This is a genomic window from Rhodococcus sp. 14C212 (assembly GCF_011058195.1).
Taxonomy (GTDB): Bacteria; Actinomycetota; Actinomycetes; order Mycobacteriales; family Mycobacteriaceae; genus Rhodococcus; species Rhodococcus aetherivorans.
Genome location: NZ_JAALEH010000012.1, coordinates 56,058 through 103,677, shown reverse-complemented (window position 1 = coordinate 103,677; position 47,620 = coordinate 56,058). Strand labels below are relative to the sequence as shown.

The 47,620-nt window shown below is 70.4% G+C and carries 49 protein-coding genes and 6 pseudogenes (1 of these 55 running past the window's edge); 25 read left to right on the top strand and 30 right to left on the bottom strand.

Going from position 1 to position 47,620, the window contains the following annotated elements; genetic code table 11:
* The 4 genes and pseudogenes from G6038_RS30925 to G6038_RS08710 form a co-directional block, all read right to left on the bottom strand.
* Positions 1 to 221: pseudogene (locus G6038_RS30925) on the bottom strand (hydrolase); the annotation flags it as partial.
* Positions 222 to 501: 280 nt separating this feature from the next.
* On the bottom strand, positions 502 to 1,590 hold the full coding sequence (locus G6038_RS08720) for an alpha/beta hydrolase (RefSeq protein ID WP_346772777.1): 1,089 nt from the start codon (positions 1,588 to 1,590) through the stop codon (positions 502 to 504).
* A gap of 153 nt (positions 1,591 to 1,743) precedes the next feature.
* Entirely contained in the window at positions 1,744 to 2,076 is a 333-nt protein-coding gene (locus tag G6038_RS08715; RefSeq protein WP_165037284.1) for a hypothetical protein, read from the bottom strand.
* A gap of 364 nt (positions 2,077 to 2,440) precedes the next feature.
* Positions 2,441 to 2,746 (bottom strand): transposase, encoded by a 306-nt coding sequence (locus G6038_RS08710; RefSeq protein WP_206024462.1) that lies wholly within the window; start codon positions 2,744 to 2,746, stop codon positions 2,441 to 2,443.
* A 343-nt stretch (positions 2,747 to 3,089) separates the two neighbouring features.
* Between G6038_RS08710 and G6038_RS31235 the strand changes: the two are divergent.
* The 3 genes and pseudogenes from G6038_RS31235 to G6038_RS08695 form a co-directional block, all read left to right on the top strand.
* Positions 3,090 to 3,261 (top strand): annotated as a pseudogene (locus G6038_RS31235) (helix-turn-helix domain-containing protein); the annotation flags it as partial.
* A 108-nt stretch (positions 3,262 to 3,369) separates the two neighbouring features.
* Positions 3,370 to 4,628, top strand: a protein-coding gene (locus tag G6038_RS08700; protein WP_165037282.1) for an IS3 family transposase whose coding sequence is annotated in 2 segments (ribosomal slippage) — positions 3,370 to 3,721 and positions 3,721 to 4,628 — 1,260 coding nt in all. Because the reading frame shifts where the segments join, the coding sequence is not laid out codon by codon here.
* Positions 4,629 to 4,726: 98 nt separating this feature from the next.
* Positions 4,727 to 5,035: pseudogene (locus G6038_RS08695) on the top strand (IS30 family transposase); the annotation flags it as partial.
* A 14-nt stretch (positions 5,036 to 5,049) separates the two neighbouring features.
* Here G6038_RS08695 and G6038_RS08690 read toward each other — a convergent pair.
* Positions 5,050 to 5,436: pseudogene (locus G6038_RS08690) on the bottom strand (transposase); the annotation flags it as partial.
* Here G6038_RS08690 and G6038_RS08685 point away from each other — a divergent pair.
* Positions 5,435 to 5,575 (top strand): annotated as a pseudogene (locus G6038_RS08685) (IS30 family transposase); the annotation flags it as partial. The pseudogenes G6038_RS08690 and G6038_RS08685 overlap by 2 nt on opposite strands.
* 10 nt (positions 5,576 to 5,585) lie before the next feature.
* On the opposite strand, the gene G6038_RS08680 reads toward G6038_RS08685, so the two are convergent.
* Positions 5,586 to 6,173: a dihydrofolate reductase family protein gene (locus G6038_RS08680; protein ID WP_165037281.1), complete on the bottom strand. Its 588-nt coding sequence runs from the start codon at positions 6,171 to 6,173 to the stop codon at positions 5,586 to 5,588.
* 82 nt (positions 6,174 to 6,255) lie between these two features.
* Between G6038_RS08680 and G6038_RS08675 the strand changes: the two genes are divergently transcribed.
* On the top strand, positions 6,256 to 6,870 hold the full coding sequence (locus G6038_RS08675) for a TetR/AcrR family transcriptional regulator (protein WP_165037280.1): 615 nt from the start codon (positions 6,256 to 6,258) through the stop codon (positions 6,868 to 6,870).
* Here the strand turns inward: G6038_RS08675 and G6038_RS08670 are convergent.
* Positions 6,839 to 7,327 carry a CinA family protein gene (locus G6038_RS08670; protein ID WP_165037279.1) on the bottom strand — a complete coding sequence of 163 codons (489 nt, stop codon included), beginning with the start codon at positions 7,325 to 7,327 and terminating at the stop codon, positions 6,839 to 6,841. The genes G6038_RS08675 and G6038_RS08670 overlap by 32 nt on opposite strands.
* Before the next feature lie 80 nt (positions 7,328 to 7,407).
* Between G6038_RS08670 and G6038_RS08665 the strand changes: the two genes are divergently transcribed.
* Complete coding sequence (locus G6038_RS08665; protein ID WP_165037278.1) at positions 7,408 to 8,463, top strand: YbdK family carboxylate-amine ligase; 1,056 nt, start codon at positions 7,408 to 7,410, stop codon at positions 8,461 to 8,463.
* Here G6038_RS08665 and G6038_RS08660 read toward each other — a convergent pair.
* Entirely contained in the window at positions 8,435 to 9,190 is a 756-nt protein-coding gene (locus tag G6038_RS08660) for a pyrimidine reductase family protein (RefSeq protein ID WP_165037277.1), read from the bottom strand. The genes G6038_RS08665 and G6038_RS08660 overlap by 29 nt on opposite strands.
* A gap of 179 nt (positions 9,191 to 9,369) precedes the next feature.
* On the opposite strand from G6038_RS08660, the gene G6038_RS30920 reads away from it, so the two are divergent.
* The gene (locus G6038_RS30920) at positions 9,370 to 9,765 is read left to right on the top strand and encodes a hypothetical protein (protein ID WP_206024461.1); all 396 of its coding nucleotides are present in this window, start codon (positions 9,370 to 9,372) and stop codon (positions 9,763 to 9,765) included.
* A 24-nt stretch (positions 9,766 to 9,789) separates the two neighbouring features.
* Positions 9,790 to 10,956, top strand: a complete 1,167-nt coding sequence (locus tag G6038_RS32045; protein WP_346772776.1) for an ATP-dependent RecD-like DNA helicase — start codon at positions 9,790 to 9,792, stop codon at positions 10,954 to 10,956.
* Between the two features lie 91 nt (positions 10,957 to 11,047).
* On the opposite strand, the gene G6038_RS08650 is transcribed toward G6038_RS32045, so the two are convergent.
* Positions 11,048 to 11,383 carry a type II toxin-antitoxin system HicB family antitoxin gene (locus G6038_RS08650; protein WP_165037276.1) on the bottom strand — a complete coding sequence of 112 codons (336 nt, stop codon included), beginning with the start codon at positions 11,381 to 11,383 and terminating at the stop codon, positions 11,048 to 11,050.
* Positions 11,384 to 11,724: 341 nt separating this feature from the next.
* Here G6038_RS08650 and G6038_RS32040 point away from each other — a divergent pair.
* A pseudogene (locus G6038_RS32040) lies at positions 11,725 to 12,609 on the top strand (DEAD/DEAH box helicase); the annotation flags it as partial.
* Between the two features lie 1,014 nt (positions 12,610 to 13,623).
* On the opposite strand, the gene G6038_RS08635 reads toward G6038_RS32040, so the two are convergent.
* Positions 13,624 to 14,118 carry a flavin reductase family protein gene (locus tag G6038_RS08635; RefSeq protein ID WP_165037275.1) on the bottom strand — a complete coding sequence of 165 codons (495 nt, stop codon included), beginning with the start codon at positions 14,116 to 14,118 and terminating at the stop codon, positions 13,624 to 13,626.
* Between the two features lie 92 nt (positions 14,119 to 14,210).
* On the opposite strand from G6038_RS08635, the gene G6038_RS08630 reads away from it, so the two are divergent.
* Together G6038_RS08630 and G6038_RS08625 are read left to right on the top strand one after the other, a co-directional pair.
* Positions 14,211 to 15,764: a YhjD/YihY/BrkB family envelope integrity protein gene (locus tag G6038_RS08630; RefSeq protein WP_165037274.1), complete on the top strand. Its 1,554-nt coding sequence runs from the start codon at positions 14,211 to 14,213 to the stop codon at positions 15,762 to 15,764.
* A complete protein-coding gene (locus tag G6038_RS08625) occupies positions 15,761 to 16,066 on the top strand; it encodes a DUF3618 domain-containing protein (protein WP_165037273.1) in 306 nt (101 codons plus the stop codon). The genes G6038_RS08630 and G6038_RS08625 overlap by 4 nt, the downstream gene beginning before the upstream one ends.
* 91 nt (positions 16,067 to 16,157) lie before the next feature.
* On the opposite strand, the gene G6038_RS08620 is transcribed toward G6038_RS08625, so the two are convergent.
* The 8 genes from G6038_RS08620 to G6038_RS08585 all read right to left on the bottom strand — a co-directional run bounded on the left by G6038_RS08620 (position 16,158) and on the right by G6038_RS08585 (position 24,801).
* Entirely contained in the window at positions 16,158 to 18,050 is a 1,893-nt protein-coding gene (locus tag G6038_RS08620; protein ID WP_165037272.1) for a propionyl-CoA synthetase, read from the bottom strand.
* A 127-nt stretch (positions 18,051 to 18,177) separates the two neighbouring features.
* Positions 18,178 to 19,680 (bottom strand): carboxyl transferase domain-containing protein, encoded by a 1,503-nt coding sequence (locus G6038_RS08615; protein WP_165037271.1) that lies wholly within the window; start codon positions 19,678 to 19,680, stop codon positions 18,178 to 18,180.
* Between the two features lie 61 nt (positions 19,681 to 19,741).
* Positions 19,742 to 20,932 (bottom strand): ABC transporter permease, encoded by a 1,191-nt coding sequence (locus G6038_RS08610; protein ID WP_165037270.1) that lies wholly within the window; start codon positions 20,930 to 20,932, stop codon positions 19,742 to 19,744.
* Positions 20,929 to 21,819, bottom strand: coding sequence for an ATP-binding cassette domain-containing protein (locus G6038_RS08605; RefSeq protein ID WP_165037269.1), 891 nt, complete (start codon positions 21,817 to 21,819; stop codon positions 20,929 to 20,931). Before G6038_RS08605 ends, G6038_RS08610 begins: the two co-directional genes overlap by 4 nt.
* A 33-nt stretch (positions 21,820 to 21,852) precedes the next feature.
* Positions 21,853 to 22,389 (bottom strand): hypothetical protein, encoded by a 537-nt coding sequence (locus tag G6038_RS08600; protein WP_165037293.1) that lies wholly within the window; start codon positions 22,387 to 22,389, stop codon positions 21,853 to 21,855.
* A 5-nt stretch (positions 22,390 to 22,394) separates the two neighbouring features.
* A complete protein-coding gene (locus G6038_RS08595) occupies positions 22,395 to 22,685 on the bottom strand; it encodes a helix-turn-helix transcriptional regulator (RefSeq protein WP_029541869.1) in 291 nt (96 codons plus the stop codon).
* Between the two features lie 107 nt (positions 22,686 to 22,792).
* Positions 22,793 to 23,167, bottom strand: a complete 375-nt coding sequence (locus G6038_RS08590; protein WP_165037268.1) for an RNA-binding S4 domain-containing protein — start codon at positions 23,165 to 23,167, stop codon at positions 22,793 to 22,795.
* The gene (locus tag G6038_RS08585; RefSeq protein ID WP_165037267.1) at positions 23,164 to 24,801 is read right to left on the bottom strand and encodes an ABC-F family ATP-binding cassette domain-containing protein; all 1,638 of its coding nucleotides are present in this window, start codon (positions 24,799 to 24,801) and stop codon (positions 23,164 to 23,166) included. Before G6038_RS08585 ends, G6038_RS08590 begins: the two co-directional genes overlap by 4 nt.
* Positions 24,802 to 24,887: 86 nt before the next feature.
* Between G6038_RS08585 and G6038_RS08580 the strand changes: the two genes are divergently transcribed.
* Complete coding sequence (locus G6038_RS08580; RefSeq protein ID WP_165037266.1) at positions 24,888 to 25,712, top strand: aldo/keto reductase; 825 nt, start codon at positions 24,888 to 24,890, stop codon at positions 25,710 to 25,712.
* Between the two features lie 148 nt (positions 25,713 to 25,860).
* Entirely contained in the window at positions 25,861 to 26,367 is a 507-nt protein-coding gene (locus G6038_RS08575; RefSeq protein ID WP_165037265.1) for a pyridoxamine 5'-phosphate oxidase family protein, read from the top strand.
* 108 nt (positions 26,368 to 26,475) lie between these two features.
* Here G6038_RS08575 and G6038_RS08570 read toward each other — a convergent pair whose 3' ends face one another.
* Positions 26,476 to 27,540, bottom strand: coding sequence for a S1C family serine protease (locus tag G6038_RS08570; RefSeq protein ID WP_165037264.1), 1,065 nt, complete (start codon positions 27,538 to 27,540; stop codon positions 26,476 to 26,478).
* Entirely contained in the window at positions 27,537 to 28,637 is a 1,101-nt protein-coding gene (locus G6038_RS08565; RefSeq protein ID WP_165037263.1) for an NAD(P)-binding domain-containing protein, read from the bottom strand. Before G6038_RS08565 ends, G6038_RS08570 begins: the two co-directional genes overlap by 4 nt.
* Before the next feature lie 240 nt (positions 28,638 to 28,877).
* Between G6038_RS08565 and G6038_RS08560 the strand changes: the two genes are divergently transcribed.
* The 5 genes from G6038_RS08560 (at position 28,878) to G6038_RS08540 (ending at position 32,776) form a co-directional block, all read left to right on the top strand.
* Positions 28,878 to 29,753 carry an SPFH domain-containing protein gene (locus tag G6038_RS08560; RefSeq protein ID WP_165037262.1) on the top strand — a complete coding sequence of 292 codons (876 nt, stop codon included), beginning with the start codon at positions 28,878 to 28,880 and terminating at the stop codon, positions 29,751 to 29,753.
* A 15-nt stretch (positions 29,754 to 29,768) separates the two neighbouring features.
* On the top strand, positions 29,769 to 29,969 hold the full coding sequence (locus G6038_RS08555) for a hypothetical protein (RefSeq protein WP_029541885.1): 201 nt from the start codon (positions 29,769 to 29,771) through the stop codon (positions 29,967 to 29,969).
* A 70-nt stretch (positions 29,970 to 30,039) separates the two neighbouring features.
* Positions 30,040 to 30,771: an enoyl-CoA hydratase gene (locus G6038_RS08550; protein WP_165037261.1), complete on the top strand. Its 732-nt coding sequence runs from the start codon at positions 30,040 to 30,042 to the stop codon at positions 30,769 to 30,771.
* A 29-nt stretch (positions 30,772 to 30,800) separates the two neighbouring features.
* Complete coding sequence (locus G6038_RS08545) at positions 30,801 to 31,916, top strand: MBL fold metallo-hydrolase (protein ID WP_165037260.1); 1,116 nt, start codon at positions 30,801 to 30,803, stop codon at positions 31,914 to 31,916.
* A 95-nt stretch (positions 31,917 to 32,011) separates the two neighbouring features.
* Positions 32,012 to 32,776: a zinc permease gene (locus G6038_RS08540; protein WP_206024476.1), complete on the top strand. Its 765-nt coding sequence runs from the start codon at positions 32,012 to 32,014 to the stop codon at positions 32,774 to 32,776.
* A gap of 6 nt (positions 32,777 to 32,782) precedes the next feature.
* Here the strand turns inward: G6038_RS08540 and G6038_RS08535 are convergent, their stop codons facing one another.
* Entirely contained in the window at positions 32,783 to 33,127 is a 345-nt protein-coding gene (locus tag G6038_RS08535) for a sporulation protein (RefSeq protein ID WP_165037259.1), read from the bottom strand.
* Positions 33,128 to 33,213: 86 nt separating this feature from the next.
* Positions 33,214 to 34,101, bottom strand: a complete 888-nt coding sequence (locus tag G6038_RS08530) for a LysR family transcriptional regulator (RefSeq protein WP_165037258.1) — start codon at positions 34,099 to 34,101, stop codon at positions 33,214 to 33,216.
* 100 nt (positions 34,102 to 34,201) lie between these two features.
* Here G6038_RS08530 and G6038_RS08525 point away from each other — a divergent pair, with 100 nt between their 5' ends.
* The 6 genes from G6038_RS08525 (at position 34,202) to G6038_RS08500 (ending at position 39,093) form a co-directional block, all read left to right on the top strand.
* Positions 34,202 to 34,567 (top strand): nuclear transport factor 2 family protein, encoded by a 366-nt coding sequence (locus G6038_RS08525; RefSeq protein WP_165037257.1) that lies wholly within the window; start codon positions 34,202 to 34,204, stop codon positions 34,565 to 34,567.
* Positions 34,568 to 34,630: 63 nt separating this feature from the next.
* A complete protein-coding gene (locus G6038_RS08520; RefSeq protein WP_165037256.1) occupies positions 34,631 to 37,108 on the top strand; it encodes an HAD-IC family P-type ATPase in 2,478 nt (825 codons plus the stop codon).
* A 153-nt stretch (positions 37,109 to 37,261) separates the two neighbouring features.
* Entirely contained in the window at positions 37,262 to 37,546 is a 285-nt protein-coding gene (locus G6038_RS08515) for an antitoxin (RefSeq protein WP_165037255.1), read from the top strand.
* A gap of 105 nt (positions 37,547 to 37,651) precedes the next feature.
* Complete coding sequence (locus G6038_RS08510; protein WP_165037254.1) at positions 37,652 to 37,897, top strand: antitoxin; 246 nt, start codon at positions 37,652 to 37,654, stop codon at positions 37,895 to 37,897.
* Between the two features lie 86 nt (positions 37,898 to 37,983).
* Complete coding sequence (locus tag G6038_RS08505) at positions 37,984 to 38,172, top strand: Rv0909 family putative TA system antitoxin (protein WP_006941081.1); 189 nt, start codon at positions 37,984 to 37,986, stop codon at positions 38,170 to 38,172.
* A 252-nt stretch (positions 38,173 to 38,424) separates the two neighbouring features.
* Positions 38,425 to 39,093: a ScbR family autoregulator-binding transcription factor gene (locus G6038_RS08500; protein ID WP_165037253.1), complete on the top strand. Its 669-nt coding sequence runs from the start codon at positions 38,425 to 38,427 to the stop codon at positions 39,091 to 39,093.
* Here G6038_RS08500 and G6038_RS08495 read toward each other — a convergent pair.
* The 8 genes from G6038_RS08495 to G6038_RS08460 all read right to left on the bottom strand — a co-directional run bounded on the left by G6038_RS08495 (position 39,086) and on the right by G6038_RS08460 (position 46,919).
* A complete protein-coding gene (locus tag G6038_RS08495) occupies positions 39,086 to 39,748 on the bottom strand; it encodes a TetR/AcrR family transcriptional regulator (protein ID WP_165037252.1) in 663 nt (220 codons plus the stop codon). The genes G6038_RS08500 and G6038_RS08495 overlap by 8 nt on opposite strands.
* 110 nt (positions 39,749 to 39,858) lie before the next feature.
* Complete coding sequence (locus tag G6038_RS08490) at positions 39,859 to 40,611, bottom strand: enoyl-CoA hydratase/isomerase family protein (RefSeq protein ID WP_165037251.1); 753 nt, start codon at positions 40,609 to 40,611, stop codon at positions 39,859 to 39,861.
* A gap of 2 nt (positions 40,612 to 40,613) precedes the next feature.
* The gene (locus G6038_RS08485) at positions 40,614 to 41,276 is read right to left on the bottom strand and encodes a TetR/AcrR family transcriptional regulator (protein ID WP_165037250.1); all 663 of its coding nucleotides are present in this window, start codon (positions 41,274 to 41,276) and stop codon (positions 40,614 to 40,616) included.
* Positions 41,277 to 41,307: 31 nt separating this feature from the next.
* The gene (locus G6038_RS08480; RefSeq protein WP_165037249.1) at positions 41,308 to 42,456 is read right to left on the bottom strand and encodes an acyl-CoA dehydrogenase family protein; all 1,149 of its coding nucleotides are present in this window, start codon (positions 42,454 to 42,456) and stop codon (positions 41,308 to 41,310) included.
* 13 nt (positions 42,457 to 42,469) lie between these two features.
* On the bottom strand, positions 42,470 to 43,660 hold the full coding sequence (locus tag G6038_RS08475) for an acyl-CoA dehydrogenase family protein (protein WP_165037248.1): 1,191 nt from the start codon (positions 43,658 to 43,660) through the stop codon (positions 42,470 to 42,472).
* Positions 43,657 to 45,327: an AMP-binding protein gene (locus G6038_RS08470; protein WP_165037247.1), complete on the bottom strand. Its 1,671-nt coding sequence runs from the start codon at positions 45,325 to 45,327 to the stop codon at positions 43,657 to 43,659. Before G6038_RS08470 ends, G6038_RS08475 begins: the two co-directional genes overlap by 4 nt.
* Before the next feature lie 29 nt (positions 45,328 to 45,356).
* Positions 45,357 to 46,088 carry an SDR family oxidoreductase gene (locus tag G6038_RS08465; RefSeq protein ID WP_165037246.1) on the bottom strand — a complete coding sequence of 244 codons (732 nt, stop codon included), beginning with the start codon at positions 46,086 to 46,088 and terminating at the stop codon, positions 45,357 to 45,359.
* 36 nt (positions 46,089 to 46,124) lie between these two features.
* A complete protein-coding gene (locus G6038_RS08460) occupies positions 46,125 to 46,919 on the bottom strand; it encodes an enoyl-CoA hydratase-related protein (protein ID WP_165037245.1) in 795 nt (264 codons plus the stop codon).
* Positions 46,920 to 47,066: 147 nt separating this feature from the next.
* Here G6038_RS08460 and G6038_RS08455 point away from each other — a divergent pair, with 147 nt between their 5' ends.
* Positions 47,067 to 47,620: the 5' portion of a thiolase family protein gene (locus G6038_RS08455; protein WP_165037244.1), read on the top strand. Its footprint extends 625 nt past the window's final position; only the first 554 of its 1,179 coding nucleotides appear in the window; it begins with the start codon at positions 47,067 to 47,069; its stop codon lies off the right edge, out of view.

Below are 47,620 nucleotides of genomic sequence, written 5' to 3'. Positions count from 1 at the left end.
GGCGCAGGGTGGGGAACCGGGAGGGGTACAGGAGTGGGCACCGGAGGAAGCGCCGGCGTGTGGGGGAGGTCGAACGTCCCGATGCCGGGGATGGTGATCGGCTCGGCTGCGGCCGGAGCGGCCGGAAGCAGGAGTGCTCCCACCCCGACGCCGCCGACGAGCAGCAGCCCTGTGGTCGACAGTTGCAGGCGGTTACCGCGATGGGCTCTGTGCTTGGCCATGAAATGGAGTCCTTCGTGTCATGCGGTGTCCGAGGGATCGAGGTGCCGCTCGGACGGAACACTCCATAACATTCCGGTCACGAACGAGGCGGACAACGGCCGATCGGCCCATACACCTACCTGGTTCGGTGATGCGGGTAGATCACGAACCGGGCCTGTCTCCCGGCGCCGGCGGTCGGGCCGCCCACGCTGAGGTGTGTCGCCACCCCGGAACTCGTCACGCCGGAATCGGTCGGTGAGTCGGCGGGCACGGACCCCACTCCGGGTCCGAAACCGGATGCTACGCAGGGTTTCCCGATGTCTTCTCGGGGCGCCGCAACGCACCGGGTGCCGGGTCCGGAACCATGGACCGGATGAAGTGGCCGATTTCGGCGATGGCCCGCCGGGATTCGGGCAGCAGATCGGCCGCGGCCTGGAACACGTGCACCTGGCGGTCCCAGATCTGCAGCTCGCAGTGGCTGCCGGCCGCGGCGAGCCGGTGGGCCATGGTTTCGGCGTCCGGCAGCAGCAGCTCGTCCGACCCTACCTGGATCAGCGTCGGGGGCATGCCGCGCAGATCGTGCTCGATCGGGCACAGCCGGGCCCGGGTGTGGGGGCCGGTCGCCCGGTGGGCTTCGAGGCGCCGGGCGAGTCGGGACAGTTCCGCCGCGGCGGTGGCGGGCAGCAGGGCGCACCGGTCCGCGTTGGGGTGGGCCAGTTTGCGGGCCGGATCCAACTCGGTCAGCGGGGAGAGCGCTACGACGGCTGCGGGGGCGGGCAGGCCCTCGTCACGGAGCCGCAGCGGCACCATGAACGACAGGTAGCCGCCGGCGGAGTCGCCGGCGATCACGATCTGCTCGGGCCGGTAGCCGGTGGCCAGGAGCAGACAATACCCGTCGATGCTGTCGTCGACGGCATCGTCGATCGTATGGGTGGGCAGCATCCGGTAGTCGACCATCAGCACCGGTGCCTGGGCCTCGGCGGAGAGGCGCGAGACGAGACGCCGGTGCGTGCGCAAGCCGCAGCACAGAAACGCGCCGCCGTGCAGGTAGAGGACGACGCGGTCGGCACCGACGTCCCGGGCCTGGACCCAGAGCGCGCCGCAGTGCGGCAGCGTCGCGGGTCGGCAGCGGGTGCCCTCGATCGGCGGCAGGAGGTTTCCGACGGATTCGATCAGGTTGGTCGGCCACGGCAGTCCGGACGCGCGCGCCCACAGGGAGAGCACCGGGCGCAGGGTCAGCTGGAGCGATCGCGCCAGCAGTTGCGCCTGCACGCTGGCTCCGGGGAAGTGCCGCCCACGCACCTGGGTGGGGCGAAGGGGGACTCCTGGCCCGTGCGGCGCGGCGCATCCGTCGAGATCGCCGGGTTCCGACGGTGGGGTGGTCGTCACGATGGTCCTCACATCAGTCGTTCTTGCGCCCCCGGACGGGTCGGGCACGCGTGGGCCGGGGGACTATGCACGCTGCCGAGGTGGAGTCCGAGTCGGCCGGGGGTCCGCTCGCGGCGTGGGGCGTGCTGCAGACCGCTCGACCGCCGTGAGCGCTCATGCATACCGGGCCGCGGCCCGGACGGAGCCGCCGTGTGCAGCAGTTCGGTCCAGTGCGTTCCACGCGGTCCGGTAGCGCTTGTCGGTCATCTCGTCCGCGTCCGCAAGCAGGGCGTCCAGCAGGGAGGAGGGGTTGTTCTGCCAGCAGCGCACCGCCTCGGCGACGGCGCGGTTGGTGAACAGACCCGAGCGGGCCAGCGCAACCCGCCACTCGTCGAAGACGCCGCGATGGATCTGTTCGACGGTGTCGTAGTCGAATCCCTCGGCGACGAAATCGCGGGAGAACGCCGCCGTGACATAGTCCCCCCAGCTGGACGATTCTGCCGTCATCGGTGCGGGCCCCTTTCCGTGCAGTCCACGCGACGGGTCCATTCCGAAGGGCGACGACGAACGGTGTCGGCGTCACCAGAGGACCGGCTCTCGCGGTGTGGCAGGTCGTATCGTCGCCCGCTGTGGGGCCCGAGGGCATCGGCCGAATGACCCGGGGGGATACCTGTTTCTCGCCGACGGAACTCTCGACCGGGGTGGGCGGCGGATCGTTCGCCCGCCCGAGGCCGGTTGGTGCGACCGCGGACCCGGAGGGAGCAGACAGGTGACACCGCCATCGGCGGCCTGGAGGCGACAGCTGTCCCTGCCCCGTCGCCGTCGCCGTCGGAGTCTCCACCGTCCAGCAGGAAGTCGACTAGGCCGTGTTTCAAAAGTTGACCGCTCGGAGCCACTGATTGATGGCAGCGATCCGGATGGTGGCCGTGTAGCGGACTGCGAGTTTGTCGTATCTGGTTGCCACCGCCTGGTTTTGCTTGAGCAGGTTGATGCCGCACTCGACGGCGTGACGCTGCTTGTGGTGCTCGGCGTCGAACGCCGGTGGACGGCCGCCGGACGAGCCCTTCCTCTTCCGGTGAACAGCCTGGTCGGCCTTGATCGGGATGGTGGCGCGGATTCCGCGTTTGCGCAGGTAGGCGCGGTTCGCGGCGCTGCTGTAGGCCTTGTCGGCCAGCACCCGCTCCGGGCTGTCCGGGGCCGACCGCGACCGGGACGGGGCACGCTGATCCCGTCGAGGACGACGGTGAACTGCGGGCTGTCGCCGCACTGACCGGCGGTGACCACGATCGACAAGGGTTTGCGGCCCTGCTCGCACGCCAGATGCGTCTTGGTGGGGCGGGTTCAACCAGTCGTTGCAATATCCCTGATGATGGAGGGTGTTGCAGATGGTGTGGGTCGGTCGACCCCCGGCCCCGGAGCACGCACGGCGGAGGTTCTGGCAATGCCGTGGCGAGGGTGCCTCGACGACGGAGGCAGCGTGCGCCGCGGCCGTGTCGTCCTCGACGGCGCAGCGGTGGATCGTGGCGTCCGGTGGGGTTCGTCCCCGCCGGACGCCACCCCCGTCGGGGCGGCATCTGACGCTCGAGGAGCGCGAGGTGATCTCCGAGCTGCTCCAGGCCGGCAGGAAGCAATACGAGATCGCCCGGGCACTGGGCCGGTCCGGCGTCCACGATCAGCCGGGAGATCACCCGCGGGACGAACAAGCGCGGCTACTACATCGCCTCGACCGCACGGGCCTTGACCCCGGTTCTTGGACACGCTGAATCCAGCACCGCTGGGGAAGCGAGATGATCTTCAGTCATGTCACGCAAGAACTACTCGGAAGAGTTCCGGCGCCAGGCGGTCGAGTTGTACGAGTCGACACCGGGCGCGACGATCCGAGGTATCGCCGCTGACCTCGGGGTCGTGCGCGGCACCCTGACAGGCTGGATCGACCAATACGGGACCGGCACCAAAACCCACGTCGACGGCACCCGGGTGCACACACCGGCACGGCCCCACAGCCAACGTCTGGGCGCGGGTGACGTACCAGAGACCGTCGAGCAGAAACTCGCCCGCCTCGAAGCCGAAAACGCTGCCCTACGAGCCGAGACAACCAAGCTCACCACCGAACGCGAGATCCTCCGCCAGGCGGCCAAGTATTTCGCCGGGGAGACGAAATGGTGAACCGCTTCCGCTTCGTCGCCGACCACTCCGACACCTATCAGGTGAAGCGGTTATGCGAGCTCGTCGAGATCGAGCGCTCATCCTACTATGCCTGGAAGTCCGCAGAGCCGACGAGGGCGGCTCGCGCCGAGGACGACGCGCAGCTGGCCGAACGAATCCGGGTGATCCACACCGAGGACAACACCTACGGAGCCCCGAGGATTACTGCCGAACTCAACGATGGTGTTGCTGCGGACGAGAAGATCAATCACAAGCGGGGGGCCCGGGTGATGCGCGAGAACGACATCGTCGGCTACCGGCGCCGACGACGGGTCACGACCACAGTCCCCGAACCTGCCGACCGGAAGGTGCCCGACCTGCTCGAGCGGGATTTCACCGCCGACGCACCGAACCGCATCTACGTAGGCGACATCACGTATCTGCCGATCGAGGGCGGAGCCAACCTGTATCTGGCGACAGTCATCGACTGCTACTCCCGTAAGCTCGCCGGCTGGGCGATCGGCGACCATATGCGTACCGACCTCGTCGCCGACGCCCTCCGTGCCGCCGACCAGGCTCGTAATGGACTGGCCGGGGCCGTCTTTCACAGCGATCACGGAAGTCAATACACGTCAAAGGAGTTCGCCGCTCTCTGCGACCGTCTCGGCGTCACCCAGTCGATGGGCATGGTCGGCACGAGTGCCGACAACAGTCTGGCCGAATCTTTCAACGCCGCCCTCAAACGAGAAGTCCTCCAGAGCGCGAACACCTGGCCCGACGAGGCCACATGCCGACGCCAGGTGTTCCGCTGGGTCACCCGCTACAACACCAGAAGGAGGCACTCCTGGTGCGGACACCGGTCCCCGGACACCTATGAGACCCTCTACACCGCTATGCTGGCATCCGCCGCGTAATCCACCACCCGTGTCCACAATCCGGGGGTAAGGCCCCACACCGGGCCGCCCGGCAGCGCGCCACGCGCCCGAAAACGGCGAAGCTGGCCGTCTGCGACCGGCTGCGCGGATTCGTGCAGCAGCGGCTCGAGAAGAACCACTCGCCGGAGCAGATCTCCCACTGCCTGATCCGCGAGTTCCCCGAGGATGCGGAGATGCGAGTGTCGCACGAAACGATCTACCTCTCGCTCTACATTCAGTCCCGCGGCGCACTCGAACGGGAACTGAAACAACATCTTCGAACGAAACGGACGTTGCGCGCGAGCAGGCGTCGGCCCGACGAGCGGCGCGGCCGGATCCCCGAGATGGTGCACATCTCGCAGCGTCCCGCCGAGGCCGACGATCGCGCCGTGCCCGGGCACTGGGAATCTCAATGCTGTTGTCAAGCAGCCGGAACGAGTTCTACAGGGTCTGGCTCCTGATAGTGGGTGCGGTCGTGCAGCATCGCCCACAAGGTAGTGATCCGCCGGCGTGCAAGCGCGATCAACGCCTGCTTGTGACTTTTCCCTTCGGCACGCTTGCGGTCGTAGAACCTGCGTGAAGCAGGACTGCTTTTCAGGCTCGACAGGGCAGCGAGATAGCAGGTGCGCAGCAATCGCCGATTGAAGCGGCGGGGCCGGTGATGATTGCCGCTGATCCTGCCCGAGTCTCGTGGAGCAGGCGCTACCCCGGCCACCGAGGCAAGTCGGTCCGCGGTCCCGAATGCGCTCAGTTCACCGCCCGTGTTGGCCAGGAACGTCGCCGCCAGCACCGTCCCGAAGCCGGGCAAGGGCACCGACCTGTCCGTCCACACCGCCGAGGACCTGGAGTTCGTTGCCGACGAGATGAACGAACGCCCCCGCAAGACGCTCGACTGGCATACTCCAGCCGAGCGCCTCGAGGAGAGGCTCGTTGCGACGACCGCATGAATCCGCCTGGTCAGGACCGCCCAACGGACACACCGGCCGCGAAGCGGCACACCGTGACGCCGCTGTCGAAGGTCTTCGTCTCGAGCCGGGTGAAGCGGCGTGGCCCGAACCCGCGGCGGAACAACGGGATTCCGTCCCCGGCGACGATCGGGTTCACCTTCAGCACCAGCTCGTCGATCTCGGGCAGCAGAGCCCCGGCGAGCGAGCCCCCGCCGCACAGCCAGATTCCCCGTCCCTCCTCGTGTTTGAGGCCGCGGACGTACTCGAGCGGATCGGTGGCCACGAGCGTGACCGTCTCGTCCGGCGCCTGCGTCATCGTCGTGGTGAACACGTACTGCCGCAGGTGCGGGTAGGCGCTCGTCAGCCCGGCGTCGCGGGCGGGCTCCCACGTCTGCCGTCCCATCACGACGGCGTCGAAGTGCTTCGGTGGTCCCTCGATTCCGAGGGAGCCGCGGGCGTGGACCGGAAACGTCTCCGGAAACTCCTGCAGGAGGTATCCCATGTGGTCGCCCTCGACCGGGAAGAAGTCGAAACCGCCGGCCGGGTCGGCGATGAACCCGTCGAGCGTGGTCGCGACGTAATAGGTCAGTTTTCGCACGAAGGGCTCCTCGGATCGTCGACTACAACACCTGTGGTGGTCAAACTACAACAGATGTTGTGGTAGATGCTAGAGTTTTTTCATGGCAGCGAATCCGGAGCGCCGAGCACAGCTCGCGGATGCCGGCCTGCGCGTGCTCGGCGCGGACGGCGCCCGCAGGCTGACTCACCGCGCTGTCGACCGGGAGGCGGGAGTGCCCCTGGGTACCTGCGCGAACTACTTCCCGACGCGGGACGAACTCCTCGGCGCCCTCGGTGCGCGCATCTTCGAGCGGCTCGCCCCCGACCCGGGCCGGCTCGAGGCGCTCGCCGGACGGACCCCGAGCGTCGACCTCTACATCGACTACATGCGATACCTCGTCGAGCGGACCACCGCCCAGCCGGACCTGACCGTCGCCCTGATGGAACTGCGCCTCGAATCCCGCAGAAGCCCCGGCCTCGCCGAGGTGCTCGGTGCGACGCTCTCCCGCAACTACCGGCTCGACGTCGAATTCAACGACGCCGCACAGTTACCCGCCACCGCGCTCGAGGTCGCGCTGCTGCACTACGCGATCGACGGGCTGCTGCTGGACCTGCTCACCACCTCGATCGGCGCCGACGCCACCCCCGACGAACTCGTCACCGAACTCGTAACCCGGCTGCTCGGCCGGGCGGGCACCGGCCCGCTCAGCTCGCCGCGCGAGCCGCGAGCAGAGTGAGCGCGTGAAAGACCGTCTCGGCCAGAACGTCCTCGGGCTCGCCCGGGAAGAACCTCTCCTCGGCGTGCGTCGGTCCGCGCCCGGCCACGGCGAACCACACCGTGCCCGGCTCCTGCCCGTCCTGGCTGTCCGGTCCGCCCGCCCCGGTCACCGCCACCGCGAGGTCGGCGCCGAGCAGGTCGACCGTCGACTCGGCCATGGTGCGCGCCGCGGCCTCGCAGACCACCGGGCCCTCCGGCACCCGCAGCAGCGAGTGCTTCACCGCCCGGGAATAGGCGACGATGCCGCCGCGGAACCACTCTGCGCTGCCCGGCGCGGCGCCCAGCCGGGCTGCCAGGGCGCCGGAGGTGAGCGACTCGGCGCACGCGACGGTCAGGTCGCGGTCGGCGGCGAGCTCACCGATCCGCTCGGCCGTCGCGCTGGATCGCGCCGAGCCTTCGGGAACGTCGTCGGGCATGGGGAACTCCTTCCGCCGGATGCTGTCCGGACTGTACCGGCCGGCGTGTCGCCGCCGGCGGCAACGGGTAGCCCGCAACCATGACCTCCGAAACCTCCGGCGCGGATCCGGGAGACGGCGTCACCATGGGCGTGGAGGAGGAGTTCCTGCTCGTCGATCCGGCGACGGGTCACCCCGCGCCGGAGTTCGACGCGCTGTGCGGCCGGCTTCCGGGGGTGCCCGGGGTGACGTTCGTCGGCGAACTGCATCCGACCCAGATCGAGGCCGTGGGCGGGGTGTGCCGGACCCTCGCGGAGTTGCGGACCCAGCTGACCTCGTCCCGATCCGCCCTCGACGCCGCCGCCCGTCGATGCGGGCTGCGGGTCGCCGCCGTCGGCGTGCCCGAGTCCGGCGCCGGACACGGCACCCTCGTCGCGGCGGGTCGGCGGGCCGCCATCGCCGAGCGGTACCGCGCGCTGGTCGACGACTACCACGCGTGCGGTTGCCACGTGCACGTCGGCGTCGCCGACCGCGACACCGCGGCCGCCGTGGTGAACCATCTGTCCCCGTGGCTGCCCACGCTCGTCGCGCTCGGCGCCAACTCCCGGCGACACGGCGGCCGCGACACGGGATACGCGAGCTGGCGCATCGTGCAGCAGAGCCGGTTTCCGGGCTTCGGTCCGCCCCCGTACCTGCGGTCGGCGCAGCACGCCGCCGATCTCGTCGCCCGACTGGTCGACGCCGGGGTGCTGCTCGACTCATGGATGACGTTCTGGCTCGCCCGGCCGTCGGTCCACGTGCCGACGGTGGAGATCCGCGCGGCCGACACCGCCGCCACCGTCGACGGCACGGTTCTGCAGGCGGCCCTGGGCCGGGGCCTGGTCGGCGCCGCCCTCGACGATCTGCGCCGTGGCGTCGAGGCGCGGCCGGTCGAGCCGGACCTCGGTGCGGCGGCGGTGTGGAGCGCCGCCCGCTACGGTCTCGACGGCCCGGCGGTGGACGTGTACACCGGCACCCGGACGCCGGCCCGGGACATGCTCGCCCGCCTGCTGGACCGCGTCGCGCCGGTCCTGCGGGCCCACGGCGACCTCGATGAGGTGCAGAAGCTCCTGGCGGGGCCGCGTCCCGTCACCGCTCCCCGCGTATCCACCGGGTGAGGACGGTGCCGTCGTCGTCGGCGAGGACGTGGGCGGGCCGCATCGACGTCACCGCCGTCTGCGGGGCGGTGGCGATGCGTCCCTCCGGACCTGCGGCGAGCAGCGGCGCCAGGGTGAGGCACAGGTCGTCGACCACGCCGTCGGCGATCAGCTGACCGAACAGCCGCGGCCCGCCCTCGCACAGGGCGCGGGTCCAACCCGCCGCGGCCAGCGCGTCGTGCACCGCGTGCCCGTCGATCGAATGCTCGGCGATCACCCGCACGTCCGCGCCGGCGGCGGCGAGAGAGCGGCGACGGGTCCCGGGCGCGGTCTCGCACGTGAGGACGACCGGCGCGACGGTGGTGTCGGTGAACAACCGGCACCCGGGGTCCAGGTCGCACGTGCCGGTGACCACCGCGACGGGCGGCACCTCGCTCAGGCCGGCCTCGATGCGCCGCTCGCGCAGCGCCGCGCCGGTGCGGGCGCCGCCGTAGTTCTCGCCGCGTGCCGTGCCCGCGCCCACGACGATCACGTCGGCCAGGCCCCGCAACAGCCCGAACACCTTCTTGTCCGACGGTGTGCCGAGCCCACCTGAGCGGCCCTCCACGGCGACGGCCCCGTCGAGGGACGAGACGAAGTTGACCCGGATCCACGGCGACCGCAGATCGGCCGGGTAGGCGTAGAGGGCCCGCAGTTCGTCGTCGTCGAGCGGACGGGCCGGGCAGGTCGGATCGTCGAGGCGCCGCATCGCTCGATCACATCACGAGGGTCCGCGACAGTCGTCGGTAACCCGGGCATCCGCTGTGGCGATCACACAAGCACACCTGACGGTCGAGCGGTCGTCCGGCGTGGTCTCCGGAACCGCGCCGGACCGACCCATTAGATTCGGCAATCAACACAACGAAGGACGCGAGGAGATCGGGACTGGTGCACAGCGATCGCTGGGTCGAGGTCAGCCCCTCGCAGTTCGATCACGGGAAGCAGGGACTCGCCCTCGTCCGGGACGCGCTGCCGGACGCACCCCCGTTCGTCCCGCCGGATCGTCTCATCCTCGTCGGTGACCCCCGGCAGCTGCCGCCGATCGGGGAGGGTAGGCCCTTCGTAGATCTGGAGCGGGCCGCCCGCGCCGGGCACGACGGGCGTTGGCCTGCGGTCGCTCCCGGCTGGGCCGAGCCGACGGTGCTGCGTCGCCAGCAGGGACATGTTCGTGACGATCTGATGCTGGCGAAGTGGTTTGCCGGGGACGAGATCCCCGAGGGCTTCGACGATGTGTGGGAACGGATCCGTCGCGGCGAGGAGATGCCGTCCTTGCGCGCAGTCTAGTGGGCGGGACGAACGCCTGAGCAGGTGATCGACGATGTTCTCGCCGAGGAATTGAAAATCCGCACCGACGACGACGGCCGTTCGTTCGCGGCATCGTACGGCGCCACAGTCGAGCCCTACGTGAACTACTACGACGCCGCTTCCTGCATCGAGAAGTGGCAGATCCTTTCGCCGTTCCGCAACTACACCTACGGAACCGTCCGGCTCAACCGGCACCTGAAGGAGACGCACCGCGGCTTCGAACTCCGCAAGGCCCAGATGCCCAGGAAGTACCGAAGCGTGCCGGAGCCGCTGGGTGCGGAACGAATCGTCTTGGGTGACAAGGTCGTCAATACCAGGAATCGTGCATTCGCGAAATTCTGGTCCAAGTCCGAAGGGCAAGCCAAAGGGTATCTCGCCAACGGCGAGATCGGCGTCGTCATCGGGCAGATCAAGACCAAGGCGATGAAGAACCCGCCATGGCAGACCCAGGTCGAGTACTCCGGTCAGCTCGGCCGCCGCTTCACCACGACCATGGGACCGTCGGAAACCGATGCGCCGGTCGAACTCGCGTGGGCGCTGACCGTCCACAAGGCGCAGGGCTCGGAGTTCGGCCTCGTCGTGGTGATGCTCCCGGCCGGTGCGCGCCGGGTGTCCCGCGAATTGCTGTACACGGCGCTGACCCGGCAGACCGACCGCGTGGTGCTGTGCCACGAAGGGCCGATCGACGAACTGCTCGAGCTGACCCGAGCCAGCGGTTCCGATACCGGCCGTCGGATGACCGACCTGACGCTTCCGCCGGACCCGGTGGCGGTGCGTACGTCGGCAGGCCCCGATATGAGCCGACTGGATGCGGGTCTAGTACACGTCAGCAAGACCGGTGTCCTCGTGCGCAGCAAGAACGAACTGATCATCGCCGGCATCCTCGAAGAACTCGGCCCCGGATCGTGGGTCTACGAGCAACCCTTCGTTGGTACTGACCGGTCGCACCCGGGTTCCGGATTTCACTGTCACGACCGCCGGCGGCCGCATCGTGTACTGGGAGCACCTCGGCATGCTCGACAACCCGGCCTATGCGGCCGCCTGGGCGAAGAAGCGCGCCTGGTACGAGGAGCAGGGCGTCACCGAGTCGGGCGGTCCGACCGGCGTGCTGTTCACGACCGACGACCGGGGAAGGGTGGACGAACCGCGTTGGCGAGAGCGTGCCGCTGAGGTAATCGGTGCGACCCGCGTGGCACCACCCAGGCGTGCTGCGAAGCGGGCCGCACCCAAGAAGCGCTGAGCGCCACGTCGGGCGGCACGCTCACGCGCTGGCGAGGCGCTGCACGGCCAACTGGTTGAGCGAGACGTGTCGTTCCGCTGCTTCCATCGCGAGTCTGCGGTGCAGATCGGGTGAAGTACGGACGTAGATCGTGCCGCTGTAGGTGCGTTCGGCGAACGGCTGTGGAACGGTCTCGCCATTCGCGATCAGGTCATCGATGAGCGAGTCGACGACACGGACAAGCCCCTCCAGCGCACCGCTCTGATCCTCGGCGAGCCAGGACAGCGAGGGGAACTCGAGGACCGTCGCCACATGCTCGCCGTCCTCCGGCGACCACTGGACACGATAGGAGTAATGACGCGCATCCGGCCGATTCATGACTCCTCCTTCCTCTCGAACTTCTCGATCGCGCCCAGTACCTGCTTAACCTGATAGGGCTTGGCTTCGCCGTGCTTCCTCGCTGGATGTTCACACGTGGGTCACCGGGCCACGGTGTGCGGAACACCGCATGACTGTTCCCTCCTGTCGAGGTGCGCCGAAGACCTCGACGCAGAGCCGGTACAGGTCGTCATAGCGGACCCTCTGGGATTCCGCTCGATTGCCGCCCGGATCTTGTCGGCCTTCGTCACCTGCCAATGCTAGCGCATGTGCAAGCAGGGAAAGGTTCTGTATGTAGTGCTGTGTTTGCCTCGATGTGTTCGTGTGCAAACAACGGCCCTGTGAGTAAGCCGAGGGAGACGTCGATCGAAGCGGTTGTCGGCGCCTTCTCCCTGCTGCACCCCGGAGTGCAGTATCACCTTGCCAACACGCTGCGCTGGGATGGGCTGAGCCCCCAGGCCGCGGCGGTGCAGCCGAACCTTGCAGGCGCCGATGCCCTGGTGCTCGCCCCCACCCCGGGAGGCAAGACCGAGGCGGCGATATTCCCGCTGCTGTCGGTGATGGCGGAGCAGGACTGGCACGGCACGTCGGTGCTGTACGTGTGCCCAGGTGCGGGCGCTGCTCAACAACCTGCAGCCGCGCCTGCACGGATATGCTCAGTGGCTAGGTCGTACGGCCGCGGTCTGGCACGGCGACGTGGGGCAGTCCGCACGGCAGCGGATGCTGCGCGAGCGGCCCGACATTCTCCTCACCACGCCCGAGTCGCTCGAGGCGATGCTGGTCTCCACCAAGGTCGACCCGCGCGTGCTGTTCGACGGGTTGCGGGCCGTCGTCGTCGACGAAGTGCACGCCTTCGCCGGCGACGACCGCGGCTGGCACCTGCTTGCCGTCCTCGAACGGCTCGCGCGGGTTGCCGGGCGAGCTGTGCAACGGATCGGGCTGTCGGCGACCGTCGGCAATCCTGACGAATTGTCGGCGTGGTTGCAGGGCGGCGTGACCGACCGTCCCCGCACTGTCGTCGCTCCGGCCGCAGCGCCCGCTGCCGAACCGCCGGACGTCACCGTCGACTACGTCGGCTCGATCCCCAACGCCGATCAGGTGATCGCTGCGCTACCTCCACTCTCGAACTCGGCATCGACATCGGTGACCTCGACCGCGTCGTCCAAACCGGGTCTCCGCGCACGGTCGCATCGTTCCTGCAGCGACTCGGTCGCAGCGGCCGACGTCCCGGCACGGTGCGCAACTGCCTGTTTCTGTGTGTCGACGACGACCAGGTGCTGCTGACCTGGGCATGCTGCACTGTTGGGCACGCGGGTGGGTGGAGCCGATCGTGCCGCCACCGTCACCGCGACACATCGCCGCGCAGCAGTTGGCCGCGCAGCAGTTGATGGCGCTGTGCCTACAAGAGCATCGACTCGGCGTATCGAACTGGCGCCAGTGGTGGGGGTCGCTGCCGGTGTTCGATGATCACACAGACGAGATCATGGACTATCTCAGTGCGGAGGGCTACTTCGAGCGGGACGGGCCGTTCCTGCATATCGGGCCCGAGGCCGAGCGGCGCTTCGGCCGACGCTACTTCTCTGATCTGACCGCCGTGTTCAGCGCCCCACCGGAGTTCACCGTCCTCGCCGGCCGCAACGAGGTGGGCACCGTCGGTACGGACGTGCTGGCCGAGGAATCGACGGACCGCGTGCTGCTGCTAGCCGGACGGTCGTGGAAGGTCACCCACATCGACTGGCAGCACCGGCGCTGTTTCGTGGACCCCGTCGAGTCCGGTGGACGAGCGAAATGGTCGGGTCTCGGCGGCGGTCTGTCGTTCGAGATCACACGCGGCATACGGGCGGTGCTGCTCGGTGACGACCCGGAGGGTGTGCGGCTCACACGTCGCGGCACGGAGGCTCTCGCCGGGCTGCGGGCGAGCTTCGCCGACGTCGTCGATCCCGACCGGACCGTCGCCATGCTGGCGGACGGCGAGTCCGGACGGTGGGAGGCGGTCGCGGCGATGACGGTGCGTGAGCCGCACGTCGACCGCGGTGCTCTGGCCGGGTTGAAGTTCTCTGCGGCTTGCCCGCTGATCTGGCAGTGGCGACGCTTGCGGCCAGGCTCGCCCATCCCGTCGGTGCTGCCCGCGCCGCCGGTGAACCGATGCGTCACGTGCGTCGATAGAGCGGCCCGACAGCCGTCACGTCTGCTGTGGCGACCGAGCCGCGGTCGGGAATTCGCGATGCGGCCGCGCGGCGTCAGGGCGCGTGCCCGGCGTCGAGATCGCGGACGTCGCCGTGCCGGATCACGTCGTTCAGTTCGCCGTGACACTCTCCGCCGTCCGGGTCGAGCAGGAATCCGACGTGGTCGCCCAGCGCGGCCCGCCCGACGACGCGTCCGCTGAACCACGCCGGGACGCCGTCGAGGACGGGCAGCCCGTGCGGGCCGTCGTGCCATGCGCACCGCGAGAACTTGTCCACCTCGTCGCCCGTCTCGCCGCCGAACAGGCGCGCCAGGGGGAGCTGGTCCCGTCCCAGCACGTGGACGACGAGATGCTCGGCGGCGGCGGCCACCCGGAAGGTGCGGTTCGAGATGGACAGCCCCACCAGGAACCGGGGTGGGTCGATGCTGACCTGGGTGGCGAACCCCACCAGGCACCCGGTGCGCTCCTCGAGGACCCGGGTGGTGACGACGAACACCGGTTGATCCAGGCGGCCGACGATCGAGCGGAACACCTCGTGTGCGGTCGTCATGCCCCATTCCTACGCCCGGTCGGTGCGCTCGGCAGCCCGTTCCGGCCGGTTGCGGCGTTTGGTCCGCACCGGGTACGGGTAATCGCGGCACCATGACGGCCAAACACGGCGACCCCGACGTGGCGGAGGACTTCCCGCGACCGGAGGATTCTCGCAAACCCGACTCGCCGACCGACCTGACGAAACCGTCGTGGAAGTTCGTTCTGCGCAAGACGGCTCGTGAGTTCAGTGACGACGAGTGCACCGACCTCGCCGCCGGCCTGACCTACTATGCCGTCCTGTCGCTGTTCCCCGCCCTCCTCGTGGTCGTGTCGCTCCTCGGCGTGTTCGGCCAGGGTGGGACGACGGTGGACACGGTGCTGCAGCTGGTCGAGGACCTCGGGCCGACCGACGCGGTGAACACGTTGCGCGGCCCCGTCGAACAGCTGGTGCAGGCACCGACCGCGGGCCTGGCTCTGATCCTCGGTATCGCCGGCGCCCTGTGGTCGGCCTCCGGCTACGTCGGTGCGTTCGGCCGGGCCATGAACCGCATCTACGAGATCGAGGAGGGGCGGCCGATCTGGAAGCTGCGGCCCTGGATGCTCCTCATCACCGCTCTCGCACTGATCGCGATGGGCGCGACGGCGCTCATGCTCGTCGTCAGCGGTCCCATCGCCAGGGCCGTGGGAGACGTGATCGGGCTCGGCGAGACTGCGGTGACGATCTGGAACATCGCGAAGTGGCCGGTCATCCTGCTGCTCGTGATCATGATAATCGCGGTGCTGTACTACGCGACGCCGAACGTGTCGCAGCCCAAGTTCCGCTGGATCAGCCTGGGCGCGACCATCGCGATCGTCACGTGGATCGTGGCGTCCCTCGCGTTCGCCTTCTACGTCTCCAACTTCGGCAGCTACAACAAGACCTACGGCTCCCTCGCCGGCGCGATCGTCTTCCTCCTGTGGTTGTGGATCACCAACCTCGCGCTGCTGTTCGGCGCGGAGTTCGACGCCGAGCTCGAGCGTGGACGCCAGCTGCAGGCCGGCATCGAGGCAGAGGAGACGCTGCAGCTGCCGCCGCGCGACACCCGCAACATCGAGAAGAACGAGGAGAAGCGGCAAGAGGACATCGACCGCGGCCGAGAACTCCGCCTCGCGCACACCGCGTCGGCCCGCGAGGGCACCGACGACGATGCGGAGGGCGACAGACCAAGCCGAGACGGCGTACGACACCGAAAGGACTCGACGATGACCGCGTCCCCCGGCGGCACGCACAGTGCCACGGACCCGAGCGAACTGTCCACCGCGCAACTGATCGAGCGGCTCAGCATTCAGGTGCCGACCCTCGTGCGCACCGAGGTCACCCACGCCCTCGACGAGGTGAAGGCCAAGGGCACCCGGGTCGGCGTGGGCGTCGGTGTCGCCGGTGCCGGGCTGATGTTGATCTACCTCGGCGTCGGCGCCCTCATCGCGACCGCGATCCTGGGGCTCGCCACCGTGCTCTCTCCGTGGCTGGCCGCGTTGATCGTCTCGTTGATCGTCCTGGCGGTCGGCGGCACCCTGGCCGCCGTCGGCGCGTCGCGGGCCAAGAACTCGGCCCCACCGGTGCCCAGCGAGACGGCGGAGAGTATCCGCAAGGACGTGAACACCGTGAAGGAGCATGTGCGATGACCGGTCCCGACCCCGCACGCAACACCGAGGCCGCCGACGCGGTGCCCAGCGTCGAGCAGCAACGCGCCGAACTCGCCGAGACGGTGGAGGCCCTCGCCCACAAGGTCGACGTCCCGGCCCGCGCGAAGTCGGCCGCCCAGGAGAGGGTGCACGAAGTCCAGGTGAAAGCGCAGGAACGTCCCCAGATCGTAGCCGCCGTCGTCGGAGGCATCGTCGCGGCCCTCGTCGTGGGCCGGGTGGCGCGCCGTCGCGGCAAGCGCAACGGCAAGCGCAAGGTGGTGCGCCGCCGCCGCAAGCACTGAGCGGGAGGTCTTCGCGTCGAGAGGGAGGTTGTTGCGGCATCGCCCGAAAGGGCTCCGCAACAACCTCCCTCTCGACGTTCCGAGTGGCGAGCTACCCGCGGAGCTGCTGCTCGAGCGCCTCGAGCACCGACGGGTCCTCGATCGTCGACGGCACCGTGTACTGCTCGTGGTCGGCGATCTGCCGCATCGTCTTGCGGAGGATCTTGCCGGAGCGGGTCTTCGGCAGCGCCTGCACCACGGTCACGTCGCGGAACGTGGCGACCGCGCCGATCTGCTCGCGCACCATCGCCACGAGTTCCTGCCGCAGCGTCTCCGGGTCGATCTCGACGCCGGACTTGAGCACCACGTAACCGGAGGGCCGCTGGCCCTTGAGCTCGTCGCGGATGCCGACGACCGCGCACTCGGCGACGGCCGGGTGCGACGCCACCACGGCCTCCATGCTTCCGGTCGAAAGCCGATGGCCGGCAACATTGATGACGTCGTCCGACCGGCCGAGGACGAACACGTAGCCGTCCTCGTCGACGTAGCCGGAATCGCCGGTGAGGTAGTAGCCCGGGAAGGTCTCCAGGTACGACCGCCGGTAGCGGTCCTCGTCCTGCCACAGCCCGGTCAGGGTGCCCGGGGGCAGCGGCAGGGCGATCACGATGTTGCCCTCGGTGCCGGCTTCGACCGGCTTGCCCTCGGCATCGACGATGTCGACGCGGTAGCCCGGTACCGGCACGGTGGGCGAGCCCGCCTTGAGCGGCAGGGGTTCGAGGCCGCGCAGGTTCGCGGCGATCGCCCAGCCGGTCTCGGTCTGCCACCAGTGGTCGACGACGGGCCGGTCGAGCACCTTCGTCGCCCACTCGTAGGTGTCCGGGTCGAGCCGCTCGCCCGCGGCGAAAAGCGTACGGAGGGAGTAGATGTCGTAGTTCTGCAGCTCCTTCGCCTCGGGGTCGGCCTTGCGGACGGCGCGGATCGCGGTGGGCGCGGTGAACAGCGCGACGACGTGGTTCTCGTTGATGATCCGCCAGAACGCGCCGGCATCCGGCGTGCCCACCGGCTTGCCCTCGTACATGACGGTGGTCGCGCCGATCAGCAGCGGGCCGTAGACGATGTAGGAGTGGCCGACGACCCAGCCCACGTCGGACGCGGTCCACCACACGTCGCCGGGGGAGATGTCGTAGATGTTGCGCATCGACCAGGTCAGCGCCACCGCGTGCCCGCCGTTGTCGCGCACCACGCCCTTCGGCTTCCCCGTGGTGCCGGACGTGTAGAGGATGTACAGCGGGTCGGTGGCCGCGACGGTCACCGGCTCGGCCGGGTCCGCGTCGGCGGTGAGCTCGTCCCAGTCGAACCACGTGGCGACGGAGGCCTTGTAGTCGGCGGCCGAGCCCGGGATCATCTCCCGGTTCTTGACGATCACGGTGTGCGGCGGGGTCTGTGACAGCGACAGTGCCTGCTCGACCATGGGCAGGTACTCGACGGTGCGGCCCGGCTCGAGGCCGCCGGAGGCGGTGACGAGCAGCACCGGCCGGGCATCGTCGATGCGGGTGGCGAGCTCCTTGGCGGCGAAACCGCCGAACACCACCGAGTGCACGGCGCCGATGCGGGCGCACGCGAGCATCGCGATCGCGGCCTCCGGGATCATCGGCATGTAGATCACGACGCGGTCGCCGGCGACGACGCCCTGATCGCGCAGCACCCCGGCGAACGCCGCGACCTCGCCCAGCAGCTCGGCGTAGGTGTAGGTGCGCTTGGCGGGGACCATCGCCGAATCCCAGATCAGGGCGGGCCGGTCGCCGTGCCCGGCCTGCACGTGCCGGTCGAGGGCGTTGAAGCTGGTGTTGAGCGTGCCGTCGGGGAACCAGCGGAACGACGGGGCCTGCGAGCCGTCGAGGGCGCGCGTCGGCGCGTTCACCCAGTCCACGGCGCGGGCCGCCTCGAGCCAGAACCCCTCGGGGTCCTCCACGCTCTGCCGGAAGGCCTCCGCGTACGAGCTCATCGATTCGCATCCTCTCTGACCACAGCCTGTGACGCTGACCACCCTATTCGAGAGTCCCCGAGGTGGGGCACTGCCCGTTCGGCCGGTGCGCCGGGCGGCGCCTCGGCGTCGGTGAGCGGGCACGCGGCTACCGGGGCAGCCCCAGCTTCCGGTAGCGCTCGAGCCGCCGCCGGTAGCGCAGCGTCGGGTCCTGGCCGACGAGTACGCCGAGTTCGCGGGCGACGGCGGCCCCGACACGCTTGGCGAACTCGGTGGGCTCCTCCGCGGCATCGGGGAACTCGGGGATCACACCGTCGACGACGCCGTCGCGCAGCAGGTCGCGGGAGCGGATGCCCTGCGCCGCCGCCATCTGCGGGGCGTGTGTGGTGTCGCGGTGCACGATCGCGCTGGCCCCCTCGGGCGGCAGCGGGGCGAGCCAGCCGTTCTGGGCGCACAGCACCCGGTCGGCGGGCAGCAGCGCCAGCGCGCCACCGCCGGTGCCCTGCCCGAGGAGCACCGACACCGTGGGCGTCGGCAGGGTCACGAGGTCGGCCAGGCAGCGGGCGATCTCCGGCGCGAGTCCGCGTTCCTCGGCCTCCTTGGACAGCGAGGCGCCGAGTGTGTCGATCACCAGCACGAGGGGAAGGCGGAGCTCGTCGGCCAGCCGCATCGCGCGCCGCGCCTCGCGCAGCGCGCCCGGACCCATCGTCCGCGCTGCGGACTGCCCGCTGCGGTCCTGACCGAACAGCACGCACGACGCGCCGCGGAACCGGGCGAGCGAGACCAGCACGGTGCGGTCGGACTCGCCCTGCCCGGTGCCGGACAACGGGACCTGCGCGGCCGCGGCATGCCGCAGCAACTGCCGGATGCCGGGACGCTCCCGCCGGCGCGAGAGCATCACCGACTGCCACGCCGGCACGTCGGGCACGTCGTCGGCGGAGGTGACCGCGGGGCCTGCGGACGCATCGATGACCGTCGGCTCGGTGAGCACGCGGAGCATCCGGTGCACGAGCTGGCGGACCCCGGCGAGCGGCACCACCCCGTCGATCACGCCCTTCTGGGACAGGTTCTCGGCGGTCTGCACGCCCTCCGGGAAGGCCTCGTGGTAGAGCGCCTGGTAGACGCGGGGGCCGAGAAAGCCGACGAGGGCGCCGGGTTCGGCGGCGGTGACGTGCCCGAGCGAACCCCACGACGCGAACACCCCGCCGGTGGTGGGGTTGCGCAGGTACACCAGATAGCCGAGGTGCGCGGCCTTGTGGGCGGTGACGGCCGCCGCGATCTTGACCATCTGCACGAACGCGAGGGTGCCCTCCTGCATCCGGGTGCCGCCGGACGTGGGGGAGGCCAGCAGCGGCAGCTTCTCCCGCGTGGCGCGTTCCACGGCGAGGACGATGCGCTCGGCCGCCGCCACCCCGATCGACCCGGCGAGAAAGGCGAACTCGCAGGCGATCACCGCGACGCGCCGGCCGTGCACGGTTCCGACGCCGGTGATCACGGATTCGTCGACGCCGGACTTCGCCGCCGCGGCCTCGAGCTCGGCGCGGTACTGCTCGTCGGGGTGCACGTCGACGGGGGCGGTGTCCCAGGAGTGGAAGCTGCCCGCGTCGAGCACGCTGTCGATGAACTCCTGCGCCGAGATCCTGAGGGCCATGGCACGACCCTAGCCGTGTGTCCTTCGGGCGCCTCCGGACTCCCGAAGGACGCACCGGCGCCTACCGGCCGATCGCCTCCTTCCAGGTGACGACGCGGCCGATGCGCAGGATGGACCGGCGGTAGATCCGCGCCCCGACCACGCTCAGGGCGCCGGTCACGAGCAGCATCAGCACGATCGTGCCGACGATCTGCAGCGGGGTTGCCACGCCGGAGGCGATGCGCAGCGGCATCAGGATCGCCGAGAACGGCGGGATCCAGCTCAGCACGGTGCTCCACGTCGACTCGGGGTCGTCCACGGACGAGAAGGCCGCGAAGAACATCGCGACGATGAGCACCATCAGCGGGGACGCGGTGGCGTTCACGTCCTCCTGGCGCGACACCATCGAGCCGGCCGCGGCGTAGAGAACCGCGAAGAACGCGAACCCGAGGACGAACCAGCCGAGTGTGCCGGCGAGCGTGCCCAGGGCCGTGCCGGCGACGGTGAGTGTGCCGGTGGCGAGACCGGCCCCCACCCCGGCCACCCCGTACGCGGTGAGCTGCAGCAGGCCCACCGCGCCGATGCCGAGGATCTTGCCCCACAGCAACTGCAGCGGGCGCAGCGTCGACAGCAGCAGCTCCACCACGCGCGACGACTTCTCCTCGACCACGCCCATCGCCACGTACATCCCGAACATCATGATCTGCATGTAGAGCAGCACGACCGCCGCGATCGACAGGGTGGTGCGCTGCGCCTGCTCCGGGTCCGGCGGGTCGAGAGCCTCGACGGTCACGGTGGCGCGGGCGGTGTCCGCCGCCAGCGCGGACGGGTCGACGCCGCGCGCGGTGAGGGCGTCGACCTGCGCCTGCTGCGCGACGGCCGTGTCGATCGTCGCGCGCAGGGCCGGATCGATCTCCGATTCGGCGACGGCGGTGACGGAACCCGCCGGGCCCGGGACCAGCGCGACGTCCAGTTCGCCGTCGCGTACCCGGTCGCGGCCGGTGCCGGCGTCCGGGATCTCCGTGACGTCGACCGGGCTGCCCGTGGCTTCTCCGACGGCGGTGACGGTGGCGCCGAGGGCCGGGTCGCCGACGATGCCGACGGTGGCGGGTTCGTCGTCGCCGGAGAACAGCGACACGGCGACGATGCCGCCGACGATCGCGAGCAGGATGATCGCGTTGCTGATCAGGAAGCTCTTCTTGCGGATCTGGGTGAGGAACTCACGGCGGGCCACCAGCGCGACGGCGCGGGCGGGGCTCAGCGGGGTGCTCACGCGGCGACCACCTCTCGGAACAGGTCGGTCAACGTCGGCCGACGAACGGAGAACTCGTGGACCGGGCCGGTGGCGAGGGCGGCCCGGAGGATCTGCTGGTCGTCGGCGCCGTTGCCGAGGACGAGGACGGTGCGCCCGCCGCCGTGCGCGACGGTGGTGACGCCGGGCAGCCCGGCGGCCCAGCCCTCAGGGGCCTGTGGGGCGTACACCTCGAGCCGGGCCTCACCGTGGCCGCGCAGTTCGTCGACGGTTCCGACGGCGCGCATCGTTCCCTTGGAAATGATCCCGACGCGGTGGCAGAGCCGCTGCACGAGGTCGAGCTGGTGACTCGAGAAGATCACCGGGACACCGGTTTCGGCCTTCTCCATCAGCACGTCGCTCATGACGTCGACGGCGACGGGGTCCAGGCCCGAGAACGGCTCGTCGAGGACCAGCACCCTCGGGTCGTGTACCAGGGCGGCCGCGAGCTGGACCCGCTGCTGGTTGCCGAGGGAGAGGGCATCGACGGCGTCGTCCACGCGCTCGGCGATGCCCAGCCGGCTCGTCCAGCGGGCGACGGCGGCATCGGCCTCGGAACGGGAGAGCCCGTGCAGCCGAGCGAGATACGACAGCTGCGCGCCGACCGCCATCTTGGGGTACAGCCCCCGTTCCTCCGGCATGTACCCGATGGTGCGGCGCACCTGGAGGTCGACGGGCCGGCCGTCGAGCCGGACCTCGCCGGAGTCGGCGGCGAGCACGCCGAGGACGATCCGCATGGTGGTGGTCTTCCCGGCGCCGTTGCTGCCGACGAAGCCGAACAGCTCACCGGGCCGCACGTCGAAGGTGACGTCGTCGAGCGCGACGACGTCACCGTATCGTTTCGAGACACCGTTGATCGTGAGCGTCACGTTTCCTCCGTCTTCCTCGGGTCGTTCTCTGCGTCAGTCGGTTTCGTCGGGATCGGGACTGTTCCAGGCGAGGATCATCGCGGGCAGGCACCCGCCGATCAGCGTCGCGGTCAGCGTCATGAGCCCGCCCGCATAGGCCATCCTGGGATGCATGCCGTCGGTCTGTACGCTGCCGACGACGAGATAGAGCACCGGAATCATCACCAGCGACTGGGTCACGGTCAGGGCGATCGAGCGAGCGCTGTTGCGTTCCTGGATCTCTCGTTCGTCGAGTGCCGCGCGCGGGGCGTCGCCCTGCCTGCCGGAGACGATCTGCAGCGAGATCCACAGGGGGAAGAACACCAGGCACGCCGGCAGCCATAGCAGTGGTCCCCGTTCGAAGAAGTGGCACAGCACGCCCACGGTGAACATGAGAACGAACGTGGCGGCGAGGGCCACGACGAGGATGCGACGGCGTCGTCGAGTGCGCCAGCGCGGCAACATGTTCCGGAACTTCTCCTCGTTCCTCAGGAAGCGCCGGGTGCGGAAGGCCTCGTACCGTTCGAGGAGAGTGGCATCGTGGACGGGCATCTCGGTCACTGTGCGTCACGTCCTTCGGTTGCGGTGCGGATTCGGTACACCTCGGTGGACAGCGGCCCGAACTCGGTGCGGGAGAACACGGCCTCGACCGGGAGGCCGAAGACGTCGCAGATGCGGAAGGCGAGGTCGAGGCTCGGGTAGTGGTCGCCGCGTTCGAGGGCGCCGACGGTCTGGGGATTGACCTCGACGAGCTGCGCGAGCTGCGCGCGGCTCATCCCGCGCTCCGCGCGCAGGACGCGGATGCGGTTGTGGATCGGCAGGGTTTCCCCCCGACGTACCGGGCTCATGCAACGAATTGTTGTAAAAACACAATGGTTCGTCAAGTGGTCACCGGATCGCATGCGAAACGGACATCAACGATCGGTACGTTTGTCGATGTCCGAAACGGGTGAGACTACTCGGGCAGCCCGCGGAGCCGGTCGAGCTCGCGCCGGTCCCGCTTGGTGGGCCGGCCCGTGCCGCGGTCGCGGCGGGGGATCGAGGCGAGGATCTCCTTGGGTGGGGGAGGGGGACTGTGGTCCTCGTACGCCTGGGCGGCGATCGGCGCCCCCACCCGTTTGGCCATCAGCTGCGTCACCCGCACGATCCGCTCCGCCCCGGCGACGCGCACCCGCACCTCGTCGCCGACCTTCACGGGCTGCGACGGTTTCGCGGGGACGTTGTTGACCCGCACGTGCCCGCCGCGGCACGCGGACGCGGCGGCGGACCGCGTCTTGAACAGGCGCACCGCCCAGGTCCAGCTGTCCACCCGGACACTGCCGGCCGTCATGCCGGCTCCTCCGTCAGCCGCCCCCCGTCGAGGTGCCACCGGCGGGTCGAGCGGGTGTTGGCGAGCATCCGGCGATCGTGGGTGACCAGCAGCAGCGTGCCCTCGAAGCTGTCGACGGCCTGCTCGAGCTGCTCGATCGCGGGCAGGTCCAGGTGGTTCGTCGGTTCGTCGAGCACCAGCAGGTTCACCCCCCGGGCCTGCAGCAGCGCCAGTCCGGCCCGGGTCCGTTCGCCCGGGGACAGCGACGACGCGGGCCGCAGCACGTGGTGGCCCCTGAGCCCGAACTTGGCGAGCAGCGTCCGCACCTCGGCGTCCGGCCAGTCGGGCACCTGCGCGGCGAACGCGTCCACGAGCGGCTCGTCGCCCTCGAACAGCGCACGTGCCTGGTCGATCTCGCCGATCCGGACGCCCGATCCGAGGGCAGCGGTGCCGGTGTCGGGCCGGATCCGGCCCAGCAGCATGCGCAGCAGCGTTGTCTTCCCGGCGCCGTTCGGGCCCGTGACGACGATCCGGTCGCCCCACTGCACCTGCGTGGTGACGGGGCCGAGCACGAAGTCGCCGCGGTCGACGCGTACGCCGTTCAGGGTGGCCACCACCGCACCGCTGCGCGGCGCCGCCGCGATCGACATGCGCAGCTCCCACTCCTTGCGCGGCTCCTCGACGACGTCGAGCCGCTCGATGCGGCGTTGCGTCTGCCGCGCCTTCGCCGCCTGCTTCTCGGTGGCCTCGGCGCGGAACTTCTTGCCGAGCTTGTCGTTGTCCTTGGACTTGCGGCGGGCGTTGCGGACCCCGTGCTCGAGCCAGTTGCGCTGCATCCGGGCGCGATCCTCGAGCTCCTGCTTGGTGTCCGCGTACTCCTCGAACGTCTCGCGGGCGTGCCGCCGGGCCACCTCGCGCTCGACGAGGTACGCCTCGTAGCCGCCGTCGTACACCGCGATCTGTTGCTGCGTCAGATCCAGTTCGACGATCCCGGTGACCGTGCGGGCCAGGAACTCGCGGTCGTGGCTGATCACCATCAGTGCGGTGCGGGTCTCGGCGACGAATTGCTCGAGCTGATCGAGCCCGGCCAGATCGAGGTCGTTCGTGGGTTCGTCGAGCAGCAGCACGTCGTACCGCGACAGCAGCAGGGCCGCCAGCCCGGCCCGCGCCGCCTGTCCCCCGGAGAGCCCCGTCATGGGTGCGTCCAGCCCGACCTCGAGGCCCAGGTCGGCGACGACCTTCTCGGCGCGTTCGGCGAGATCCGCGCCGCCGAGCGCGAGCCACCGTTCCAGGGCGGGAGTGTAGTCGTCGACGTCGGCGGTCCCCAGCGCCTCGGCCGCGGCGTTCATCGCGTGCTCGGCGTCGGTGACACCGGTCCGTCGGCCGAGGAAGCCGAGGATCGTCTCGCCCGGGACGCGCTCGGGTTCCTGGGCGAGATACCCGACGGTGGCGTCGGGCGGGCTGAGGACGACCGTGCCGGTGACATCGGCGGTGCCGACCCCGGCGAGCGTCGTGAGCAGGGTGGACTTTCCTGCGCCGTTGGCGCCCACCAGGCCGATCACGTCGCCGGGCGCGACGGTCAGGCTCAGGTCGGTGAACAGGGTGCGCTCGCCCCGGGAGGCGGACAGGCCGCTGATGCGCAGTGTTGCAGTCACCTCTCGATTATCCCCACGCCCGCCGCGGGGTTTCCGGATGGTGGGATGCGGGGAACACCGGGCGGCCGGATCCGGTTGCGTCGATCATGACCGTTCCCACGATCACCCTCAACGACGGCAACACCATTCCGCAGCTCGGCTTCGGCCTGTGGCAGGTCGAGGACGAGCAGAGCTACGACGCGGTGACCGAGGCGCTGCGAGTGGGCTACCGCAGCATCGACACCGCCACCATCTACGGCAACGAGGCGGGCACCGGCCGCGCGCTGCGCGACTCGGGCGTGCCCCGCGACGAGCTGTTCGTCACCACCAAGCTGTGGAACAGCGACCAGGGCTACGACTCGACGCTGCGCGCCTTCGACACGAGCCTGGGCAGGCTCGGTCTCGACTACGTCGACCTGTATCTGATCCACTGGCCGGCGCCGGGCCAGGACCGCTACATCGACACCTTCCGCGCCTTCCAGAAGATCAAGGCGGAGGGCCGGGCCCGCTCGATCGGCGTCTCCAACTTCCGGATCGAGGATCTCGACCGGCTGATCGACGCCGTCGGCGAGGTCCCGGCCGTCAACCAGATCGAGCTGCATCCGCGGTTCAACCAGGCCGAGCTGCGGGCATATCACACCGGCAAGGGCATCGCCACCGAGGCCTGGAGCCCCCTCGGCCAGGGCACCGTGCTCGAGGATCCCACGCTGACGGCGATCGCACAGGCGCACGGCCGCACGGTCGCGCAGGTGATCCTGCGCTGGCACATCCAACTCGGCAACATCGTCATCCCGAAGTCCGTCACGCCCCAGCGCATCGCGAGCAACTTCGACGTCTTCGGTTTCGAGCTGACCGCGGACGACCTCGACCGGATCCGCGGGCTGCACGACGACGGCGGCCGCATCGGCGGCGATCCCGCCACGTTCTCCTGATCCGCGGGGGCGGGACGGTGGCCGAATGTGACACGCGTTCGATCTGATCGACGCAGTGTGACATTCGGCCCACGCGGGCGATGAGTTCTCCCGGTCCGACCGGTCCGTATCGATACGGGCTCCGGCCGGAGCCGGGAGAGGAGTCGTCGTGAGCACACCTGTCAGCACCACCGTCGATGCCCGCTTCGGGGACGACGGGGAGCCGCCGCTGCCGTGGACCGACACGGAGGAGCTTCTCGAGTCCGCGCAGCTGTACTGGCTCAGCACGGTCCGGCGCGACGGCGTACCGCATGTGACGCCGCTGATCGGACTGTGGCACGCGGGCGGATTCGTCTTCTGCACGGGCCCGGGCGAGCAGAAGACCCACAACCTCCGGCACAACGATGCGGTGGCCGTCACCACGGGCGTGGCGACGTGGGCGGCCGGCACGGACGTCGTGGTCGAGGGGCGGGCGCGCCGCGTCACCGACGGCGACGCGCTGCGCGACGTCGCCGAGGCGTACTACGTCAAGTACGGCCAGCAGTGGCGGTTCGAGGTCCACGGCGACGCCGTCGGGCCGGTGGACGACCCGGGCTGGGTCTTCCGCGTCGAGCCGCTCAAGGTGCTCGTCTTCGCCAAGGGGCCGTTCGGGCAGACCACGCACCGGTTCGCCTGACCGCCCGCGCCGACGGCCGGTCCCGGCCGGATGTCACATTGCTTCGATTCGATCGAACGCATGTCACATTCGGCCACACACCGGCGCGAGCCCCGCGCCGGCCGCCGGTCAGCGCGGCGGGCCGACGTCGAGCGTGAGCGTGGCGGTGCGTCGCTGCCCGGCGGCGTCGAGCCAGCCGATCTCCACGCTGTCGCCCGGCCGCCGCGCCATCAGCATTTCCTCGAGGTCCGTCGTGGACGAGACCGGGCGGCGGTCGAACGCGACGATGACGTCGCCGATCTCGAGGTCGGTGCCGGCGGCCGGGGTGCCGTAGCCGACCCACAGCACTTCGGCGCCCGTTTCCTCGTTGCCGGTCCGGTCGGTGGTGACGCTCACGCCGAGCAGCGGGGTCGGGCCGACGTGCACCGTCCCGGCGCTCGTGCCGGTACGGACCTGGTCCACCACGTCGAGGGCGATCCCGATGGGCACCGCGTACGCCTCGGGCGGGTCGGGGACGACGGCCGGATCCGGTTCCAGGGCACCGGCGGTGTTCACCCCCACGACGGTGCCGAACGCGTCGACGAGCGGACCACCGGAGTCCCCGGGCCGGATCGCCGCGTCGACCTGCAGCATTCCGCTGAGCCGGCGCAGGGATCCATCCATCGAATCGCGCACCGACACCGTCTTGTCGACGGCGACGACCGTGCCGGGCGCCAGCACGACGACCCCGCCGCCGTCCGCGTTGCCGAAGGCGACCACCGGCGCTCCCGGTTGCGGAAGGGGGTTCTCGGTGACGGCCGCGACCGGGAGGCCGGCGGCGGAGCCGAGTTGCAGTACGGCGATGTCGAGGGTGGTGTCGTAGCCGAGCACCGCGACGTCGTAGCTCGCACCCGTGTGGGGACTGACCGCGCTGATGTCGGTGGCGCCGGTGACAACGTGGTGGTTGGTGAGCACCGTGCCGTCGGCGGTGAGGACGATGCCGGTGCCCGAGATGCCGCGCCAGCCGCGGTTTGCGGTGAGGGTGACGACGGCCGGCGTGATCCGCGCCGACACCTCCTCCGTGGTGGGCGGCACCAGGGGTGCGGCGGGTGCGGGGGGTGGCGGCGGCAGCACGGCGATCTCGACCGTCGCCGGCGCGGTGAGCACCAGTCCGGCGGCCACCATCGCCAGGACGGCGCCGATGCGGCGGATCACGGCCCCGGCGCGGTGGCTGCGAGATGGTCGACGAGTTCGCGGGCGGCTGCGCGACCGGCGCGGTTCGCGCCGATGGTCGACGCCGACGGCCCGTACCCGACGAGGTGGATCCGCGGGTCCGCGGCGACCTGCGTTGCCAGCTTGCCCGTCATGGTGATGCCGCCGCCGGGATTGCGCAGGCCGAGCGGCGCGAGATGGTCGAGGGAACTGCGGAAACCGGTGCACCACAGGATGACATCGACATCGAGTGTGGTGCCGTCGGACCACCGGACGCCGGTCTCGGTGATCTCGTCGAACATCGGGAGGCGGTCGAGCGCGCCGCGTTCGCGGGCCGCGCGGATCGCGGGCGTGACCGGCAGCCCGGTCACCGACACCACCGACCCGGGGGGCAGGCCCCGCCGCACCCGGTCCTCGACCACCGCGACGGCGGCCCGGCCGAGTTCCGGGGTGAAATCCTCGTCGCGCCAGGCGGGTTCGCGGCGGGTCACCCAGGTGGTGTCGGTGACGCGGGAGATCTCGTCGAGCAGCTGCACCGCCGAGATGCCGCCGCCGACGACGAGGACGTGGCGGCCGGTGAACTCGTCGGCGCTGCGGTAGTCCCGGGTGTGCAGCTGGCGTCCGCGGAAGCGGGTGGCGCCCGGGTACCAGGGCACGAAGGGGTGTTCCCACGTGCCGGTGGCGTTTACCAGCCCGCGGGCGGAATACACGCCGCGGTCGGTCTCCACCCGCAGTCGCTCGCCGCGGTTGCACACCACGCCGACCTGGACGGGACGGGACACCGGCAGGTGGAAGCGCGCCTCGTAGGCGCGGTAGTACTCGGGAACCGCGGCGGCCGCCGGCACCTGCCCGGCGGTGGTGTCGACCGCTTCGGAGAACGGCCACCCCGGCAGGTCGTGTACTCCGTTGACGGTGCTCAGCGTCAACGACGGCCACCGCTCCTGCCACGCGCCGCCGGGGCCGAACGACCGGTCCAGCACGACGAACCCGGACTCCGGTTCGACGCCGAACCGCTGCAGGAAGTAGGCGGTGGACAGCCCGGCCTGGCCCGCGCCGATCACCACGACGTCGACGGGGGTCGCCGGTGTGTCCGTCGTCATCACCGCCCTCCCTTCCGTGGGTCCGCACCCATGATGCACCGGCGTCCCCGTCGCCGCGGTGCCGTCGGCACGATCGCCACCGTGCCGTCGGCACGATCGCCACCGTGCCGTCGGCACGATCGGGGCCGGTGCGACCGCCGCGCGACCACCGCCGGTACGGGCTCACGGGCTTCCCGCACGACCAGAAATATGATATCACTTTAATATCGCATTGCAATGTCCGGGAAGGGAGTCGCCGTCATGTCCGCAACCATCGAACGGCCCGGAAGGTCCGTCAGCGGCTGGTCCGTCCTCGCGATTGCGCTCGCCGTGGACGTCGTGGCGGCGGCGCTCGCCGTGTTCGGCGCGGTGAACCACAACGTCGCACTCGTCGTGGTCGGCGCGGTGCTGTTCGTCCCCGCCACCGTGGCGCTCGCCGGTCTGGTCCTCGTCGAACCGAACGAGGCACGCGTGCTGCAGTTGCTCGGCAGCTCGTACTCGGGCACCCTCCGGCAGGACGGGCTGCGCTGGATGAACCCGCTCAACACCCGGCGTAAGGTCTCCACCCGCATCCGCAACCACGAGACGGGGATTGCCAAGGTCAACGACGCCGACGGCAACCCCATCGAGATCTCCGCCGTCATCGTGTGGCAGGTCGAGGACACCGCCCGGGCCGTGTTCGACGTCGACGACTTCGAGGAGTTCGTCGCCGTGCAGACCGAGGCGGCCGTCCGTCACATCGCCGGCAGCTACCCGTACGACGCGGGCCCGGAGATGTTGTCGTTGCGGCAGAACGCCGACGAGATCACCTCGAGGCTCTCCGCGGAAGTCGACGAGCGGGTCGGATCCGCCGGCGTGCGGGTCGTCGAATCCCGGATCAACCGGCTCGCGTACGCGCCCGAGATCGCACAGGCCATGCTGCGCCGCCAGCAGGCGGGGGCCGTCATCGCCGCGCGCGAGCAGATCGTCAAGGGCGCGGTCGGCATGGTCGGAACCGCCCTCGAACAGCTCGAGAAGGAGCACACCATCGAACTCGACGAGGAGCGCAGGGCCGCGATGGTAAGCAATCTGCTCGTGGTCCTGTGTGGTGACCAGAGCGCGCAACCGGTGCTCAACACCGGATCGCTCTACGCCTGAGGCCGCGTCGACGCCATGGCGGAACGCAAGAAGCTCCTGCTCCGGCTCGACCCGGCGGTCCACGACGCGCTCGCGCGGTGGGCCGCCGACGAGTTGCGCAGCACCAACGCACAGATCGAGTTCCTGCTCCGTCGCGCGCTGAGCGAGGCCGGACGCATGCCGCGCGACGCCGGGCGCATCCGCAAGCCCGGCCGGCCGCGCGCGGACGAGGATTGACGTGGAGCGACCTCGCGCCCGGGCGCGGCGGGTGCGATGATGCGTGCCGGCGACGAAAGGTGAAGCACACATGATGGGGATCAGCCGCGACGGCGACGTGGTCACGCTCGAACTGCGGCGCGAAGAGCGCCGCAACGCGCTCAACACCGAGCTGTGCGTCCAGGTCCGGGAGGGACTCGAGGAGGCGCTCGACGGGGGTGCGCGTGCGGTCGTGATCACCGGCCGGGGCTCGAGCTTCTGCGCCGGCGCCGACCTGTCGGGGGACGTGTACGCCGAGGGATTCCTCGACAGCCTGGGCGAGATGCTGCGTGCCATCCAGGAGGCACCCGTGCCGGTGATCGCCGCGATCAACGGCCCCGCCATCGGCGCGGGCACCCAGCTCGCCCTCGCCGCGGACCTGCGGGTCGTCGCGCCGGATGCGCGCTTTGCGATTCCCGCGGCGCGCCTTGGTATCTCGGTGGACCGGTGGACGGTACGACGGCTGGTCTCCCTGCTCGGCGGCGGTCCGTCGCGGGCCGTGCTCCTCGCCGCCGAGCCGGTCGACGCCCACGAGGCCGTGGACCGCGGCCTGGCCAACCGGATCGGTGACCTCGTCGCCGCGCAGGCCTGGGCACACGAGATCGCCAAGCTCGCACCGTTGTCGCTGCACGCGATGAAGCTGTTCCTCAACGACGACGGCACCCGTGACGAGCCGTCGCCCGAGCAGACGGCCGCGCTGGCCGCGGCGTGGCTCAGCGAGGACGTCCAGGAGGCCCGGCTCGCCCGCACGGAACGCCGGGAGCCGGTCTTCCGCGGCCGCTGAGCGCGCCCGCGCCCCTCTACAGTGGTGGGGTGAGCGTCAAGCAGACCGCCTCGTCCGCCCTCGCCGGCGCCGGCTTGCTGTGGGTGGCACGCGCCGCCCGCGGCGTCCCGGGCTCGATCGGCGCGACCCCGGCGGACATCCGCCCGTACGCCGCCGGCTCACCCCGGTATCGGAACGGCCGGTTCCACAACTCGGAGCCGAGCAGCACGGTGCTGCCCGAGGCCGGCGGCAGTCTCGTCAAGGACATGCTCACCCGACGGTCTTCCGGCACGCCCCGCGACGCGGTGCCGCTCGCGCCGCAGCTCGCGCCGGTGCAGGCCGCGGAACTGGCGGTCACCTGGTACGGGCACTCGAGCGTCCTCCTCGAGATCGACGGCCACCGGATCCTCGCCGACCCGGTGTGGAGCGAGCGGGTGTCGCCGTCGCCGGCCGTGGGCCCGGCCCGGCTGCACCCGTCGCCGGTCGAACTGGCGGAACTGCCGCCGATCGACGCCGTCGTGATCTCCCACGACCACTACGACCACCTGGACCGCGAGACCGTGGAGGCGCTCGCGGCCACGCAGCGCGAGGCCCGGTTCCTGGTGCCGCTCGGCGTGGGCGCGCACCTGCGCCGGTGGCGGATCCCGGAAGACCGGATCGTCGAGCTGGACTGGGACCAGCACACCGAGGTGGGCGCGCTCACCATCACCTGCACCGAGGCGCGGCACTTCTCCGGCCGCGGCCTGATCCGCAACATCACGCTGTGGTCGTCGTGGGTGATCGCCGGGCCGACGCGAACCGCGTTCTTCGGCGGCGACAGCGGCTACACGCCCCGGTTCGCCGGCATCGGGGACCGGTACGGCCCGTTCGATCTGACGTTGCTGCCGGTGGGAGCGTACGACCCGCGGTGGCCCGACGTGCACATGAACCCGGAGGAGGCGGTGCGCACCCATATCGATCTCGGGGGCGGCGACCATCCCGGCCTGCTCGTGCCCGTGCACTGGGGCACCTTCAACCTGGCGTTCCACGCGTGGTCGGAGCCGATCGCGCGGCTCCTGCCGGCCGCTCGGGAGGAGGGGGTGCCCACGGCCGTGCCGATGCCGGGGCAGCGGGTCGACGCACTGCGGCCGGGCTCGCAGGATCCGTGGTGGGTCCCGCTCGGGTGACGACCCCGGGCCGGTAGGGGTTTCCGGGCCGCCGCAGCGGGTATCCGGCCGTCCGTCGGGAGCGTCGGAGGGAGGGCGGGGTCATCGTCGAATCGCTGCTCTTCGGGATCATCGCCTCGAGCGCGCTGGTGCTCGGTGCCCTGGTGGGCGGATGGGTGGAGATCCCCAAACGCGTTCTCGCGGCGATGCTGGCGTTCGCCGCCGGCGCGCTCATCACCGCCCTGTCGTTCGAATTGTTCGAGGATTCGTACGAGAAGGGCGGAATCTGGCGCGCGGCGATCGGGCTCGCGGTCGGCGCGATCGTGTTCACCGTGCTCAGTGCGTGGCTGGACCGGGTGGCCGAGGGGCGACGCGAGAAGGACCACGGCAGCGAGAAACTCGACGTCGACGCGGCCGCGGAGGAAACCGCGCCGTCGTCGTCCTCGGTCAGCGGCGCGGCCGGGCTGGCGCTGCTGGCGGCGGTCACACTCGACGGGGTGCCCGAGAACGTGGCGCTCGGTGTGTCCCTGGGGGAGGGCACCGGCGGCCTCGCCCTGCTGGTCGCGATCTTCGTGTCCAACTTCCCGGAGTCGCTCGTCGGCAGCGCCTCCATGCGCGCTCAGGGCCGGTCCCGGAGGTACATCCTCGGGATGTGGGTCGCGTGCGCCGCGCTGCTGACGGTCGCCGTCGTCGTCGGGGCCGGGCCGCTCGCGGTGACCCCGCCGGAGACGATCTCGCTGCCGTTGGCGTTCGCGGCGGGCGCGGTGCTGGCGTCGCTGGCCGACACGCTCATGCCGGAGGCCTACGAGAAGGGCGGTCCCACGGTCGCTTTGAGCACCGCCGCGGGATTCCTGCTGTCGTTCGTCCTCGCGACGCTGTGAGCGGCGTCAGCGCGTCGCGGCGGCACGCTTGCGTTCGACGAGTGCCCGCGTGACGAGGAAGGCGATCGCCACACTCGCGACGGTGCGCACCATGCGGTTGACGTCCACCGCGGGCTGCCACGACAACTTGCCGCCGCTGATGACGTACGCGCCCACCGGGCGAGCCCCGACGCCGAAGCCGCCGCCCTCGCCGTTCTCCCCGTCGGGGGAGTACCCCCCGCCTCCGCCGGCACCGCCGGAGACGACGGCCGCGGTGATGACCGTCAGGCCGTCTCTTTCGACGGGCTCCGAGTACACGCGTTTGACCGTGACCGTGTCGCGCGCCTTGGCCATCAGTTCCTCGAGATTCATGTCCGCCCCCTGTTCGTCGTGGCCCCGGCCGGTCGACCGGCCGCGTCCCCCATTCTCGGCCGCGGCCCGCCCGCGGGGGAAGTGCCCTAGGTCCCTGCGACAGCGAAGGCGCGACGGCTGTGCCGGACGAGTTCGCGCAGAGCCGGAGCGTCCGTATCGGACCAGATCAGCGACAGCACCGCGGGCGCGGGGGCGTCGTCCACGGTGAGCCCGCACAACCGGCCCTCGAAGTGCGCGGTCATCGAGCGGCTGAGGATCGCCACGCCCAGTCCCCGGATCGCGAGGTCGGCGACGGTGTCCGGGGAACTGGCCTGCAGGGCGATGTCGGGGCGCAGGCCGGCGGCGGCGCACGCCCGGTCGAACACGGTCCGGATCCCGGTGCCCGCGGGCATGGACACGACCGGGTGGGCGCACACGTCCGCGAGCGTGAGGCGGGCGCGTCCGGTCAGCGGGTGACCGGGCGGCACGGCCGCGACGATCGGTTCGCTGACGAGGGTGAGCGCCTCGAGGCCCGGGGGCGGGGTGCCGGCGGAGCCGACGAGGGCGAGGTCCACGGTGGCGCAGCGCACCCGCTCGACGAGCCGGTCGGAGGCGTCCTCGACGAGGATGATCTCGACCCCCGGGTGCGCGCGGTGGAACCCGGCGAGCGCGTCGAACAGCCCGGTGACGGTGCAGGCGGTGACCATGCCGACCACCAGCCGTCCGCGGACCAGTGCCGTCACCTCCTCGACCGCCTGCCGGACGGCCGCGGCGGACGCCAGCGCGGCCCGGGCGTGCGGCAGTGCCGCCTCCCCGGCCGTGGTGAGGGTGGCGGTGCGGGTGGAGCGGTCGAACAGGGCGGCGCCGAGGTCGTGCTCGAGCCGGCGGACCTGGGCGCTGATCCCGGACTGGCTGATGTGGACGCGGTGGGCGGCCCGGGTGAAGTTCGCCTCCTCGGCCACCGCGACGAAGTACTCCAGCTGCCGCAGTTCCATAACCTCGGATTCTAGTTCCGATCGAAACAATCTGTTGGACTTCTGACTCGGCCGGCCGGAGGCTGGAGGTGTCCCGCTCCCGTTCGTAGAGAGGATCACCGTGTCCGACGCAGAGAAGGCTTGGCAGCCCGAGGATCTCACCCGTCTGTTCGTCGAGCGCTCCAACGCCGGCGACGCGGCGGGGGTCGCCGCACTGTACGAGGAGGACGCCGTGATGGCCTACCCGCCGGGCGGTCGCACGGTCGGACGCGAGGCCATCCGCCGCTTGTGGGAGCAGGTGCTGGAACACGCCCCCCACTTCGAACCCGAGCCGTCGCTGCCGACGCTGATCAGCGGCGACCTCGCGCTGACCGCCACCCCGCCGAAGGACGGCGCCGGCGCCCGGGCCCAGGTGGCCCGCCGCCAGCCCGACGGCAGCTGGCTGCGCGTGCTCGACCAGCCCGAGTTCGTCCGTCCGGACAGCTGAGCCCGGCGCGAGGCGCATCACGGCACGGCGGCGGACCGCAGCGGGTGGCTTAGCCTGATTCCCATGGCAGCAGAGGAGCCCACCGCCGTCGCCGATCAGGCGGCCGCGCCCCCGACCGACGCGCGGCACATCGAGCTGGGCCTGACCACCGAGCAGGTCGCCGAACGCGTGGCCCGGGGCGCCACCAACGACGTGCCGGACCGGGCGTCGCGGTCGGTCGGCGAGATCGTCCGCGCCAACGTCTTCACCCGCATCAACGCGATCCTCGGCGTCCTGCTGGCCATCGTCCTGGCCACCGGCTCGATCATCGACGGCATGTTCGGCCTGCTGATCATCCTCAACAGCGCCGTCGGCATCGTGCAGGAGATCCGCGCCAAGTGGACCCTCGACAGGCTCGCGATCGTCAGCCAGGCCAAGCCCCTCGTCCGCCGTGACGGAGTGGTGGCCGAGCTCCCGCCGAGCGAGGTGGTGCTCGACGACATCATCGAACTCGGCCCCGGCGACCAGGCGGTGGTCGACGGGTTCGTCGTCGAGGCCGAGGGGCTCGAACTCGACGAGTCGCTGCTCACCGGTGAGGCCGATCCTGTGCACAAGGAGCTCGGCGCACACGTCCTCTCGGGCAGTTTCGTCGCGGCGGGCAGCGGCGCCTACCGGGCCACGAAGGTCGGCCGCGACGCGTACGCGGCCCGGCTCGCCGAGGAGGCCAGCAAGTTCACGCTCGTGCACTCGGAACTGCGCGCGGGCATCGACAAGATCCTGAAATTCATCACCTACCTGATGATCCCGGCGGGCCTGCTCATCATCTACAACCAGCTGTTCTCGAGCGGCCAGCCGCTCGGCCCGGCGCTCAGCGGCATGGTCGCCGCGCTCGTGCCGATGGTCCCCGAGGGCCTGGTGCTGATGACGTCGATCGCGTTCGCGGTGGGCGTGATCCGTCTCGGTCACCGGCAGTGCCTCGTGCAGGAACTGCCGGCCATCGAGGGCCTCGCCCGCGTCGACGTGGTCTGCGCCGACAAGACCGGCACGCTCACCGAGAACGGCATGCGCCTGGCGGACGTCGTGTGCGTCGACGGCAGCGACGAGACGGCCGTCCGTGCCGCCCTCGCGGCGATGGCCGCGGACGACCCGCGTCCCAACGCCAGCGTCCTCGCCGTCCGCGAAGCGCTGCCGGACGATCCCGGCTGGGGAGAGGCCACCGCCGTCGCCCCGTTCTCGTCGGCGAAGAAGTGGAGCGGCCAGTCGTACGGCGACCACGGCGACTGGGTGCTCGGCGCCCCGGACGTGCTGCTCGATCCCGGCTCGGCGGCGGCCCGGCGCGCCGAGGCGCTCGGGGCGCAGGGACTGCGGGTGCTGCTGCTCGGCCGGTGCGACCGCCCCGTCGACGACCCGCAGGCTCCCGGCACGGTCACCGCCCAGGCCCTCGTGGTGCTCGAGCAGCGGGTCCGGCCCGACGCCAAGCCCACCCTCGAGTACTTCGCGAGCCAGCAGGTCGAGGTCAAGGTCATCTCCGGCGACAACGCCGTGTCGGTCGGCGCGGTCGCGACGTCGCTCGGCCTGCCGCACGCCGATCACCCCGTCGATGCCCGCACCCTGCCGGAGGACCGTGACCGGCTCGCCGACACCCTCGACTCGGCCACCACCTTCGGTCGCGTGCGGCCCGACCAGAAGCGGGCAATGGTCGGAGCCCTGCAGTCGCGCGGCCACACCGTCGCCATGACCGGCGACGGGGTCAACGACGTGCTGGCGCTCAAGGACGCCGACATCGGAGTCGCGATGGGCTCCGGCAGCCCGGCTACCCGTGCGGTCGCGCAGATCGTGTTGCTGGACAACAGGTTCGCCACCCTGCCCTACGTCGTCGCCGAGGGCCGACGGGTGATCGGCAACATCGAGCGGGTCTCGAACCTGTTCCTCACCAAGACCGTGTACTCCGTGCTGCTGGCGTTCCTCGTGGGACTATCAGGCGCGTTGTCCCAGGTCTTCGGCTACGAGCCGCTGCCGTATCCGTTCCTGCCGCGGCACGTGACGATCGCGGCGTGGTTCACCATCGGAGTTCCCGCGTTCATCCTGTCGCTCGCCCCCAACAACGAGCGGGCCCGCTCCGGTTTCGTGTCGCGGGTGATGCGGCTGGCGATCCCGTCGGGTGTGATCATCGGGATCAGCACGTTCGTCTGCTACGTCCTGGTGTACGCCGGGCCCGAGCAGACCGAGGCGCAGAAGATGCAGGCCGGTACCGCGGCGCTGATCACCTTGATCATGATCGCGCTGTGGGTGCTCGCCGTGGTGGCGCGGCCGTACGTGTGGTGGAAACTGGTGCTGCTGGCCGGTTCGGTGCTCGGGTACCTGGTCCTGTTCGCCTTCCCCTTCACCCGCGAGTTCTTCGCCCTCGACATCTCGAATGTCGGCGGGATGGTCACGGCGTTCACGTGCGGGGCGATCGGCGTGGTCCTCGTGGAGGTCTCGTGGTGGGTGACCGGGCGGATCCACGGTGAGCACCGCCGGCTGTTCGCCGCCAGTGAGGACCTGTTGCCGGGCGTGCACTGACGGGGACGAGGTCACTGCCCCGGCCCCGGCCGGGACGAGGTCACTGCGCCAGCCGCGGCCGGGGCGAGGTCACTGCGCCGGCCGCGGCAGGTTTGGGAACCGGCCTGCGGTGGCACGCTGAGGCATCGATCCCTCGAACGGAAGGAGCGGCAGATGGGTTTGAAGGATTCGATCAAGGGCCTCGTCGGCAAGGGCAGGGCGTACGCGGAGAAGAACCCCGACAAGGCCGGCCGGTTCGTCGACAAGGCGGGCGACGCCGCCGATGCCCGGACGGGTGGCAAGTACGCCCAGCACGTGGACAAGGTTCAGGACGCCGCGAAGAAGCACCTCGGTACCGCGGACAATCCCGTCCCCGGTACGACTCCAGGTCCCGGGGGACAGCCCGGTCCGGGTGCGGATCCCGGTCCGCAGGCGCAGCCGGGCCCGCGCAGCCCGTAGCAGTGCAGGTCTCCGGCGGGAGGTCCCGACCGGGATCTCCCGCTCTGCGTCCAGCGGTGGCACGCTGGTGACGATGCGACCATTGCACAGAGAGGGATGGACCCGATGCGATTCATGGATTCGGTCAAGGGACTGGTCGACAAGGGCAAGGACTATGCCCGGAAGAACCCGGGCACGGTGAATAGCGCCATCGACAAGGCCGGCGATCTCGCCCGGACGAAGGGGCCCCGGAAGTACTCCCGGCACGTCGGCAAGGCGCAGGAAGCGGTGAAGAAGACCCTCGGCACCGAAGGTCGCGGACCGGGCCCGGCCGCCGGACCCGGCCCGGCTCCCGGACCCGACGTCCGATAGCGCGGCGTCGGCCACGGCCCCACGTCCGGCCGCGACCTGCTGTGGCAGGCTTGGCCCGCTCGATCATTCGGACGAAAGGACGCGACGTGGGTTTCATGGATTCGGTCAAGGGGCTGGTCGACAAGGGCAAGGAGTTCGCGGCGCAGAACCCCGACAAGGTCGACGAGGCGATCGAGAAGGCCGGTGACCTCGCGGACCGCAAGACCGGCGGAAAGTACGCCGAGCAGGTCGACAAGGCGCAGGACGCGGCGAAGAAGGCCCTCGGCGCCGGATAGACCGGGTCCCGCCGGCCGGCCCGCGTTGCCGAGCCGGACCGCGGCGGGCACGCCGTTGCCGTCCACCCGTCGTTGAACGGTCGATCGGTCTTGTTAAGGTGGCTGGTGCCTTCCGCCGGGATCCACGCAGATCCCGGCGGACCGCCCAGGGGAGTCGGCGGTGTGTCGGTCGGGGGATGTCGAGGGGATGTACGTCGGATGCCTCGGGCCGGGGTGTCGCGTCGGAATCCGCCTCGCGAGAAAGGTGAGTGAGTGGCCAAGCAAGCCCGCGCCGCAGTGACCCGGCAGCAGATCGTGCGCGCCGCCGCCGCGATGTTCGACGAACGAGGGTTCCACGGCGCCAGCTTCGCCGACATTCTCCGCGACACGGGACTGTCCAAGGGGGCGGTGTACTTCCATTTCGCGTCGAAGATCGACCTCGCCGGCGCCATCGTCGCCGAGCAGCACCGCCGCTCGATCGCGCTCGTCGATGCGATCGCCGGCACCGAGGCGTCGACCCTCGAACAGATCGTGATGCTGTGCCACGGCATCGGCCGGCAGATGATCGAGGATCCCGTGGTGCGCGCCGGGATCCGCCTCACCCTCGAACTCGGCAGCGTCGACAAGCCCGCCGGGCCGTACCTGGACTGGATCACGGCATGCGAGGCGTTCGGCCGTCGTGCCGTCGAGGAAGGCGACCTGGATGCCCGCCTCGATCCGTCGATGCTGGCGCACTTCGTGATCTCCGCGTTCACGGGGGTGCAGCTCCTGTCCGACGTCCTCGCCGGACGCGTCGACCTCGAGGAGCGGATCGACCAGATGTGGACGCTGCTGCTGCCCGGCATCATGCCGACCTCCCGCCACGACGCGATCGATACGGTGCGCGGGGCGCGCTGGTCGTTACCTCTCGGCGGCGACCTGCTTCCCGTGTCGGCTACGTGAGCAACTGCGCGTAGTCGTCGCGGCGCTCGGCCGGGAGGAGCGTGTTCAGCACGAAGCGGATCTGGAGGCGGATGTACTCGTCGAGCGTGTAGATCGCACCGAAGTGCCAGTGCTTGAGCGCCCACCCGTGCGCCAGCAGCATGATGTCGAAGACCATCAGGTCGACGTCGACCGGGTTCATCACGCCCGCCTCGATCCCCGCGTCCAGGGCGGCGCGCAGCGGCGCCGAGGACTCCACCTCGAGCTCCTTGATCCGGGCGCGGCCGGCGACGTCGAGGGTGCGGCTCTCCCGGTAGGTGAGCACCGTGGCGTGGAGATTCTCGTCCACGATCTCGATGTAGCGGCGCATCCCGGCGACGAGCCGCTCGACCGGGTCGTCGCCGACGGCGTCCATGGCCGGTTCGAGCTGGTCGCGGAAGGCGTCGAGGATCGCGAGGATGGTCGCGAGGAGGACGTCCTCCTTGCCGCCGAAGTACTTGTAGATCAGCCCCACGCTCACCCCGGCCTCGTCGGCCAGCGCCTGCATCGACATCTGGTGGAACCCGGTCCGCTGCATGACCGTCACCGCGGCGTCGAGCACCTGTTTGCGGCGGGAGCTGGTGCGCACGGCTCGCACGGCCTCGTCCACGGGTAGCGCGTCGTGGTCGGTGGTCATGGTGGTGCTCCTCGTCGCCGCTGGGTCGGATCCACAGTACCGAGTGATCCGGGCGGGTCGTCCGGCGCAACCCCGGGCGGCGGACATCCCGCGCCGGTCCGCACCCCGGGCTACCGGGCGCGCGCGACGAATCCTTCCAGCAAGCGGACGGTGTCCGGCGTCTCGATCAACCGGCTGATCTCGTCGAGCTCTCGGGCGAACCCCTCCTCGCCCCGAGCTGCGACGATGCAGCGCTTGGCGGCCGCGTAGGCGGCCGGCGGCAGCTGCGCGAGTCGATCGGCCAAGGCTCGGGCCTCGGTCTCGACGTCGGCGTCGGTGGCCCACTGCACGATTCCGAGCCGTTCGGCCTCACGGCCGGTGACCAGTTCGGCGCCGAGAACGAGCCGGTGCGCCACCGACGGACCGGCCAGCCGGGTGAGCCGTTGCGTGCCCCCCGCGCCGGGGAGGAGCCCGATTCCCACCTCGGGAAGCCCGAGCTTCACCGACGCGCCCGCGACGCGGAAGTCGCACGCGAGGGCCAGCTCGAGGCCCCCTCCCGTGGCGGCACCGGCGAGGGCGGCCACCGAGGGCTTCGGCAGCGCCTCGAGGCGGGCGAACACGTCCTGGAGCCGTGCGGTGAAGCGGCGCAGGCGTGCACCCCGATCGGGCCTCGTGCTCCAGGACTCCATCATCGCGATGTCCGCGCCGCCGCAGAAGATCCGCCGGGCACTGCGGATCAGGACGGCCCGTACCGCGGGGTCCTCACCCAGCGTCGTGACGGCCTCGGCCAGGGCCTCCGCCTGCGCCTCGTCGAAGGCGTTGGCGGGGGGACGGTCGAGGGTGATGATCCCGACGCGGTCTTCGCGGGTGGTGACGACGCTCACGGTTACTCCAGCAGGTGTCGGTAGCGGGTTCGGTGTTCTTGTGGCAGAACGGTGTTGAGCACGAACCGGGTCTGCAGCCGGATGTAGTCGTCGAGGCTGTAGAGCCGGCCGAAATGCCAGTGCTTGAGCGCCCAGCCGTGCGCGAGCAGCACCAGGTCGAAGACCATCAGGTCGACGTCGACGGGGTTCATGATGCCGGCGTCGATGCCCTCGGTCAGCACCGCACGCAGCGGGGCGGAGGTGGTGATCTCGAGCCGCTTGAGCTTCTCCCGCCCGGCCGGGTCGAGGGTGCGGCTCTCGCGGTAGGTCAGGGCCACGGCGTCGAGGTTCTCGTCGACGATCTCGACGAACCGGCGGATCCCCGCGGCCAGGCGCTCCACGGGGTCCGTGCCGACCGCCGCCATCGCGGGCTCGAGCTGGTCCCGGAACGTGTCCAGGATGGCGGTGATGGTGGCGAGGAGGATCTCCTCCTTGTTGCCGAAGTACTTGTAGAGCAGGCCCACGCTGACGTTCGCCTCGTCGGCCAGCGCCTGCATGGACATCTGATGGAATCCTGTGCGCTGCATCACCTTCGCGGCAGCGATCAGGATCTGCCTGCGCCGGGAGTTCGCACGGACCGCGCGCACGGCCTCGTCGATCGGCAGCTCGCTCGGATCGGCCGACATGGGCGTCCTCCTCGTCGCTCGGGACGGCCGCTCAGATCCCGAGATCCTTGGCGACGATCGTCTTCATGATCTCGGTGGTGCCGCCGTAGATGGTCTGGATGCGGGCGTCGACGAACGCGCGGGCCACCGCGTATTCACGCATGTACCCGTAGCCGCCGTGCAACTGCAGGCACCGGTCCGCGACCCGCACCTGCAGTTCGGTGGCCCACCACTTCAGCCGCGCCGCGCGGGCGGCGGTGAGCTCGCCGGCAACGTGCTCGGCGATGCAGTCGTCGAGGAACGTGCGGGCCAGGTCCAGCTCGGTGGCCAGTTCGGCCAGCACGAACTGGGTGTTCTGGAAGCTCGAGACCGGCTTGCCGAAGGCCTTGCGCTCCCGGACGTAGGTGAGGGTCTCGGCGAACACGCCCTCCGCCGCGGCGACCGCGCCGATCGCGAGCGACAACCGTTCCTGCGGCAGGTTGTGCACGAGCTGGTAGAAGCCCTGTCCCTCCTCGCCGAGCCGGTTCGCGACCGGGACCCGCATGTCCGTGAAGGCCAGCTCGCTGGTGTCCTGTGCGTGCAGGCCGATCTTCTCCAGATTGCGCCCGCGGGAGAAGCCGGCGGTGTCGGCCTCGACGACGAGCAGGGTCAGGCCCTTGTGCGGGTCGTCGGAGGTGCGGACGGCGACGACGAACAGGTCGCCGTTCTGCCCGTTGGAGATGAACGTCTTGGCACCGTTGACCACGTAGTGGTCGCCGTCGCGCACCGCCGAGGTGCGGATGCCGGTCAGGTCGCTGCCGGTGCCGGGTTCGGTCATCGCGATGCCGAGGACGGTCTCGCCGGTGACGGCGCCGGGCAGCCAGCGGGCCTTCTGCTCGTCGGTGGTCATGTCGGTCAGGTACGGCAGCACGACGTCGTTCTGCAGCGAGAACGCGATCCCGGCGGCCGCGTTGCCCGCCCGGTTGACCTCCTCGATCAGGATGGCGTTGTAGCGGAAGTCGTCGACGCCGGGACCGCCGTACTCCTCCGGGACCGGGAAGCCGAGCAGGCCCAGCTTGCCGGCCTCGGTGAACAGGGAGCGGTCGAGGCAGCTCGCCCGTTCCCAGCCCTCGTGCACCGGGGTGATCTTGTCCCGGACGAAGTCACGGACGACCTCGCGGAACTGCAGGTGCTCGGAGTCGTGGATCAATCGTGCGTTCATGGTGGGATTCCTGTCAGCGGAAGGCGTTTTCGCCGGTGAAGGCCTGGCCGAGCACCAGCTGGTGCATCTCGGGGGTGCCCTCGTAGGTGAGCACGGACTCGAGGTTGACCATGTGCCGGATGACGGGGTACTCGAGGGAGATGCCGTTGCCGCCGAGAACGGTCCGCGCGGTGCGGCAGATCTCGATGGCCTCGCGGGTGTTGTTGAGCTTGCCGAAGCTCACCTGCTCGGGCCGCAGCCCGACGCTGTCCTTGAGCCGGCCGAGGTGCAGCGACAGCAACTGGCCCTTGTGCAGTTCGACGGCCATGTCGGCGAGCTTGGCCTGGGTGAGCTGGAATCCGCCGATGGGGCGGCCGAACTGGGTGCGCTGCATCGAGTAGTCGCGGGCGGCCTCCCACGCCGAGCGCGCCGCGCCCATCGCGCCCCAGATGATGCCGTACCGCGCCTCGGACAGGCTCTGCAGCGGAGCCTTGACGCCCTTGGCCTCGGGCAGCAGCGCGTCGGCGGGCAGGCGTACGTTGTCCAGGACGAGTTCGCCGGTGACCGAGGCGCGCAGCGACAGCTTGTGCTTGATGGTGTGGGCGCTGAAACCGGTTGTGTCGGTGGGCACGACGAAGCCCCGGACGCCCTCGTCGGTGTTCGCCCAGACCACGGCGACGTCGGCGATGGAGCCGTTGGTGATCCACATCTTGCGACCGTCGAGAACCCAGTCGGACCCGTCCCGGCGGGCGCGGGTCTTCATCGCCCCCGGGTCGGAGCCGACGTCGGGTTCGGTCAGGCCGAAACAGCCGATGATCTCGCCCGCCGCCATGCCCGGCAGCCAGCGTTGCTTCTGCTCCTCGGAACCGTTGTTCCAGATCGAGAACATCGCGAGCGAGCCCTGCACCGAGACCAGGGAGCGGATGCCGGAGTCGGCGGCTTCCAACTCGAGGCAGGCGAGGCCGTAGTGCACGGCGGACGAGCCACCGCACCCGTAGCCCTCGAGGTGCATGCCGAGGAGGCCGAGCTTGCCGAATTCGCGGGCGAGATCGCGCACGCCGGGCAGGTCGCCGGCCTCGAACCACTCCGCGATGTGCGGGTTGACGTGCTCGGCGCAGAACTTGCGGACGGTGTCGCGGACGGCGATCTCGTCGTCGGAGTAGAGCGAGTCGAGGGCGAGCGGGTCGAGGGCGTCGAACTTGGGGAGGGTGGTGGCGGTGCTCATCGGGTCATCCTCGAGTCGGAGGGAGCGGAGAAGAGGCCGGCGGCGAACTCGGCCGCGGCGGCTTCGGTGGCCTTGTAATGCAGCTTCTTGCCGGTGGGGGAGACGGGCAGCGTCTCGACGAACCGGTAGGCGCGCGGCCGCTTGAACGACGAGAGCATCGGGTGGGAGCGGCAGTGGGCGTCGAGGTGTTCGACCGTCAGCGAGGGATCCTCGGCGACGATGTAGGCGACGACGATGCGTCCCCACTTCTCGTCCGGGACGCCGACGACGAGCGAGTCCTGGACCTGCGCATGGGCGTTGAGTGCCTCTTCCACCTGCACCGGGTGGACGTTCTCGCCGCCGGAGATGAGCATGTCGTCCTTGCGTCCGACGATGGTGACGAACTCCTCGGCGTCCCAGGTGGCGAGGTCGCCGATGTGCAGCCAACCCCGGTGGAACTTGGCCTTCTCCTGGTCGGGGGTGTCGAAGTAGGCGTTGGCGCACTTGGGGGAGCGGACGATGACCTCACCGACGTCGTTGCCGTCGCGGGCGACGACGTCGTCGGGGTCGGCGAGCCGGTCGGGGTAGACGTGCACGACGCGGACCTCGTCGTCGGTGCAGGCGCGGCCGGCGCTGCCGGCGCGGTCGGGCAGGTCGGCCGGCCGCAGGAAGGTGTTCCAGAAGGCCTCGGTGGTGCCGTAGCCGTTGAAGATCCGGGGGTTGAGCACCTTCTGGTAGTGCAGCGCCGCCTCCTTCTCGAGCGGTGCGCCCATCGTGACGATGCCGCGCAGGCTGGACAGGTCGCGCGGGCGCGCCTCCTGGGCGGCGGCGAGCATGGCGAGGTTGGTCGGTGCGCCGATGAGGAAGGTCAGTCCGTACTCGGCGACGAGGTCGAGGACCCGGTCGGCGTCGAACGACCGCAGCGGCACCACCCCGCCGCCGACGTAGAACGTCGGGTTGGGTCCGCCCGCGTGCAGACCACCGCGGTGGAACCACGGGGTCATGTTGAGCGTCTTGTCGTCGGGGCCGAGCGGGAAGTGCATGATCACGTCGTGGGCGCTGAAGATCTCGATCATGCTGTTGAGCGGCACGCCCTTCGGCATGCCCGTCGTGCCGGAGGTGTAGAGACGGGTGGTCTCGTCCCACACCGTGCGGTGCAGCGGCGGTAGCGCGATGCGGTCGGCGGCCAGGTGCCGGTACCGCATCACCGTGGCGCCGGCGGCTTCGACGGTGGCGCCGTCGCCGACGGCCACGAGCACCCTCGGGGTGTGCGCTGCGAGCCGCAACGCCTCCTGCACCATGTCGGTGAGTTCGGTGTCGTAGACGAACACCGCAGGGGTGCACTTGTCGAGGACGAACGCCGTCTCGCCGGCCGCCAGGCGGAAGTTCACCGGCGAGCCGACCGCCCCCACGGCCTGCGTGGCGAGGTAGAGCTCGGCGAATTCGACGCCGTTGAACAGCTGGTAGGCGACGACGTCCCCGGTCTGCACGCCCGCGTCCGCCAGGCCCGTCGCGATCCGGTCGACGCGCTCTCCGAGCTGCGCGTAGGTCCACTGCCGCCCGGTGCCGGGGTCGCTCAGGGCGACCTGGTTCGCGTAACGCTTGGTGTTGCGCCGGAATCCGTTGAGGTACGTGAAGTCGTTCTCGAAGTACTCCCGGTAGGCCCGGGCGTTGTACGACGCGGTCATGGTGTCCGTCCTCCCTCGCGTGTCCGCGGTCAGCCGGCCATCGTGAGGCCGCCGCTGACGCTGATCACCTGACCGGTGACGAACGACGCGGCCTCCGACGCGAAGAACAGCACGGGGGCGGCGACTTCGTCGGGCCGGGCGAGCCGGCGGAACGGGATGGCCTTGATCAGTGCGGCCTTGAGCTTCTCGTCCTGCGCCTGGAACAGCGGGGTGTCGGTGGGGCCGGGGCACACGCAGTTGACGTTGATGCCGTGCCGCGCCATCTCGCGGGCGAGGGATTTGGTCAGCGCGATGACGCCGCCCTTCGCCCCGGCGTAGATCGACTCGCCGGAGCTGCCGACGCGGCCGGCGTCGGAGGCGAGGTTGATCACGCGGCCGCCGTTGCCGGCTTCGATGATGCCGGGCAGGAAGGCGCTGCACACGTGCACCGGGCCGAGGTAGTTGATCGCCACGACCTTCTGCGCGAATTCCGGTGTGGCGTTCAGGAACTGGTCGGTACGGTCCCAGCCGGCGGCGTTGACGAGCACGTTCGGCACGCCGACCTCGGCGTGGGTGCGCTCGCGCAGCTCGTCGACCTGGGCGCGGTCGGCGATGTCCACCGGCAGTGCGGTGATCAGCTCGGGGTGCTCCTTGGCGGTGGCCTCGGCGGCGGCGAGGTCGAGGTCGGCGGCGACCACGCGGTCGCCCTGTGCGGCGAAGGCCAGTGCGATGGCCTTGCCGATGCCGGAGCCGGCGCCGGTGACCAGTGCGATGGTGCTCATGAGGGGTCCTCTCGGGGAATCCGGAATGGGGAGGGATCAGGCCTTGACGAACTTGGCGAAGTCGGCGGGCCGCTTCTCGGCGAACGCGTTGGCGCCCTCGAGGCCCTCGTCGGACTTGCCGAACAGGTCGAGTGCCGACATCGCGAGGTTGCTCAGGCCGGCCTGGTGGTCGGTGTCCGCGTTGAACGACTGCTTGAGGAACTTGATGGCGGTGGGGCTCTTCTCGGCGATCTCGGCGGCGATCGCCTTGGCCTCGTCGAGCAGCTCGTCCTGCGGCACGACCCAGTTGACCAGGCCCCAGCGCTCGGCGGTGGCGGCGTCGTACTGGCGGCACAGGTACCAGATCTCGCGGGCGCGCTTCTCGCCGACCACGCGGGCGAGGAAGGCCGACCCGAATCCGGCGTCGAACGATCCGACCTTCGGGCCGGCCTGGCCGAACTTGGCGTTCTCCGAGGCGATCGTGAGGTCGCACAGCACGTGCAGCACGTGTCCGCCGCCGACGGCGACACCGTTGACCGCGGCGATGACCGGCTTCGGGATGTCGCGAATCAGCTTGTGCAGGTAGCCGATTTCGAACATGCCGCTCTCGGTGGGGCCGTAGTCGCCGGTCTCGGCGCGCTGCTTGACGTCGCCGCCGGTGCAGAACGCCTTCTCGCCGGCGCCGGTGAGGATGATCGCCGAGACCCGGCTGTCGGCCCATGCGGCGCGGAAGGCCTTGATGAGCTCCTCGACGGTCTTGCCGCGGAACGCGTTGTAGCGGTGCGGGCGGTCGATCGTGATGATCGCCGCGGGGCCGTCGATCTCGTAGGTGATGTCCTCGAACACGGTCATGATGACTCCTCGTCAGCGCAGGTCGGGTCAGGGATTGAAGTTCTGTTCATGAGTGATGAATTGTGCTTCACTGACTATGAACGTACATTCACTACCGGAGGGTGTCAAGGGTCACACGGCCCCCGGTTTCGGAAGGGAGATCCACGGATGATCGACGTCTACGTCGTCGACGGAGTCCGCACACCGCAGGGCCGCTACGGCGGCGCGCTCGCCCCGGTGCGGCCCGACGACCTGGCCGCGCTCGTCGTCGGCGAGGCCGTCGCGCGCAGCGGCGTCCCGGCCGACGCGATCGACGAGGTGATCCTCGGCGCCACCAACCAGGCCGGCGAGGACAACCGCAACGTCGCCCGCATGGCGGTGCTGCTCGCCGGCCTGCCGCAGACCGTCCCCGGGTACACCGTCAACCGCCTGTGTGCGAGCGGGCTCACCGCTGTCGCCTCCGGCGCCCAGGCCATCCGGTCCGGGGAGGCCGACGTCGTCGTCGCCGGCGGGGTCGAGTCGATGACCCGGGCGCCGTGGGTGATGAGCAAGCCCGGCACGCCCTGGGCCAAACCCGGCGCCGTCTTCGACACCGCCATCGGCTGGCGGTTCACCAACCCGCGCTTCGACGACACGACCACCCTGTCGATGGGCGAGACCGCCGAGGAGGTCGCGGCCCTGCACGGCATCACCCGGGAGGAGAGCGACGCGTTCGCGGTCCG

Bases quoted from the DNA above. Each gene is read 5' to 3' on its own strand.
- G6038_RS08595 (WP_029541869.1), bottom strand. From the start codon at position 22,685: ATGAGCCCGGTACGTCGGGGGGAAACCCTGCCGATCCACAACCGCATC.
- G6038_RS08675 (WP_165037280.1), top strand. From the start codon at position 6,256: ATGGCAGCGAATCCGGAGCGCCGAGCACAGCTCGCGGATGCCGGCCTG.
- G6038_RS08665 (WP_165037278.1), top strand. From the start codon at position 7,408: ATGACCTCCGAAACCTCCGGCGCGGATCCGGGAGACGGCGTCACCATG.
- G6038_RS08485 (WP_165037250.1), bottom strand. From the start codon at position 41,276: ATGTCGGCCGATCCGAGCGAGCTGCCGATCGACGAGGCCGTGCGCGCG.
- G6038_RS08520 (WP_165037256.1), top strand. From the start codon at position 34,631: ATGGCAGCAGAGGAGCCCACCGCCGTCGCCGATCAGGCGGCCGCGCCC.
- G6038_RS08510 (WP_165037254.1), top strand. From the start codon at position 37,652: ATGCGATTCATGGATTCGGTCAAGGGACTGGTCGACAAGGGCAAGGAC.
- G6038_RS08715 (WP_165037284.1), bottom strand. From the start codon at position 2,076: ATGACGGCAGAATCGTCCAGCTGGGGGGACTATGTCACGGCGGCGTTC.
- G6038_RS08630 (WP_165037274.1), top strand. From the start codon at position 14,211: ATGACGGCCAAACACGGCGACCCCGACGTGGCGGAGGACTTCCCGCGA.
- G6038_RS08560 (WP_165037262.1), top strand. From the start codon at position 28,878: ATGTCCGCAACCATCGAACGGCCCGGAAGGTCCGTCAGCGGCTGGTCC.
- G6038_RS08620 (WP_165037272.1), bottom strand. From the start codon at position 18,050: ATGAGCTCGTACGCGGAGGCCTTCCGGCAGAGCGTGGAGGACCCCGAG.
- G6038_RS08495 (WP_165037252.1), bottom strand. From the start codon at position 39,748: ATGACCACCGACCACGACGCGCTACCCGTGGACGAGGCCGTGCGAGCC.
- G6038_RS08480 (WP_165037249.1), bottom strand. From the start codon at position 42,456: ATGAACGCACGATTGATCCACGACTCCGAGCACCTGCAGTTCCGCGAG.
- G6038_RS08550 (WP_165037261.1), top strand. From the start codon at position 30,040: ATGATGGGGATCAGCCGCGACGGCGACGTGGTCACGCTCGAACTGCGG.
- G6038_RS08600 (WP_165037293.1), bottom strand. From the start codon at position 22,389: ATGCCCGTCCACGATGCCACTCTCCTCGAACGGTACGAGGCCTTCCGC.
- G6038_RS08515 (WP_165037255.1), top strand. From the start codon at position 37,262: ATGGGTTTGAAGGATTCGATCAAGGGCCTCGTCGGCAAGGGCAGGGCG.
- G6038_RS08465 (WP_165037246.1), bottom strand. From the start codon at position 46,088: ATGAGCACCATCGCACTGGTCACCGGCGCCGGCTCCGGCATCGGCAAG.
- G6038_RS08590 (WP_165037268.1), bottom strand. From the start codon at position 23,167: ATGACGGCCGGCAGTGTCCGGGTGGACAGCTGGACCTGGGCGGTGCGC.
- G6038_RS08470 (WP_165037247.1), bottom strand. From the start codon at position 45,327: ATGACCGCGTCGTACAACGCCCGGGCCTACCGGGAGTACTTCGAGAAC.
- G6038_RS08565 (WP_165037263.1), bottom strand. From the start codon at position 28,637: ATGACGACGGACACACCGGCGACCCCCGTCGACGTCGTGGTGATCGGC.
- G6038_RS08530 (WP_165037258.1), bottom strand. From the start codon at position 34,101: ATGGAACTGCGGCAGCTGGAGTACTTCGTCGCGGTGGCCGAGGAGGCG.
- G6038_RS08660 (WP_165037277.1), bottom strand. From the start codon at position 9,190: ATGCGGCGCCTCGACGATCCGACCTGCCCGGCCCGTCCGCTCGACGAC.
- G6038_RS08555 (WP_029541885.1), top strand. From the start codon at position 29,769: ATGGCGGAACGCAAGAAGCTCCTGCTCCGGCTCGACCCGGCGGTCCAC.
- G6038_RS08580 (WP_165037266.1), top strand. From the start codon at position 24,888: ATGACCGTTCCCACGATCACCCTCAACGACGGCAACACCATTCCGCAG.
- G6038_RS08670 (WP_165037279.1), bottom strand. From the start codon at position 7,327: ATGCCCGACGACGTTCCCGAAGGCTCGGCGCGATCCAGCGCGACGGCC.
- G6038_RS08635 (WP_165037275.1), bottom strand. From the start codon at position 14,118: ATGACGACCGCACACGAGGTGTTCCGCTCGATCGTCGGCCGCCTGGAT.
- G6038_RS08535 (WP_165037259.1), bottom strand. From the start codon at position 33,127: ATGAATCTCGAGGAACTGATGGCCAAGGCGCGCGACACGGTCACGGTC.
- G6038_RS08460 (WP_165037245.1), bottom strand. From the start codon at position 46,919: ATGACCGTGTTCGAGGACATCACCTACGAGATCGACGGCCCCGCGGCG.
- G6038_RS08475 (WP_165037248.1), bottom strand. From the start codon at position 43,660: ATGAGCACCGCCACCACCCTCCCCAAGTTCGACGCCCTCGACCCGCTC.
- G6038_RS08650 (WP_165037276.1), bottom strand. From the start codon at position 11,383: ATGAATCGGCCGGATGCGCGTCATTACTCCTATCGTGTCCAGTGGTCG.
- G6038_RS08625 (WP_165037273.1), top strand. From the start codon at position 15,761: ATGACCGGTCCCGACCCCGCACGCAACACCGAGGCCGCCGACGCGGTG.
- G6038_RS08615 (WP_165037271.1), bottom strand. From the start codon at position 19,680: ATGGCCCTCAGGATCTCGGCGCAGGAGTTCATCGACAGCGTGCTCGAC.